This is a genomic window from Sedimentibacter saalensis, assembly GCF_007830175.1.
Lineage (GTDB): Bacteria > Bacillota > Clostridia > Tissierellales > Sedimentibacteraceae > Sedimentibacter > Sedimentibacter saalensis.
In genome coordinates this window covers 91,379-149,049 of the sequence record NZ_VLKH01000006.1, presented here as the reverse complement: position 1 = coordinate 149,049, position 57,671 = coordinate 91,379, and the positions used below count along the sequence as shown (strand labels likewise).

Genomic DNA, 57,671 nt, shown 5'->3' with positions numbered 1-57,671 from the left:
TGAAGACAGTTCCTTCAAGAAATGTTGTATTCAAGGAAAATCAAAATCAGTCACCGGTTCGAAACTACCCTCTTGAAGATTTGATAAAAGTTTATGAGAACAAAATAAAAGAAAGCGTGAAAATTGAACAAAAAGAAGGAACTGTAAGCCTTACGCCGATAATCAACATAACAGGAAAAGATGAAATAGGAATAGAATTCACAATTGGAGATAAAAGACAGTACGTAGTAAAAGATGCCTATGAACTGGCAAGCTGTATAAAACATTCAACACTGATTTCTTACGGGAAAAAGCTGGAGTTCAATCATGAACTCAGCGGCTTTGAAAAAGAGTCTATTCCCCTGGCACTGTTCCTTCGGGATGAAGCAGAAACATACACACAGGTTGTAGCCAAGACTGCAAGTGCATACAGTGCCTATACTACAAGCGGCCGTGCCTTTAAAATATTTCCTTATTCATTTGACAGTTTTTTTGATTTGTTCGAAAACAACACTGTTGAATGTCACGGCTACAAGTATGAGTTCAAGGAAATAACATTTGTAAACAAAGACCCTGAGGCTGTTTTTTACATATCCGAGGATCCCTTGACCGGTCAGTACAATCTTACAACAAACCTGTACATATCTTTTATAACAAATTCCAAGGATTTCACATATGTAATAGTTGAAGACAAACTTTACAGGTGCTCAAGAGAATTTGCAGCTGAAGTTCTCCCGGCAGTAAACAAAATAATGATGCAGCCTTTAAAAACAATAGTTCTTGACAAGGACCACATGGGAAAATTTTGTTCGGCAGTGCTGCCGCAGATTTCAAAACATGCAAATGTTAAAACAGATATAGAATCAACAGAAAAACTGAACATTATGCCCCTTACCGCAAGCATTTATCTGGACTGCAACAGTCAGGGATTCATATACGCAGGCGTTGTCTTCAATTACGGAGATGTTGATGTTAATCCATTCAGAAAATCTCCCAAGGACAACACCATTGTAAGAAATTTGCTTGAAGAAACAAAAATCCTTGTAGCCATAGAAAATGCAGGATTTGACAAAACAACAGCAAAATACACCATGACAGATGAAGATAAAATTTATGAATTCATAACTTCAGGAGTAAATAACCTGACTGCACTATGTGAAGTTAATATAAGCGATGACTTTAAAAAAATCAACATCAGGTATCCGAAAAGCATGTCCATGGGTGTAAAATTAGTGAGCAATCTCATAGAGCTTGACATAGAAAAGCTTGAATTTGATCCTTCAGAGCTAAAAGATATACTTTCTTCTTACAAGAAAAGGAAAAAATATTTTCGTTTCAAGGACGGATCATTCCTTAACCTAGAAAATGAGTATTTCAGCACAGTAGAAAAACTCGTTGAAGATTTGAATATCACAAACCATGAGCTTGAAACAGGGCACATTGAAATTCCAAAGTATCGTTCGCTGTATCTGGACAGTCTCCTAAAAAACAATTCCTGGGTTACAGCTGAAAAAACACAGAACTTCAAGGAAATGATTCACAGCATCAATGAATCTGATGATGCTGACTTCGAACTTCCTGATAATCTGAAGCCCATAATGAGAAAATACCAGCTGACAGGCTTCAAGTGGTTAAAATCATTGTCCAGATATTCTCTTGGAGGAATTCTTGCTGATGATATGGGACTGGGAAAAACACTGCAGGTAATAAGTCTTCTTCTTTCAGAAAAAGAACACGCAAAAAAACCTTCCATTGTTATATGCCCCACATCTTTGGTGTACAACTGGAAAAGCGAGACAGAAAAATTTTCTCCTGAAATAAGCACTCTTATAATTGCAGGAAATGCTGAGCAAAGACTGGAACTCATAAAGAACATCAGCAATTACGATTTAGTATTTACATCTTATGATTTAATAAAAAGAGACATTGAATCATATGCAGATGTTGAATTTAATTACTGCATATTGGATGAAGCACAGTACATTAAAAATTCCACCACTCAAAATGCCAAAGCAGTGAAGTTATTAAAAAGCGACGTTCGTTTTGCTCTCACTGGAACGCCTATTGAAAATTCACTGGCTGATTTATGGTCAATATTTGATTTCATAATGCCCGGATTCTTATTGAGCTACAAGAAATTTAAAGATAAATATGAGGTTTCCATTGTAAAGGACATGGATCAGGATGTACTGAACAGGCTCCACAGGCAAATTCAGCCCTTCATCCTTCGAAGGCTCAAAAAAGATGTGTTAAAAGAGCTTCCGGACAAAATTGAAACATTGGTTTATACCCACATGGAATCAACTCAGCGCAAGCTTTATGAAGCTGAACTCATTAAGCTTAACTTGCAGTTTAAAAATGAAATTGAAGAAAATGGTTTTGAAAGAAGCCAGATTAAAATTCTTTCAATGCTCACAAGGCTGAGACAGCTATGCTGCGACCCATCTCTTTATTATGAAAATTATAGAGGCGGCAGCGCAAAGCTTGACCTATGCATGGAAATTATAAAAAACAGCATGGAAAACGGACACAAAATTTTAATTTTCTCACAATTTACAACAATGCTGTCAATTATAGAGAATCACCTGAGGGTAAATTTCATAGATTACTACATGCTAACGGGAGCCACAAAGAGCATGGATAGGCTTGAAATGGCAAACAAGTTCAACCACGATAAAACTCCGGTATTCCTCATAAGCTTAAAGGCAGGCGGTACAGGGCTGAACCTCACAGGAGCCGATGTTGTGATTCACTTCGACCCATGGTGGAACATCAGCGCTCAAAATCAAGCTACTGACAGAACACACCGCATAGGTCAGAACAACAAGGTCCAGGTTTTCAAGCTCATAGCAAAGGACACCATAGAAGAAAAAATAGAAAAACTGCAGCAGAATAAAAACGACCTGGCTGATTCCGTAATTAAAAAAGGTGAAATATTAATAAATTCACTTTCAAAGGAAGAAATCGACAGCTTGTTCCAGGTGTAACAATATGAATAAAATCACACAAAAATGGACAATTAAAATTGTCCATTTTTATTGATAATATTGAATTTTCAAATCGTAGGGGCGGATCTTGTAGACGTCACTGAAAAAGTCCTTCCTGTCATCCTGAACGATAGTGAAGGATCTCATCTTTGTTGAAAACATGAGATTCTTCGGCTACGCCTCAGAATGACAGTGAATAAATGTATAGTTTTTCAGTGGCCGGATCTTGTATCCGCCCGTTTTGTTAAATCAATAATTTTGTTGTCTTCGGGAGGACACAAGGTCCTCCCCTACACTATGAGGAATATATTATCGCTTTTTATATTACATATATGATGTCCAGCCGCCGTCCACTGCTATGCACTGGCCATTTACAAACGAAGCATCATCGCTTGCCAGGAATACTGCAACCTTGGCAATTTCTTCAGGTTCGCCTGCCCGCGGATTTAAAGCAAGGCCTATTCCTGTACGCTTTGCTCCCTCCATGTTGATTTTCTGCATGAATTCACTTGAAGCAATTTCTGTCTTCACTGCTCCCGGACAAATTGCATTGCATCTGATGTTTTTAAGCTCGTACATGTATGCTGTGTTTTTTGTAAGTCCTACAACAGCATGTTTGCTTGCAGTGTATGTTGCTCCTGCAATACCGCCTTTTATTCCTCCGATTGATGCAATGTTTATTATAACGCCGCCGCCAACTTCCTCAAAATATTTAACTGCTTTTCTCATTGCAAAAAACATTGATTTTACATTTAAATTATATACCTTGTCAAACATTTCCTCACTTGCATCTCCAACACCGCTCATGTCATCCATGATGCCTGCATTGTTTACAAGAATATCTAGTTTTCCGAATACCTTTATTGCTTCATCAACCATTCCTTCTACATTTTCAAGCTTTGCAAGATCTGCTGAAAAAGCAACTACCTTGCCTTCAAACTGTTTTGTTTCTTCCACAAGATCGTTGAGTTTTTCTATTCTCCTTGCAACTGCCAGCACATTTGCACCTTCCTGTGCGAAATAATATGCAATTTGTCTTCCCATTCCTGAGCTAGCTCCTGTTACAACTGCTGTTTTTCCTTTAAGTTTCATAGTACCTCCATTTAATCTGAGTTGTTTTAAATATCTTTTCGTGTTTTAACGTTTTTTGAATACATCATTTTACAATTTCATAAGGCCAGTCAATGATTCCTCCAAAATCAAGCACATTTTCATAGCCCATTTTTATCAGAGTCTTTGCCGCCGTGGCACTTCTGTTTCCGCTTCTGCAGTACACAAGTATTTTTGCCTTTTTATCCTTTAAAACTTCTTCAGCCTTTGATGATATTTCATCTACTGGCAATAAAACTGCACCCTCTATGTGCCCTTGGTCATATTCATCTTTTGTCCTTACATCCAAAACAATTGATTCTTCATTGTCCATAATTTCTTTTGCATCTTTTGGACTGATTTTTACATATTGTATTTTTTCATTCACGCTTTCTTCCTCTGTTGACTTGGAGCAGCCTGTCAATGCTAATGCTAAAATCGCTAAGACTGCAGCTGCAATCATTATTTTTTTCATTTAATTCCGCCTCTCATTTGCAATTCATATATTATAGTTACCCAGCAAGTTTTCTTTTAATCAAATTTTATATAATTTAAAAAATAACAGAGGCCTGCATTTGCAAGCCTCTGTTATTTATCCTCCGGAAACTATTTTCAACAGTTTAATATTTTCAAAGCCCTCCAGCATTTTCTCATGAAGCTTATCATGTTGAAACACATTGTCATCCATAAATACTATTGTCATTGTGTCCAGCATTTCACCCGATTCTTTAATGGCCTCTGCTAAAGTCATGCCCTGGTGAAATTCAATTTCCCTATTGTTAACTGTAATCATCAGAAATCAAACAATACTTCCAGCTCATAATCATCTATATCAAATTGGGAGCCGGTTGCAACGCTTCTTTCATTGTAGAAAAATTCAGGCAGTCTGTCATCTTCCTTAGTCATTCCTGCCATCTTGTTGTATGCCCTTTCAGTGAGAAGGGTTTTTACACCAAGAGAAGCAATCCTTGTAAAATCAGGTTCTCCTCCATAAAGAGATGAAACTAATCCTGCTAACAGAGGCAGATTTGCTGCTGCGTGAGAAAATGCAAACAAACACATCATGCTGTCTGAAAAACAAATGGCAACCTGAAGCTTGTTTGAAGCGTATGCCTGAGCAGCTCTTCCAGCATCATCAAATGCCCTGCCCATTGTAAGTCCTGCTGTATGGTCTGCACCCTGCGGGCATGTTGCATATGTTATTCCTGTTCCCTTTGTGTTTCTGGGGTCATATCCAGGCATTGACTGATGTTTTACAACAGGTATTCTCTTGCAGCCCAGATGAACTCCTACTGCTTCACATCCGTCTCCCATGATTTTTCCAAACTCCGTTCCTTCTTCAGCTTCCTTTAGAAGAGACAATGCAGCTTCTGCATCGCCCCACTTTATTTTTCCGGTTTCCATGCACATGGCAATGGCATTTCCCATTTCAATTGTGTCAACTCCCAGGTTATCACAAATTCTGTCCATTTGGGCAATGGCATCTAAGTCGCTTATGTGGCAGTTAGGCCCCATTATTGCAATTGTTTCATATTCAAAACCAGATGTGAGGTATTTTCCATCCTTGTCGTTGTAGCAGTTTGAGCATTGAACAACACATCCCGGCTGGCATGAAATTTTATTTTTTCCTCCCCTGGAGGCAAGATTTGTCATGAATTTGGCGGCTCCAACTTCACTGTAGTCAGAAAAAAACTTTCCGGAAAAATTGTCAACAGGTAAAATACCGTTGTTTGCTGTTGCTTCAATTGTTGAAATTGTTCCTATATTGTGGAAAGGATCCTTTTGTGCCCCAGAAGCCACAAGCTTATTGAACTCTCTTGTAAGTTCTTCAAATTTTTCTTCATCTGCATATTCAATCTTGTATCTTTCAAGTGGATCGTCGATTACAATAGCCTTAAGCCCTTTGCTTCCCATGAGGGCTCCCAGTCCTCCTCTTGCAGCGGCACGGCTTGGATGTCCGGAGCTGAATTCGGAAATCTGCAATGATGCACTTTTATAAAGTCTTTCACCGGCATTTCCGATGGATATGGTTGCTATTTTGTCGCCGTATTTTTCACGGATTTTATCTACAAAGTCATAATTGTTCAGGTTTCTGTACACAGAAGCATCTTCCAGTGAAGCATTTCCATTTCGGTCAATGTAAAGCATCCACAGTCCATCCTGTTCCGGCAAATCTTTTACAGCAATCATTTTAATTCCCTGTCCTGCCAGTTGATATGCGGCAAAACCTCCGGAATTGCTTTCCTTGATTCCGCCTGTCAGTGGGCTTTTTCCTCCTATTGACAATCGATGAGCAGTTGTAACTTTTGTTCCGGCAAAAATGGATGTGCATACTATGAGTTGGTTATCCCTTCCCAGAGGATTGCAGGTGGGAGGAACATTTTTTATCATGTACTGGGCAATGAGCGACCTTCCCCCAAGCCCTTCAAATTCTTTATCAAAAGGAACTTTACTTACAGACAAATTTTTCATGTCCACTACTAATTTTGACCACATATTACCCTCCTTATTATGCATCGTAAGCTGATTTAAGCATTTCAGCAACTCTTGCAGCAGTTATTCTGTACGGCACCAATGCAAATCCTGTATCTTGAGTCACTAAAGGAGCAACTTTCAAAACATCCTCAAGTGATATTCCAAGTTCTTTGAGATTTGGAATTCCAACAGATTTTATCAATGCGCGCAGCGCTTTTTTTGCCTCTGCACCAATTTCTTCAGGAGATGCATCTTCTTTAACATAAGCACCCAGACATTCGCATATCATTCTGACTTTTTTATATTCAGTCCTTGATGTGTATTCAATAACTTCCGGCAGTGCTATGGCACAGCCTATTCCGTGAGGAATGTGGAATTTTGCTCCAAGTGTGTGGCCAATGGAATGTCCCAGATGGACAAGACCATTTGTGAATGCCATTCCGGCAAATGTAGATGCAAGAATCATCTGTTCTCTTGCCTCAATGTTTGAACCATCATGACAAGCAACCGGAAGATACTTTGCGATAGTTCTTATGGCATCTCTTGCAAGAGCATCAGAAAGAGGATTTGCCTGTGCCCCTGTAATGGATTCAACCGCATGAGCAAGAGCATCAACACCAGTTGTTGCGGTCATCTTTGGAGGAAGGCCCATAGTGAGATCCGGATCTACTATGGCAAGCGTAGCAACACATACAGGACTTACGACGCTGTCTTTGTTTCCCCTTGATGTGCATGAAATTACACACATGTTTGTTACTTCGCTTCCTGTTCCGCTTGTAGTTGGTATGAACACCATTGGAACTCCCGGTTTCAAATTCTTCTGAACGCCGAAATATTGCATTATAGGAGGTTCGTTGTTCATCAATACATTTATTCCCTTTGCCGTATCCATGGAGCTTCCTCCGCCTACAGCCACAATTCCGTCAATCTTTTCACTGCGTGCCATTACAGCTCCTTCTTCAACCATTGTATCAGGGGGATCCGGCAGCACTTTGTCGTAGACAACGATTTCAATACCGGCATTTTTAAGACTTTCAGCTATGGTGTCAGCAATTCCCACATCCTTTAATCCCTTGTCATAAACAAGCAGTACTTTTTTAAGTCCCATTTGCTTAACTTTAAGACCTGTTCGCAAAGCTGCCCCGCTTCCCATTAGGATTGGAACAAAAATTTCATAAGATGTAATCATACTTACTCCTTTCCTTTTACATTATCAGTGTTAATTAATTATAACAATTTTTTATTTACCTTTAAATGTATACACTGTTCAAAAAAATCATAGTTTAGTTGTGCACAATGCACAAAATATAGAGTGCTTTAATCAATTTAATGTGCAATTAATCTCAGTATGGAGTATAATATTAGAAGAATACGTATTCATGAGGTGTGTCATGCGTTACATTGAAATGATAAAGCTTTTACAGGAACAATTCACTATAGAAAATTCTATTAACTTTTATAATGCAAAAATATCAGATGTAAAGCTCATAGACAAAGACACACAGTGGGATGAAAAAATTCTGTATGTGGGAACATTAAAAAGATTAAGAACAAAACCCAAAACACCCATAATGCTCATAAGCTGCGATGAAAATATCGTGCTGCCGGAAGGAAGCAGTATTTCTCACATCAGCAAAAATGATGTTACAGCTGTTTACAACTTTGCAAGAGATTTAATATTTGAAGAGCTCCGCTTTGAAGCAGCACTGTTTGAACTCACTCAGGCAGTCCTTGCCAAAAAAAACCTCACACATTTAATGAACATGGCAGCAGACTTACTGGGAAACGCCATTATACTGACTGATGGAGCAAAGAAAGTTCTTGCTCATGCAACAAAATATGAAATAATGGACCCCTTGTGGGCTGAAAATGTAGAGAGAGGTTTTCTTTCATACGAATTCATGCAAAAAGTAAGGATTAACAAGCAAATGAAGGAATGGGACAAACAAGGAAGAGACTCACAGCTTATTGTTCTGCCCGGAGACAAACAGCCTAAGCTGGTTGCACGCATCATTTCAGAAGGACACATAACCGGTTCATTAATAATGATTGAACATCATACAAAAATAAAGACTCTTCATTACAAAGTTCTTCCACTTGTTGGGGAAATATTGTTTGAATCCTTCAGCTACGACTCTTCAAAGGGAATGTACAATTCTCTTCACAGTTCAATACTTTACAACATGCTTGATGAAAGAGAATTAAACAAATCTGAAATGCTTAACATGTCAAAGGTAAGCTTTCCAAAAACAATGCAGGTTGTTGTTGCCCAGTTTTCATTCAACAACAAAAACCGTTACCTGAAATTTACTTTGCGAACTGACCTTGAGCGGTTGTTTCAGGACGGGTTTTCAGTTTTGTACAAAAGTTACATAGGTGTCCTGGTGCCTAATGTTTCATATGAGCAAAAAGAAAGGTTGAAAAATCTGGCCTCAGAGGAAAATATAAATGTGGGTATTTCATGGAAATTTGATGACATCAACCAGTTCAGCAGACATTTTTACCAGGCTGTCACATGCATAAAGCAGTCCCGTTATTTCAACACCGGCATCCATGTTCACGACTACACTGATTTTTCCTGTTATGACATGCTGCTTAATTGTTCTGGAGAAACAATGCTTGAAAACTATTGTCACCCGGCATTAAAAATAATTTACAATTATGATATCGGACTTCACGAAACACTAAAAAAATACCTGGAGTGCAGCAAAAATGCAACTCTTGCTGCAGAACAGCTTTTCATACACAGAAACACGCTTAATTACAGAATAAAAAAAATAGAGGAACTCACTGGGCTTGACCTAGACAATCACAATGTTGTACAGTGCCTCATGGATTCCTTCAGAATAGAAAGTTTGCTTAATCTCAAAAAAGGAAAGTAATTATTTTTTCCTTACTTCCTTCAATGCCTTTATCCTCTTAATGTCATAAAAAAAGTTGCACATGAGCCCTGCTGTGGTTTTTTGTGCCATAACAAGTATGTTTGACGTTATTTTGAAAAACCTGAGATGTTCGTTTGTAATATCCGTGTACATGTTGTATGTTGCAACAGCATTTTTGCTGTTCAGCTCAACATATGCAGTAATTGAATCGAGATATATGCCGGAATCATACACTTTGAACTTCTTATGAACATTGTACATTTTTATAACCCAGTTTTCATACCTTCTGTGGCTGTTCAAAAGCTCTACATTTGCATGCTGGGGAATGGTCAAATCCTGTATCAGATGACATGCAGCTCCCAGATAAAACATGGATGTTTTTATGTCACCAGAAAAATACTCCATAAGTGCCCTCTTGTAATATGCAATGCACTCTCTTTTAGCATTGCTGCTGCCATACATCCCTTTTTTTGTGTTTGGATTGTAAAAATGATTGCTGCTTTTAAAATCCTGATCTGCCCAAACCGCACCATCATTGATGTCTTCAATGTAGCTGGACATGATGTTGTAGACCTCAGTATACCCGTCATTTTTCAAAATAAAAAGTGACTGGTTGTTAATGAACTTGTGCACTATGCACTCAGTCTTGATTATTTTCTTCTTGAAAGGATTCACTGCCCTGGTTAATTTTTTGTAAATATATGAATATGATCTTTCAATTGCGCTCATTTAGTTACCTTCTATTTTTTATTTATGAATATTTTGTTCATGTTTTTATGTATTATCCATGATTTTTAATATGAAAAACATGTTGTAAAATTTAGTAATTGTTTGACTTAATTTTATTCATAAACTAAAATATGATTAGGCTGCTTTGAAAATTTAATCATGCTGGTGAGGAGGTCTTCAAATGTACATTTTTCATAGCTGTACCCGCCCTTAAATAGTTAATAGTTTATTACATTATTACTTATTTAAAATCATCAATATTTGTTATAACAAATGGATTTTTCTTTATTGCCAGCGCATATAAAAACGGATACTCGTCATGAAGGTAGCTCATATAATTAATCCATTCCACAACAATTGCTTTATATGCACGCAATATATCATTGGAAAGATGGTCAATATCATTTTTGTCTAGGCTGTCAAAGTCTCCTCTTGTCTGAAGCTCATCTGCCACATGAAACACGGCCCACAGCATGTCTGTGAATGAATCGTGCTCCAGCAAATTAGGATTTGCCAACATGTTCAATGTATTATCCTTATACTTCCTGAGTATTGAATATAGTTCACTAAGCTTTGCAGGATCCGCATAAATATCAAATTTGAATTCCTGAACTGATTTTTTTAGTTTGTAGTCATTTTTCATGTTCATTTCGTTAATTTTTATGTGTGTGCAAAATTCATCATTGTTGCGGTTGAACTGTGAAATTGTTGAAATGACAGATATTCCTGCCTCTACAAAAAATGTGCTTATTATTACGTTTATCTTTTTTATTTTCTTGCGGGTTTCCATTACATTTAAAAACCTGTTAATAATCAATGTCACCATCACAACCTGTATGGGCACAAAAGCCAGGTCCTGCAGCAAGTAAAATATAGTGTTTTCTGTTTGATGAAATATGAGATACTGAACATAATAAATTGCCGCAGAAAGTATTGTAAGCAAGACAATCAAGATGATGTTATTTTTATAGCCTATATTAATCTCCTCCTTTTATATTTTTCAGTACCAATATTATTTAAGTTCCGGAACAATGTTTGGAGGAACCTCTCCAACAAGTGCCTTCACCAGGTTTTCTGCTGCTAGCATGGCCATGTCACATCTTGTTTTTTCTGTTGCAGAGCCAATGTGTGGAAGCAATACTACGTTTGATAGCTTAAGAAGAGGATTGTGTTTGTCTAATGGCTCCTGCTCATAGACGTCAAGCCCTGCTGCCAAAATACTTCCTTCTGTCAGTGCTTTTATGAGTGCTTTTTCATTAACAGTTGCTCCTCTTGAAGCATTTATAAAAATTGCATCTTTTTTCATGAGATTGAACTGTGGTTCATCAATCAAATGATATGTTTCATCATTTAATGGAACCATTACAAGTATATAATCGCTGTTTGCCAGCACATGATCAAACTCAGCGTATTTTACTCCAAGATTTTTTTCCGCATCGTATTTCCTGGTTCTATTGTAGTACAAAACTTCCATATCAAATCCGTACATTGCTCTTTTGGCTACATCCTGGCCTATTCTACCCATTCCTATAATGCCAAGTGTTGTGTGGTGGACGTCCTTGCCAAATACTGAGGGGTGATCCATGACATCCCATTTTCCACCCTTCACGTAGCTGTCAAGCAGTGGAACCTTCCTTGCCGCAGACAAAATCAATGCAAAAATCAAATCCGCCACTGTGTCGTTTAATACTCCTGGCGTATGAGTTCCTATGACGTTTCTCTTTTTCATGGCATCTGTGTCAAAATTGTTGTAGCCCACAGAAATATTGCTTACAACCTTGAGATTTGGAGCAGATTTTAGCAACTCATCGTCAATTTTAATGCCTGACTGAAGAAATCCTTCCTTGTCACATAGCTTTTCTAAAAGAAATTTTCCCTGATTTTCTTCAGGATAAAAGTTTTCATAATCACAGTACTTTCCAATATATTCTTCAACATATGAAGGAATTTTTTTTGCTATTAATACTTTAGGCTTGTTCATGTTGCCTCCTGTTAGTTATTTTCATTGTAATTAACCAATTATAACATTTCATGCAACTGTTTACAACAAAAGTGATTTCTTCATTATTTCAAAAAATAACATTGTTCCGCCATAATTTCGACACATTTTAAGTTTATACTTATTTTAAAAGGAGGTAGTTATTATGATGTTTATCTGGATAATTATAGTGTTGTTAGTTTATCACATGTACAAAAATAATGAATCCCTCAGCATAAATACAAGAAAACAGGACAGTTCCATGGAAGTATTGAAACAAAGATATGTTAAGGGTGAAATTAATGATGATGATTATGAAAGAATGAAAAAAATCTTGCAGGAATAGAGGTGCGCTATGTTTTATAGAGGATTAAGAGGATTTGGAAGCTGCTTTGGATTAGGCAGCGGATTTTACGGCGGATGGTTCATGCCATTAATGATGGGAGTTATTTTGATAGCAACATTAGTTGCAGTTATATTCATAATGAAAAAATCAAGACATACATCAATGAAAAATACCTACAATGCTTCCCTTGAAGAATTAAAAATTGAATTTGCAAATGGTAATCTGACAGAAGAGGAATATCTGAGGAAGAAAAGGATATTAAGCGACTAAATGTTGAATTTTGCATATAACCGCATCTACAGTTTTACAAGATGTAGGGGAGGACCTCGTGTCCTCCCGCAGATACAAAATATTGAATCTACAACAACGGGCAGATACAAGATCCGCCCCTACAATCTGGAAGTATTTGCATATAGCAGTGAATTTGAATTCCATTGTGTAGGAAGGACTACTGTTCTCCACCTTTACAGTTTTTTTATTTCTATTTGCGATTTGAACACTGTCATGTTGGTTTTTTCATTTATGCCTTCTATGTAAATGATGTTTTGTCCGGCATCTGACATGTCAGTGTACAATTCAATTGTTTCGCCCGGCAATGCTTCATGGACATAATCAACCTCAATTGATTGGACCTGATAGTCCTTGTGTTCATCCAGGCTGAAGCAATCCATTATGTAATCCACATACTTTGAGTTGTTAAGATGTTCGTTTATGTCAATGTCACTGTATCTTACAGCTTTTTTGTATGATAATTTCAGCTGATTGTTTGACTGGATTTTTCCAAGTTCACAGGTTAATGCTTTTTCTCTTCCCAAATCAGGAAATTTTGCATCAAGCGTGCTGCTTCTTCTCAATCTCCTGTTTTCCACGTCAATGATGACCCATGATGTCAATGCACGTGCTATAATAATTCCTTCCCCATCCCGTACAATAAAATTTCTTTCAAACTCAATTTTTCCTGGCTGTTCTGGCCATGTTTCTATGAATATTTCTTCTTTCATTTTGGGGTATCTTTCCACTTCAACTCTTGAGCGTATGAGCACCCATATAACTCCATGCTTTTGAATACTGCTTCTTCCAACTCCCAAGATTTGTCCATGTTCTGTTGCCATTTCCTGAAAATAAGAAAATAATGCGCTTAATTTTACCCTCTGGCTGAAGTCTGAATCCCTTGACTGCACTGTTATACTCTTTTTATAAACTGATTCCAATTTTCTGCTCCTGTTCTTTAAATAAATTTACAACTGAATTTAAATGTACATCATTGCTTTTCAACTGAATTACCCATTCTTGATTTTTCATTGATGCTGAAAAAAAACATTGCTGCACTGCATATAAGTGCTATGAAAAATGTCAGTGCCCACACATTTTTTATAGGGTTATTAAGAAGATATTTTCCCATAATTGTAGGTCCCATAGCCTGGCCTGTTCCGGAAATTATCCAGTACAATGAGTTGAACCTTGCCCTGTGGGATTTTGGAGAATTGTTGGCAATATATACGCCCACATTTGTAACGTTCAATATTTCTCCTATTGTCCAGAGAACAGTGGACAATACCATCATTCCCAACGATGACACATAATAAAGCATTCCAAGTCCAACTGCCCAGAACACAGCAGACATAGCTACATTTGTTGAAGCCTCGAACATTTTAGTCTTGCCTATAATGAAAATGGTCATCAATACAACAACTACTCCATTTGTGCTCATGAGCATGCCAAAAACCCTGGCTCCGTCATTTGCTCCAAACAACTCATTGGCGTAAAGAGGAAGGGAGAAATGAACCTGTGAATATGAAAATGATAAGAACATTGAAATAATTCCGAAAACCAATATTTGAGGTCTTCTAAAAAGTGCCTGTAATGATGAACCTTCCTCTGCACGCTCTGAGTCTTCTGATTTGACTTCTTCCTCAATATCATACTCCGGTCTTGTTTCCGGAACATTAAGAAATATTACAATGACAGATACTATTGTAGTTACAGCATCCCCTATAAACAAAAGCGGAAGATAACTTTTGTATAAAAATCCTGCAATTAAAGGTCCTACTGCAAAGCCAATGTTTGTTCCAAGATAAAGAAGCGAAAATGCACCCTGTCTGTTGCTTTTCACTGATAAGTCAGCTGCCATTGCACCGCTTGCAGGCTGAGCTGCGCTGGAAAAAAACGAGGCTGCCAGAAGCAGGTAAGGAATTGTCATTGACATTTGAAGAAATCCACAAGCAAGATAGCTTAGAGCCTGAAAAAGAGTTAACAGGCACAATGTGTTTTTCCTGTTAAAACGGTCTGATAAATATCCCCCTAGCATAGACGCAGGCACGAACACTGCAGTTGACATCGTGACAAATACACCGGCCTCAGCAGTTGAAAGGCCTATTTTATCAGTTAAGAGCAATGTTAAGAGCGGACCCACAAACGCTCCCACAGAATTTATGATTCGTGACAAAAATATGAAATAAATTGACCTTGGTAAACCCCTGTAATCATTAAAATAATCCATAAAATGTTGCACAATTTCCATCCCCCTGATTTTTATTATTCCACATACAATTATGGTACTCTTTTGATTTAAAGTCAATATATGTCTTTCATCCATAAAATATATTTCAAAAAAAAAAAATATATGTTTAAAGAAATATATTACGGGTATATATATCCTACCACTAGCAGCCAAATAAAAGAAGATGTTTAAGAATTCCGATTCATAAGAAAAAGATATTAAACTGATTATTTGGTAGCAAGTGTTATTATATAGACATAAGAAAGGAAATTACATGACAAAAGACAAAAATAAACAGCACCCGTTTTCATATAGACAATGAAAATTACGGGTGCTGTTTATTTGAGATCCTTCACTATCGTTCAGGATGACAGCATCGGTTTTATCAATAGTCTAATTATATTATATATTTAATAAAAATATTTTTAAATATATGTTTAAAGAATTAAATCTGAGGTATATATAAAATACAACTAGTTTCTCAGATTAAACTGAAACAGTAAATATTACCTTGAAGAAATTGATTTTCAAATTTTAAACCGGCAACATAAAATTGCAGGATTTAAAATTACAATTGAATATGAAAATCTAAAAAATAAAGCACTTGGATGAGTGCTTAGAAGTTAAATCTCAAAAGTATTATAAAGAGATTTAGAATGGTAATAAAACAAAGTCAATTTATCAAGGAAAAAAATATTTGTTGAATCAGTGAAAATCATGAAGCATAAGTTGGGTTAGTATACCAGGAAAGAGGTGAGTCCACCATAAAAGAAACCGAAAACATAAAATAAATAGCACTCAATTGTAAACATCAGATTGGGTGCTATTTATTATTATCTCACATAGCTGTGTACTGACGGAAGAAGCGTGTTAACTCCTATGTAAGTAAAAATTACGCATATGAATCCCACAATGGCAAACAATGCAGCATTTTTGCCCTTCCATCCCTTCATGAGCCTCACATGAAGATATGCCGAATAAATAATCCATGTTATCAGTGACCATGTTTCTTTTGGATCCCAAGCCCAGTATCTGCTCCATGCCCTTTCAGCCCATATGGCCCCGGTTATTATAACAAGTGTCAAAAATAAGTAACCGAATGTTATAACCCTGTATGTCAAGAAATCAAGCTTCTGAAGACTTGGTATCTGACTATCGTAAAAATCTCCCTTAAAATAACTTTTCAGCATGTACATGCAGGAAAGAGCAAATGAAACGCCAAAGGAACCGTAGCTTATTACTGCAGTAGAAACATGGATTGTAAGCCATGAACTTTGAAGGGCCGGCATCAGCGGTCTGATGTCCTTGCTCTGCATTGCAGCATAGCCCATGATAATGAACACCACAGGCAGAACAAATGCTCCAAGCGCCTTGAAGCTGTACCTTCTTTCTACAACTATGAAACACAGTGAAATTCCCCATGCAAAGCTGACAGCAAATTCGTATTGATTTGTAAGAGGAACTCTTCCAGCCCCCACTCCCCTTGTAATGAGTGAGGCCGTGTGAAAAGCAAAGCCAATGAGGAGAAGCACGCTTGCCCATCGCCCAAGTACATCCTTTTTCGATACAAAAAATATAAAATACAGAATCATTGATATGACATAAGTTATTGTTGTTATAGTAAAAAAAATATTTTCTATTGAAGAATATCTATTCAAGTCCATTTGATTGTTCCCCCCTTTTAAAATCATCATATTTAAGCAAAAGCTTTGTCCTTGTAATTTCGTTGTTCTTTTTGGAACATATGTAATAAATAGTTGTCTCCTTAGTTTTTACTGCATACAGAGTTACGGGAACAAAGTAAAATGTTACCATTATTCCAGCTATTAAAATCAATGCGCCTAAAAATGCAAATGGCGTGAACAGGTCCTTCCTTATGTTGATAAGAGTAAACTCCTGAGGTCTGTCAACTTTGAAACTGAACTCTCGGTATTTTATGCTGCTGTTGCAGGGAACAACATTCATGTCTACCATGTATCCTTCATAAAAAACAGCATAAAGCATGTACGGATTGTTAAAATAAGGTGTGGCTGTTTTTGGCCCTTCTCCTGTCATCTCCATGTCCGGATAAAAGTTCATAAACTGTACTGCAAACTTTTTGCCGTTACTTACATAGACTTCCGACTGGTAGAAAACATCATCATGAATTTTTTCCTCCCCTTCATACACCTTTAGGTTCACAGCATATCCCATGCTGTTTTGATAAAAGCTGTAGTGGTTGTACCGAAGAGGTGAATTTACAGACACGTCTCCTGTCTTTACTGTTTCTTGTTTGTTGTTTAAAATGTCTATGTTTGTAATGTACTGTTCTGCTGTAAAGTCATCTCTGAACTTTGCATCAAATGAATTTATTTTCATGAACAAATCTGTGTTTTCAAGCTGACCCATTGTTCCGGGAACTCCGTATAGATTTGTTTCATATGCAAATCTGTTTCCAAGAGCAAAAAAAACTATAATCATCAGTATTCCAAGATGAAGCATCCAGGATCCCATGTATCCAATGTTATTTTTCCTTGAAGCATATATGTTTTCATGAATATTTTTTAGTTTTTTAAATCCCATGTGGGCAGAAAGATTTTCAATAGCCCCTTCACCCTCAACTTCAAACAAAAGATTTTTTTCCGTAAATGCACCACTTCCATCAGGAATAGATTTCATTTGCCTGACAACGCTTGGAAGTCTTGTTATTATGCACGTTGTAAGATTAATTATGAGTAGCGTTACAATAAATGCATACCACCATGAGTAATACACATTGTCAAGTTCAAGAAGCTGCAAAAGATTATTGAATTTTGAGCCGTAATTTTGCGCGTAAAACTGTACGCTTTCGTTTTGTGGTATCATTGTTCCTGCAACAGATGTAACCCCAAGCATTAAAAGCAAAATTACTCCCAGTTTCATTGACTTGATCATACCTAAAATTTTATTGATTTTTCTCAAGTTAATCTCCTTATATTAAAGGAGCTATAACAATAAGCTCCTCAGACTATTGACAAACTCTGACACTGTCATCCTGAACGATAGTGAAGGATCTCATCTTTTAAAATATGAGATTCTTCGGCTGCGCCTCAGAATGACAACGTCCAACTTTACTTTGCCATAGACCTAAGGAACTTTTCAATAGCTCCTTTTATTTTACTTCAGCAGTTCTAATCCTTCCAGGGCCAGCTGGTTTGCTTCATCAAGAAGCTTGTGTGCCAGCTCCTGATTGTGTAACCCCTCGCCGTTTTCAACAAACACAAAATCCCATTTAAACTGTGCTTCCCTGTGAAGCTTTCTTACAGCATCAAGTTCTTCCTCTGACTTTGTTCCTTCCTTGACAACTTTACTAAGTTCTTCTATAAGCTTTGTGATATTTTCTGCAACAGCCAGAGTTTTATCATAAACAGGCTTTTGAATAGCTTCAACCTTGGCAGTCAGACTTTCCTTTGTATCACCAGCGTGACACTTTATGCATGTGTCTTCCATGCTTGTGAGAAGAGGGCTGGTCCATTGATGAGATTTAACAGTTTCTCCGTTTTCTTCTGTTTCTTCCATGTGACAATCCACGCAAGAAAGGTTTCCGTGTATGCCTGTCTGGTATGTTTCAAATTCCGGATGCTGTGCTTTCAAAAGAGGTGTACCTGTCTGGGGATGAACCCAGTCGGAATACCCGCGTTCATCGTAATATGCAATCATGCTGTCGGCATCAAGTCCGTTGTTCCAAGGCAGCGTAATTGCTATGGTTTCAGGGTCCTGATAATACTCAACATGGCACTGTGCACAGGCAAGCGTTGTATCCTTATATTCTCTGTCAACATTTTCCAGCTTGTCAGTCAAATGTGTGAGAGTAAGATTTATTACACCCGGCTCCTCCATGTGGCAGTCATAGCACGTTATGCTGTTTGTCATATACTTTGATGCTTCTTCAAAATCCATTGAGTTGAATTCTACACCTTGGCTGTTAAGCTGAGCAACAAAATCAGGGGATTTGCACGCAAAGCAGCTTGCTCCCTTTTTAGGTCTGTCAGTTTCGAGAACATCCTCTAATGTGTAGACGTGGCCTCTGGCTCTGTCATATTGTTTTGAAAATCCGTATCCCTCATAAAAGAGACTTAAAAACTGGTATTTTTCCAGATAAGAATAAGGTTCGCTTCCGCCGTATTTTGTTGCTGCCATTTCAGCATTTTTTTCGAAGGATGCGACAATTGACGGATATTTTTCTGCCCAAGCCTGTGGAGGTACTATACCTTCCGGCTCAACAGGGTTATCCTTAGATGTGCATGCAGACAAGGACAACACTGCAACAGCAAATGCAACTACTAAAATTGTCCTACCAAATTTTTTCATATATTACCTCCATAATGCCTTGTTAGATTATGTAAGTAAAGAATTATTTATGCAAGTTAATATTAGCAAATTATGCTAATATTGTCAATTTAAATAAAATTTTGTGACTTTTATTAAAATACCTTTAATACCTGTTAAATAGCTGCATATAAAACAATTGCAAAATTGTGCTTAGATTTTTTTATTTGTGGTATATTAATCATATAAATATAAATTCTTTATATTATTAAATGATTAATTATCATAAAGGAGGAATTATGAATAAAATACTTGTTCCGGTTGATGGGTCCGCAGCTTCAGAAAAAGCTGCAATAAAGGCAGTACAAATTGCTAGAAAGTATGGCGGCGATATTGTGTTTTTAAGCGTGGCAGATGTGAGAGGAAAATTCGCCTACATGGGAGACGGTGTTGTTACCCTTCCTGTAAACCACGCACAGATTTCAGCAATGCTTTTGGAAAACCAGACTAAGATGCTTGATGTATTTGAGGGAATTGTTAATACAGAAGGTGTCAAAGTTGAAAAAAAGGTTCTTGCAGGCGTTCCATATGAAGAAATAATAAAATATGCCGATGAAAATAAAACAGATTTGATCATAATGAGCAGAAGAGGTTATTCAAAAGTAAGAAGATTCTTTGTTGGCTCCATAACTCAAAGAGTCATAGCAGATGCCCCATGTCCTGTATTGGTAATTAACGAGGATGATCAGTAGCTATGTCTTAATGTTTGCAAACGCAGCATTATTAAAATAAAAAAGGACTGTTGCAAAAGCATTTCATGTCATCCCGAGCTGGCGAAGAATGACACGAAAGCACAAATGTAACAGTCACTTTTTATAATAATCGTTTATTTTTCTCTCATATAATCTTCCGTCATATAGCTTGATTTCAAAAGGAAGTCTGCAGATGAAACATTCATTGCAACCGGTATGTCATACAATACAGCAATTCTTAAGAGTGCTTTTACATCTGGATCATGAGGCTGAGAAGAAAGAGGATCCCAAAAGAAAATCATAAAATCTATCTTGCCGTCAACTATGGCAGCACCTATCTGTTGATCTCCTCCATAAGGGCCGCTCTCAAATGCTCTTACAGGCAGAGATGTTTCTTCTATTATCATTCGTGCAGTTGTTCCGGTTCCGCATAGAAAATGAGTTGAAAGACAATCCTTGTTTTCCTTTATCCAGTTAATAAGCTGTACCTTCTTATTGTCATGAGCAATAAGTGCTATGTGCTTTTGTTTTTTTATATCATTTAATTTTCTCATATCTGCTCCCTCATTGTTTTCATCACTGTCATTCTATATAATTATTACGTCTTAGTCAAGGATAAACATAAAAAGCATCCATTATGCGGATGCTTTTATGTGGGAGAATTACAATGTGTTAAACAAACATAGGTACTACGAGCAGTCCTAAGACTGTTGCTATGCACCAGAACAGCCATATGAATGCCATGTAGCCCCAAACGTCCTTAAGTTTCATTCCAACAACTGACAATGCCGGAATTACATATAAAGGCTGAAGCAGGTTTGTTGCTTCATCGCCATACACGAAGGCATTGACAACATGAGGAACATTTGCATTAAGTCTCAAGGCTGCATCCATGATTATTGGTCCCTGAACAATCCATTGTCCACCCTGTGATGGTATGAACAGATTTACTACCGATGCAGACAAATAAGAAAATACAGGCAAAGTATAAGCTGTTGCCAGCTGGCATAGACCGCCAACTATAATCTGTCCAAGACCTGAATCAGCCATCATTCCTGAAATTCCTCCATAGAATGGGAACTGAATCATAACGTCTGTTGCAAGACTTAAGTTATCTCTGTATGCATTTATGAATTTTGATGGTGTGTTGTAAAGTAAAAAGTTTGCAGTAAGGAATATGAATATTACAAAGTTAAGACTTAATGAACCAAGGAATCCGTTTTTCATGAATGTAAAAACTATATTGACAAGTCCAGCTATTCCAATCAGTGTCATTATTACTCTGCTGCCGTTCATTTTGTCAGCAAATGTATTTTTTGGTTCTTCAATTTCAACTTCATCGTCATCATCTGCTGCTTGATATTCCACAACTTCACTTTTTGGCGGCATTGTTTTTAAAGTAAGAATTATTGTTCCTACTGCAAGTATTATCCAAACTATTACGTTCATTGGATTGTATGTAGTCACGCTTTGAGTGAGAACTCCTATTTTATCTACAAGGAAGTGATCCTTTCCTGCAAGCAAAGCGTAAACTGATGCACTTGGTCCAAGGCACTGGCCAAGGCACATTGTTGAGTATCCTGCTGCTATAAGCATTGGGAAATGCAGTCCTTTAACATGTTTTGTAAGCTGCATTGCCAATATTGGGGTAACTATTGTACAAAAAGCCCAGTTCAGAAAACTTGATGCGTATCCGAATGCCATCAGCAATATAACTGCTGCTGTTGGAGTGCTGACTAATTTTGCAAATTTTTTAAGTCCACTTTTTACTTGTTTTGATCTTGCTGTAACTGCACATGTTACAACCATAAATGACATCTGGAATGCAAATGCTATCTGTGACCAAATTCCGTTATACCATGAAGTGAGCATTCCCATAACGCCGTAATCAGTAAATATAACTCCTGCTGCAAATACCAGTATTGTTAATATAAGACAAAAAACCAACGGGTCAGGTATGATATTTTCTGCTGCAAAATTAAATTTCTTGCTGAATCTCCACAAAAACGATCCTCTATCTAATGTTTGAGAACTTTCTTTTGACATGTTTTTCTCCTTATCAAATATAATTTTTTGATGTTTTTAATTGAATTATCAATTTCTTATTAAAATCATTCTTTATGTCGCTGATTTTTTCAGCAGGATATTCGAAAAATCCTTCGCCGGATTTAAGGCCCAGCTTCCCTTCTGAAACCTTCTGCCTCAATATAGGATTTGCTTCTTTTCTGTTGTCCATAACAGACAAAAGATTATCTCCCACCGTGCACCAGATATCAAGTCCGCCCATATCTGCAACTTCCAGCTGTCCTGTAGTAGCATACCTGAAAGCCGGTCCGAACTTCAGCGCCTTGTCAATGTCTTCAGGCAGAGCAACACCCATCTCAATAAGTGAGAACACTTCACGGGCAACGCCCTGCTGTATTCTGTTTGCCACGAGACCCGGAACATCTTTTAAAACTTTTACCGTTTGTTTGCCCACATTGTTGTACAGTTTTTCAACTTCTTTGAACGTTTCTTCTTTCATGTTTCCAAAGAATGAAAGCTCTGCAATCGGCATGAGATGAGCTGGATTGTACCAGTGGCAAACAATCATTTTTTCTTTTCTATCTTCTGATACTGTCTTCATCATTTCATTTAAAGCAAGACTTGATGTATTGCTTGCAAAAATTGTTTCTTTTTTGCAATATCCGTCAATTTCCTTGAAAAGACTCTGTTTAAGCTCTATGATTTCCGGTGTTGCTTCTATGACATAATCAACATCTTCTACAGCTGACTTCAAATCATCATACAAAGTAATATTGTCGAGAATTCCATTAACTTCAGATTTTTCAATGAGTCCGTTTTCAGCTGCAAAATCCAGTTCAGCTCTTATTATGTCTTTTACCGAATTTCTCATTTTTTCACTTGTTTCATATAAATTGACAGGGTATCCGAACATGGCGAATGTTTCAGCAATGCCATGACCCATGGTTCCTGCACCAAGTACAGCTATTTTTTTTATCATTATATGCCTCTCTTTTTGCTCAATTATTCCTACCCTTTATTTCCCTAAACTTATTATTACTTCTTAAGTCCCAGTATTTCTCTTGCTTCGTCCGGTGTTGCAACTTCATTGCCTGATTCTCTTATGATGTTTGCTGCTCTTGTTACAAACTGAGCATTGGAATCTGCAAGCACTTTTGGAGCAAAAAGCACGTTGTCTTCCATTCCTACACGAACATGTCCGCCCATTGCTATGGCAGCAAGCATTATGGGCACATGTCCCTTTCCTATGCCAAGAGCTGACCATGTTGAGCCTTCAGGAATTAAACTCTTAAGGTACACAAGATTTTCAACTGTTGCAGCTGTTCCTCCTGCCGCCCCAAGCACAAATTGATAATGAAGCGGTGCTTTTAATACTCCTTGCTTAAGGTAGTAAAGTGAATTGTAGATCATACCTGCATCAAAAATTTCTATTTCAGGTTTTACTCCGTTTTCCTGCATTGTCATTCCCAGCTCCTCCAGGAACTTAGGATGGTTTATGAACAGGCTGTTGTTCATCCAGTTCATTGAACCGCAGTCATAAGAAGCAAGTTCAGGCTTTATTGCCTTTAAATGAGCCTGTCTTGTTTCATCAGTTGCGTTTAAGTCCCCTGATGTTGTGAGATTTAATACAATGTCACATTTTTCTCTTATGAGTTTCACTGTTTCCTGGAATTTTTCCTTGCTCATTGTTCCTTTGCCTGCATCATCTCGCATGTGAAGATGTGCAACAGCAGCCCCTGCCTTGTAGCATTCATAAACATCTTCGGCAATTTCTTTTGGTGTCATTGGCAAGTTTGGGTTGTTTTCCTTTGTTGGCCAGGCTCCTGTTGGAGCAACCGTTATTATAGTCTTCATTAATTCCTCCTTGATTGGTTTGACTATATATAAAGCAAGAGTCATGCCAACATTTTAACATTCTTATTAATCATTGAATTTACAACAATTAACAACATTACTTCACACAGTATTTTATGTGGCAAACTTATAACTAAAGTTATAATAAAATTAAAATTATTTTCATAAAATATAAATATCTAAAATTCACGCTGCTTTGCAACGTTTTCCATTAAAATAAAGCTATAACAAAAGTTATATCATCAATAACTTTTGTTATAGCTTCCTCTGACAAACTTATTCTTTTAATAATTTCATTAATTATTTAATTAACATTTATGTTCAATACCCTGCACTTTTTCCACAGTGCCGGCTGACTTAGGCCAAGAAATGCTGCAGCCTTGTTTACAGATCCGCATTCCTTGATCACATCTTCTATTATTTCTCGTTCCAGACTGCGGACTGCTTCCTTAAGACTTGTTTTTCCGTCTTTATTTTTGGCTATGTATTGTTTTATATCACTTTTTTCGATATCCAGCAACGATGCCAGACTGTCAGACCTGATTAAACCGTCCTTGTTTATAACAACCAGTCTTTCAATTAAATTTTCCAATTCTCTTATGTTTCCAGGCCATTTGTACATTTCCAGAAGCTCCATGGCATCTTCTTCAAGTTCTGTGGATTTGTTGTACTTTTTGTTGTACTTGCTTAAAAATTCATTGGAAAGGCTTTGTATTTCCTCTTTTCTTTCTCTAAGAGGCTTAAGTTTTATGGGAACTACATTAAGTCTGTAGAACAAATCTTCCCTGAACTTTCCTGCTTTTATTTCTTCATGTAAATCCCTGTTTGTTGAAGCAATCACCCTTATATCAAGCTTGATTGGGCTGTTGCCACCGATTCTTACAATTTCTCTGCCCTGAAGAACTCTCAAAAGCTTTGACTGTAGCTTCATGCTCATTTCGCCTATTTCATCAAGAAGTATGGTTCCTTCGTTTGCAAGTTCAAACATTCCCATTTTACCTGTTTTTCTGGCACCGGTAAATGCTCCTCCCTCATATCCAAAAAGCTCTGACTCCAGAAGTTCTCCGGGTATGGCTGCACAATTTACCTTTATTAGCGGCTTGTTTTTTCTCAGGCTCCTTGAATAAATTTCATCCACTATTACTTCCTTGCCGGTGCCTGATTCTCCGGTTATGAGTACAGTAACATCTGTAGGGGCTATCATATTCACCATATCCATGACAGCCTTCATGCTTTCGCCTTCATGAACTATTTTTATTTTAGAAGTTTGCTGCTTTCTTAAGAATTCTATTTCCTGGTTTGCTCTTTGTTTGTCATTTTGAAGCTCTGCGTTTTTGAGCTCCAGTTCCTTGAGGTCGCTTATGTCTCTGTTGTTTATAACAACAAGCTTGACTTCCCCATGTTCATCAAATATTGGAGAGCCTGTAACAAGAAGATCCTTGCCGTTAACAAGGCTTTTACCAAGAGAGTTGACCATTTCTTTTCTCTTTATTACTTCCATTGTTACAGCACCCTTGTACAATTTGCCTTCACGGGAAATGTCAAGAACATTTCTCCCTATAACTTCATCCTTAGTTATTCCGGTAAATCTGGAATAGGCATCATTTACAAAAATTGTCCTTCCTGTTCCGTCTGATATGTAAATTCCATCATATAAATGGTCGCTTATTTCTATGAAGTCTAAATAGTTGTCCATGAAATCATCATATGTTTCTTCAACTTTATTAAATTTCTGCCGCAATGCATCCATTGTTTCGCTTTTTATATTCAATTTTTCGATTATTTCATAAATTTCATCAATTTCCTGCTTTATTAATTTCACTTTAATTTCTTTTCCCATATGTCCCCTTCAGCCTACGGAAAATCCGAAAGCATTTGTAAATTTAACTCAATAATCTGCAGATGGTTCCAACCACATAAGTTTAAATTAAATTTCAAAATATGTCAACATTTCAAACGAAAAGCCCTTTATTGTTAAACAAAAAACAACCCTTATTAAGTTTCGTTCATTTTGATGACATATTAGTAGGGGAGGGCCTCGTGCCCTCCCCTGCTGCGAACACTACATGATATATTGTTAGTCAACAGTCTGAACAATTCTTTCATTTAAGGATTGCTAATATTAATAATATTAATTTATATAGTATCATAAGCTGCTTCATCAGCAGCATGCCCATCAGGCGTTTCCTTTTTTGATTCCCACTTGTTTCCCCTGTAGCGGGCCAAGAAGAACGCACTTCTTACAACCCAGTCGAGAATCATGGCAACCCATACCCCAAACATTCCCATGTTCATAAACTTAGCCAAAAATATTCCAAATCCTATTCTTGTAGTCCACATGGAGCCAACTCCCACAGCCATGGTGTAACGGGCATCACTTGCTGCTCTTAGAGTGTTAGGCAGCGTAAATGACAAAGCCCAAATGAGGCACGCATTCACACTGTGAAAAACAATTACCTGTTTTGCCATGGCTGATGTTTCTGCTGACAAGTTGAACAGTTTCAATATGGCCGGTGTTGCCAATATAATGCTTAAATTAACTACAATCAATGAAACATAAGCATAGGTCAAAAGTTTTTTAGTGTAATACCTTACCTGCTCATAATCTCCGGCTCCCACACACTGGCTTACAACTGTTATTAGTCCAAGACCTATTGCTGCTCCGGGAAGTATTCCAAAACTTGACACGGAGTTCCCTACAGCATTTGCAGTAATGGAAGCTGTTCCAAAGCCTGCAACAACACTTAAAAGCAAAATTTTACCAAGCTGGAACATGCTGTTTTCAACCCCGTTTGGAATACCTATATGGAGTATGTCATGAACCATTTTCTTATCATATTTGTATTTGAACTTTCTGGTAATATGAATAACCAGCTCTTCGTTTCTAAGAAGCGCAACAATTAATATTGCAGCCACAGCTCTGGATAAAAGTGTTGGTATGGCAACGCCTTCAACTCCTCTGTGAAACCCGTAAATCAACACTGCATTTCCTATGACGTTAATTGCATTCATAATAATAGATGTTACCATTGTGATTTTAGAATTTCCCATTGCCCTGAACAGTGCAGCTCCGCTGTTGTAGAGAGCTATAAATGGTATGCTTGCAAAGACAATGAGCATGTATGTGTTGGCATATGAGGCAACATCAGGAGCAATGGAACCGAAAACAACATTAAGAATGAAGTTTCTTCCTGCATACATGACTGTCATTATAATGAGTGATATGAATGTTACAAATACGAGCAGCTGTTCACCTGCCTCGCAGGATTTATCGCTGTTTTTCTGTCCAAGATATTGTCCGGCAACTACAGCACCTCCTGTGGCTAAAGCTGCAAAGATATTGATAAGAAGAATGTTTACCGAATCTACCAGTGACACGGCAGACACTGCGCTTTCACCTACGCTTGCAACCATTATTGAGTCGGCCATGCCCACGGCAACAGCCAAAAACTGTTCAATTACAAGCGGAAACAATAGCTGCATTAAATTTCTGTTTGTAAAAATATATTCTTTTTTTAATAAGTCCTTCATAATTATCCTTTCAATATAACATTATTATATGCATACCGTTAGTCTGTAATTATCATACGCTGGAAGCAATTTAATGTCTATGTATTTAAAGGCATAAAAAAATCCACCCAAAACTTCACGTTCAGAACGGATTACGGCAATGCAACCTTACGCTGAATCCATAAGAGATACTCTAACAAAATCAATTATATTAGAATATTCTTCATAAGTCAATTGCAGGGCAATGTTTTCATGAAAATAAATTTTATAAATACTAACACATAAAAATTTATAAGGGCGGTATTCCCGCCCGCAAAAGTCCACAGCACTCAATGAATCAGCAATATTGCCTCAATCAATGATGATGGTAACCACATTATGTTTTCATAAGCCAGATACCTGGGCTCCCAGAGCGGAGAAAACTTGGCCTTGTAGCTTCTGAGTCCGGCAAAGCTATATATATGGTTGCCGTAGAGTGTCATCAGGTAAGCAAGTTTTTCAGGCATATGAGCCCTTTGTTTGTTTCCGACATTGTTTAACGGAACCATTCCCAGATTGAATATTTCATAATTTTTGTCCTTGTAGCTCATTAAAAGATTCAGTATAAGAAACGTCATAGTATTTTTCGGGGCATCATTTTTAAATCGCATAAGATCCAGCGAAACAGACTTATTGCCATCATAAGACGGCATCACTGTTGCAAAGGCCACAATCTGATTCGTGCCGGCAATTTTCACAACGGCCACCGGTGAATGTTTCAGGTAATTTTTGTCAAAGTTTCCAAGCGAAAAACCCATTTCCTTACGTTTACCAAGCCACTGATCCGAAACTTGTTTAAGTTCATCATACAGTTCATCAGGGAGATAATCCAGAAGCTTGAATTCTATTCCATCCTTGTTAAAACGGCTCAAGACATTTCTGAAACTGCGGCTTTCAGGGCCTTGAAGATCAAATTCCGCAAGATTCACAAGCGCAGTCTCTCCAAGCTTGAAAAAAACATATCCTAAATCGTGGTACATGGGCAGATAAATGTCACTCACCTGATAAAATGCAGCTTTGTAGCCGTATTCGTCTATGAAATTCAAAAATTCGGTTATGCCTTCACTGAATAGTCTGTCGTTTCCAATAGGATCTCCTAACACTACAATCATGTTGTGGCTTTTCTCAAACACAATGGCAACATTTCCTCCCTGAGCCCAAAATATGTGCTTATCTCTGAGGAAAATAAGATGTGTCAGGAAGTTTCCCTTGTTGCTTTCAAGAAATGTTTTGAGTTTTTCATCATCGATGCTTTCATATCGCTCATCTTTTTCTATACTGGGCTTTGTGAGCTGCCATACTATGATGAAAGCAACCAGAGACACATATGACACAGCACCTGTGAATACTGAGTTAAACCTTAGCATCCCGGGAACCCTTGCTGTCCTGTATACAGCCAGGAAGTCAACAAGAATCATGTGCCTGAGTTCTACATAAATCAGTATGCCAACTAATGACAGCAAAACTGTGAACATTGTCTTGAGCCAGTTGAATGGCAAACTTTTTCTGTAAAAGCTTTCTTTTGAAAAAAAGAGCAGCATGAACACAAATGCAAGTACGATTGTTTCCTCATAATCAAATCCTTTCAAAAATGTAGCTGCCGCACCACAGAACAAAAGGAAAAGAGTAGCATAATATGAACGCTTAACCTTCATTCCGATTTCCTTTGAAATGAATATGAGCAAAATACCAACGCATATGGATATCTGGTTTGACCAATGCATTATTGGCAAGGATAGAATCCTATATGCTATTTTAAGCCTTTCAACCAATCCGGGAACAAGGGCTGACGTCATTAAAACAATTCCACTTATTAAAACAAGAAAACTCAAAAAAAAGTTCGTAAAGTTTGATGTCCTGTTAATTAAATTTTTTAGCTGCTCATTTTTTGCCTTTGTTTTCCTACCTGCCAGGAGCTGTTTTGAAAAAGTAATTATTATTCCAATAAGAAGCGGCAAGAAATAGTAAAATATTCTGTACATTACCAGTGCAGCAAGTGCAGATTCAACATTCATTCCATAATATTTGAATCCCAACAGCAATATGAAGTCGAAGGAACCGGCTCCTCCAGGAAGCATGCTCGCTACACCTGCAATGGAAGCCAGTGTGAAAGAAACAAGCACCGGCACGAAAGAAAAGCCCTTGTCATATTGATACACAATGAAGTACAACAGTATGCATGCACTCACCCATTCAAGCAGTGAAACTGCCAAAAGTTTAAGTTTAATTATCACACTATCCTTATTCAATCCCATGTATGGCTGTTTTTTATACCAAAAGTAAATAGCATCAATAAAAAAGTAAATGAAAAAATAAGCTATGAATCCAAGAAGTACCGCCATGAGCCACTTATTTTCAAGTATTATGGGCTTTATGTAACTGTAGTTCAACAATACAACACCGGACAAAACCGAAAGACCTACACCGGTTGCAGGAACGACCAGCAGCTCATATTTTACAATATCATCAGTACTGCTGGCACTTTTTTTGAAAAATACAGCACGTATTGATGCCCCCGTAAGACCTCCAAGTCCTGAAACGTTGTTAATGCTGTTGGCTATGAACGATACATTGAATATACTCGACTTTTCAATGTCTAGTTTAAGGTAACTTGCTATAAAAAAATCATACAATGTCATCAGGGCATTGGCAAACAAGCCTAAAAATGTAAACATCAATATGGTAGATGTTGAAAAGCTTCTGAGCATCTGTACAGTTTTGGAAAGGTCAATTGATCGTAATTCCTTTTGCCCCTCGTACAAAATGTATGCAGATATCAACACCAAAAATACAATCTTAGCAAAATCAAGCAGATTTTTCCTGCTTATATTTTTCAGCCTCAAAATTAAACCTCCTGTCCTCTCCAGCCGCAGACAAAGTTACTGTTAATTTAAACCAGCGACGGATTCTAGAACCTTATTATCTCACAGTTTACTGTATTCTTCAATTTAAAAATAAAAAAAACCGGAAGTGCAATAAGCTACACAACCGGGTTTGTCGTCATCTTGTCAAATTATGCGTTCTTTTTTTCTTTTTTTGCTACAAATTCTCTTTCAATAATTTCAGTAATCTGATCTTTTGTCTGTATGCTTGGTGTTGCAGCAACAACTTCGCCATTTTTGTAATATACAGTGAATGGAAGTCCTCTGAAATTCTTACATTCCGGAAGGCTTCTGATTATTTTTGATTCCGGGTTGTCAAATTCCATGTCATAAAAAGCCACATCAGGATATTCTCCTTCAATTCTTTCCATAGCCCCATAAACAGGAATGCACATTGGTCCCATTCTTCCGCAGCACACCATCACATTTTCATTTTCTTTTATAGTTTTCTCCAGTTCACTGGCAGTTTGCAAATGTTTCAAATTTGTATTAAGCATAATATTCTCCTTATTATGGCTGATTATTCAGCCGTATTCTTATGTTTCTAATTATATCAGCTTACATTAAAAGAACAGTAACAAAGTCACTAATTTGTTTTTAAATAAAAAAGAAATGCACTGATTTCTCAGCGCATCATGTTATTGACTAAGTATCTTTCGACGTTGTCATTCTGAGGGTGTAGCCCGAAGAATCTCATGTTTTAATAAAGATGAGATCCTTCACTATCGTTCAGGATGACAGCGTCAGGGTTTATCAATAGAATAATGCACTGATTTCTCAGCGCATTTCAATTAATCAATATTTATTTTGTTTGACATATTTTGTTTTGGCTCTTTTGGTACTGTAATGGTCAAGACACCTTCATTGAGGGCTGCTTTTACACCTTCTGTCTTTGTGTCCGACAAATATACGCTTCTGCTCATGGAGCTTGAACGTCTTTCTCTGTGGATGTAATTTTTCTTTTCCTCTTCTACCTTTTCTTCTTTCTTAACGGTAATTGTAAGCCTTCCCTGGTTTAATTCCAGATTTATTTCCTCTTTCTTAACACCGGGAAGTTCTGCTTCAACAAGATACTCATTTTCCTTTTCCTGAACATCAAGTTTGAATGTATCTTTTTCTAGATTTCTTCCAAATGGAAATCCTTCACTGAAAAAGTCATCCACCATGTTGCTGAAATCTCCAAAGTTTGTATTCAGCAAATCTCTTCTTTTGTTGAACGGTACTAATCCTGACATATTTAACATCTCCTTTTAAAAAAATTTAGCCAAGATTTACGAGCAAAAAAACTGAACAAATATTCAGCTTTTCTATTATAATATATACCCCAAAATACAAGTTTTAATCATAAAACACTAAATTTATAACAATAAGAAACCCCGGCCACGTAGCTTAAGCTCCGCAACCGGGGGTATCAAGTGATATTATTTTGCCAAAGCTGCGCTTTCGCCTGCGATTCTTCCGAATACAGCTATGTCAGCCAATGCATTTCCGCCAAGTCTGTTAGTTCCGTGGATTCCTCCGGTAACTTCACCTGCAGCGTAAAGTCCTTTTATAATGTTGCCGTCTTTATCTAAAACCTGTGCAGATGGTGTGATTTCAACTCCACCCATTGTGTGGTGAACTGTTGGAACACGAGCGCCTGCATAGAATGGAGCTGTATCAATTTTATCAGCAAACAATGTTCTTCCGAACTCATCAGATACTGTTCCGTCTACTGCTTTGTTGAATGTATCAACTGAGTTTACCAGGTTTGCTGGGTCAACACCGATTTGTGCTGCAAGTTCTTCAAGAGTGTTTCCCTTGAATGCTCTTCCAGCTGCAACTAAATCGTCAATTGTTTCGTTGAAGTTGTTCTTAGTGTCTCCAGTTGGGTATGAATGCTGGTCAACTATAACCCACATATAAGCATCAGTTTGTTTCATAAGAGCCTGAGTCATAACGTCTCTTCTTGCTCCTTCGTCAACAAATCTGTTTCCATCTTTGTTAACAAATATACGATTTTGAACTCCCTGCTCAATGTTTCCGCTAAGACTTCCTGTTACAGGATCTCCCATTGGAAGAAGCTGAATATATTCCATTCCGATCAATGATGCTCCGATTTCTTCTGCCATTACAGTACCGTCTCCAGTAGCTCCTGACTGGTTAGTAGTCTTAACATTTTTCAGTGAAGGCCACAATGTATTGTATTCTTCACGCATATCTACGTTAGCACCGAAACCGCCTGCTGCAAGTATTACACCTTTGTTTGCATGAAGTGTAACTTTTGCTCCGCCGAATTCAGCATTAACGCCTGTAACAGCGCCGTTATCAACGATGAAGCTTTTAGCAGTTGTATCAACCATTATTTCTATGTCGTTTTTGTTAGCTTCAATATAATTCATATATGTTTCGATATATCCTGTTCCAAGTGGTTTTACAGGTTTATGTGATCTGTTCCAAAGTGCTCCAAGAACTGTAAATACAGAGTCCTTGAATTCCATTCCCAGGCTTTCAAGCCACTGAATAGCAGGAAGTGTATTGTCAGTAAATGTGCTTATAAGTTCAGGCTTGCCCTGCTTATCTCCGCCGTTGTATGTCTGAAGTTTGTGGAGTGTTGGTGAGTCAAACAATGTTGTTTTTCCTGAAGCAAGATATGCTTCATATTCTGTCTTCAATGTTGCCTGCCACTCTTTTACTATCGGATCAGTTTGTTCTGCAGCAATGATTCCTTCAACAGTCTTCTTTTCAAGATCAGTCATTTCCAAAGTTGCCTGTCTGTCTGGGTCAGCTGAATTGAATGCTGAACCGGAAATAATTGTATTTCCTCCAACCTGAGGCATTTTTTCAATAACTATTACAGAAGCACCATTCTGGTGAGCTGTTACTGCTGCTGCAAGACCTGCTCCGCCGGCACCAACTATTATAACGTCAGCTGTTTTTTCAACATCTTCTGCAGCTTTTGCGCCTTCAACTTCTTTATTTTTCAAAGCTTCAATATCAGCACCTGCTTTTTCTAAAGCAGCTGTGATCGCTGCCAGGATACCTGTGCTTGAATATGTTGCACCTGATACCATTGGCACGTTAAGTGAGTCAGTTTCTTTTACTCCAAGAACAATTTTTTCAACTGCCTTGTCCCCAAGACCTGCAGTTTCAGTATGTTCTACAGTAATATCAGTTATCTCTGTTTCAGTAACAGTAACTTTAGCTATAATCTTTCCATGGAAGCCATCAGCTTCTCCTTCATAAGTTCCAGGTTTGAATATTGCTTCAACCTTTGGCTCTTCTGGTGTTTGTGTCTTCGCACATCCAACGATGCTAAATACCATAGCAACAACCAGGATGATGCTTAATACTCTCTTCATTTTTTTCATGAATACTCCTCCAATTGTTTTCAGTGAACACGTTCTGTGAACGAATTCATTATAAAACATAGTTTGATAATTATCAAGCATTATTTTTATAAAATGCATTTTTTCTTCGTATAGTATTTACAACTATAAAAAAAATATGCGGACAAATTGTTCTGCGCATATTTTTTCTACTATTAGTCTATATATTCATAAAATACATATTTTACTTGACTATTGTTTTGTTTTTACGTCCTTTTCGTACCATTTTAGTATTTCCATTGCTGTTCTGTCACTGTCTGTGCTTGTTTTAAATTTGGCAGCATAGTTAATCTTGTCAGACTTAAAATTGTACATTGGGTCGTAGTATTTTTCCATGAGTTCCCTTGCAACAAAATCGAAATTTCCCATAGAAATTTCATTCTTCAATAATTCCAGTCTGTCTTTGGAAATATATTTATTGAGCATGTCCATGGCTCTTATTGATTCTGAAATCCAGTCATCACTTATGGTGTAATCTTTCTTCAGGTTTACTATCCTGTCTTGAATATCAGCTTCAATGAAAATCTGAACTCCATTTCTCATTTTATCAGAAATGAATTTCGGTATTGATACGCTTCCTATTTTTTGGCTCTCAGCTTCAACAAACACGAAATTATCATCTGCTTTAATCAATTGATCATAAATCTTTGTTTCAAATTTTTTCTGAGAATTGCATTTGCCTATACCAATGCTTCCAAGCATGGAACCCCTGTGATTTGCAGCACCCTCCAGGTCCAAGACTGAACATCCGAGATTTCTTAGACTTTGCAGAATATTTGTTTTACCGACACCAGTATTTCCATTAAGCATAATATAATTGATTTTGTCGTTGAGTTTTGGAAGTGCATCAATAACTTCGCTGCGATAACTTTTATATCCGCCTTCTAACTGGAAAACGGGTATGCCAATTGAACTGAACACAGATGCAAAGTAAGTGCTTCTGTAGCCTCCTCTTGCACAAAATGCTGCAAGCTGCCCGTGCTTATATTTTAAATCTATTACCTGTTCAAACATTTCAGGCATTTTTGGAGAAATGAGATTTACTCCAAGCCTTTTGGCCTCTGTCTTACCAACCTGGACATAAGTGGTACCTATAAGCTTTCGTTCCTCGTCAGTCATCAGGGGTATATTTATGGCACCTGTTATTGTATCATCCTCATATTCCGAAGGACTCCTTACATCTATGAAAAAAAATTTCTCTTTTGCTTCAGTGTATTTCAATGTATTCAAGTATGTATTCCTTTCATTTCTACTTTTAGAAAAAAAATTCTCTCTATAGTTTAATTTGCGTTTTTAATTATAACATATTTTTATTTATTATCAACCATAAATAAAATAAGACAGAGGAATCGTCCCCTGCCAAACTGATGCTATTAAATTAATTTAACATATTACATAACATGGTTCTTGTTCACCGCCAAATGTCCAATTCATCAAAGCGTAGGGGCGGGTCTTGTGCCCGCCCGTTGTTGTTAGTTCAATAATATTCAATAGTCTAATCATTATTTTTTTGATCTTCTATAAACTTCAGTATTCCTGAACCAACAGGCGGACATCCCTTGCAAAATGGCAATCCGTTTCCTGATTGACCTGCGCAGTTACCAACAAGCACCAGACACTCCTTGAGAAGATCTTCAGCCTCCAGGTCTTTCCCTGTAGCTAAAACAAGTCTGTTGTTGTCATCAAATTTGCTGCCGTGATTTTTAATAAAGGCCATTATTGTTGCGCTGCAGGCACTGCATGTCCCCTTCTCAATGACATCAATATATGGATAGAGATTTGAAAGTCTTGTCATATCAGCGGTTTGAAATTTCTTTGCATACTTAAGGTAATCATCAGGCTCAGCAACTATTTCCTCATAGGATGACGTGCCGCATCTTTCCTGAACAATATTCACATGAGAAACTGAAGCAGGTTCCATTCCCATCAGAGACATTCCTACGTAATCTGCAGCTGTAGGGTCCTTGCTTGCGACAACCAGATCCAGATTTATTGTGTTTCCTACTGCCGGTCCAAAGCCCTCCATACATGTAGTGCCGTCCAATACCACGTAATTCGGAAGAAGCACTGTTGACATATCTCCAATTCCTATATCAAGACACTTTCCCTTCTCCGGCTGTGGATTAGGCTTATCAATCCTGTGCAGAATTGTTTTTTCCATACGATAAAGGCAGCCTTTCATATTTTTGATTCCCAAGGTCGCACCGGTATACATATGAGTTTTGATTACGGGTATTGATACAACAAAATCCATTTGAAATGGTAATGAGCTGAAGCGCAGTTTGTCAACCATTATCCCGTTCTCAATTTCCTTGGTAACAGGAGGATAATCATCCAGGTTTACAAAGTCAACATTCTCCTCAATACAAACATTGGTGATTCCAGCCATTTCCATAGCCTCATGAACATCTACACCCCAGAGCGCACCGTCTCCAACAAGTATTTCACCTGCATCCTGATCCTTAAAGAAGCGTATAACTCCCCTGATAACTTCAGGAGATGTGCACAGTGCTGTATTGGCCTTCCCCTTTCTGCCAGCATTAGGCTTGAGAAGAACTTTTTTACCCTTAGCATCGTCAACAAATACTCTCTTAATGGCATCATATGCCATCTTTGCCGGTTCATAGCCGTGTTTTATAGAAACCAGCTGTTTCATGTCATCACACCCTTGCTGAATAAAATTTATTTTAAAACGCCTGCCTCTTTGTAATATCTTGCAGCCCCATCGTGTAATGGAATGTCTGCCAGGTTTTTAACTGCATCCTCAATTTTAATATTCTTGATTGCATTATGAGTGCCTTTTAAAGATTCTATATTTTCCCACAGTACCTTTGTCATTTCATATACTTTGTCCTCAGGTACACTCTCATCCACAAATATTGTAATAACTATGCTTGTAGTCACAACATCCTCAGTCTGTCCCTCATATGTTCCTGCTGGTATAATATCTCTGTTGTACCAAGGATATTCGTTTGTGAGTTTTTCAATAACATCTTCATCTAATGATATGAGTTTACCTCCTGCAGTCGCACAAATTTCAGTAACTGCAGATGTAGGGATTCCGGATTGAATCCAAGCGCCGTCAAGCTGCTTGTTTCTTATGAGGTCAATGGCTTCAGTAAAGCTTACAAACTGTGCATTAAAATCATCAGGATAATTAACTCCTGCTGCTGAGAGATGGAGTTTAGTCTCAACTTCCGGTGTGCTTCCCGGTGCACCCGGTGCAAATACCTTTCCTTTAATATCCTTTAATGTCTCAATGCCTGAATCTCCCGATACAACAACCTGATTGTAGTTTGAATAAAGGGCTGTAAGAATTCTCATTCCGTCATATTGTTTGCCTTCAAATACACCTTTTCCGTTTTTCTGATCACTTAGTATGCTTGTTACAGCAACACCCAGCTGGGCTTCTCCGGTTGCAACAAGTCCAAGGTTCTGTACACCGCCGTTTGATGCCTCCGCTGAAACAGTTAAACCTTCTATTTTTTCACTCCACAGATTAGCAATTGCTGCACCTATGGGATAAATTGCTCCTGATGTAGACGCCGTAGGGAATTTAAGGTAGACATTTTCTTCTTTACCTGTTGAGCTGCTGCAGCCCACAAGAAGGCTAAGAACCATAGCCAGTATTAAAATTAATGCAACTGATTTTTTCATTTCTCTTCTCCTTGAAATATAATTTTTTTGTCATTTTTATTCATATATAGCTGATAAAGAGTAATCAGACCAGCCATGGCAACACCAACAATATCTGTACCGCTGCTTGGATGTATCATCAAAAGCCCTACTGCTATAAAAATAATCCTTTCAAAATATCCACTTTTTCTAAGGTACCAGCCCTGGGTTCCTGCTGAAAGGAATATTATCCCTGCTGCTGCTCCTACTATAGCAATTGCAATCTGGAGTATCTCGGTACCTTCAGGTGCTACTCCCAATAGAAGAATGGGGTTTAGCAGGAAAAAGAAAGGCAGAAGGAATCCGGACAATCCCACCATACAGGCTAAAATACCTGTCTTGGTAAAGTCAGATTTTGCAATACCTGAAGCAACATAAACAGACATGGCCACAGGAGGTGTTATATTTGACAAAGATGCATACATAAGGCAGAACAAATGTGCCGGAATAGGAAGTGAACCAACCTGAATCATGACAGGTACAGCAACTGCTGTTACTATAACATAAGCAGCAATTCCAGGAACACCCATTCCAAGTATGATGCTCATAATTGCAACCATAATTCCAGCTTTAAGAAGTTCCCCCGGTCCTACAACTCTGAGCATTATATAACCAAATTTAAGTCCAAGTCCCGTTAGTGATACCGTTCCTACAATGAGACCTATGATAACACAGCTTACTCCTACGCTTATGACTCCCCTGACGCCATCCTCACATGCCTTGATTATAGTCTTGAGACCCATTCGGGTATGCTTTCTTAAGTAGCTTGCCCCTATTGTAACAAATATGGATACAACACAAGCGAATAAAGGTGTATATCCCATACCCATAAACCCTAGAAGTGATATGAGCGGCGCAATGAGGTGCCCGTCATTTTTCAGAACCTTTAGTGCATCAGGGATATTTTCCTTGTCGATGCCCTTAAGCCCAAGTTTCTTTGCTTCAAAATGAACTGCCATAAGCATTCCGAAGTAGTAAAGCACAGCAGGTACAGCTGCTGCCATGGCAACAACTGAGTAAGATTCTCCTGTGAACTCTGCCATAAGAAAAGCAACTGCTCCCATTACCGGCGGAAGAAACTGTCCTCCGGTTGAGGCTGCAGCCTCAACTGCTCCGGCAAACTCAGCCTTATAGCCTGTATCCTTCATCATAGGTATTGTTATTATTCCCGTGGTTGCCACATTGGCAACAGCGGATCCGTTTATCATTCCCATGAGGCCGGAAACTACCACAGACACCTTTGCAGGTCCTCCTGCCGATCTTCCCACCATTGCCAGGGAAATATTGTTAGCCAGACGGCTGAAACCGCTTAAGTTCAAGAATGCTCCAAATACAATAAATACAAATATGTATGTTGCTGAAACTCCTATTCCGCTACCGAATATACCCTGACTGCCCCAAAACATGTGTCCTATTATTCTTGGCAGTGAAAATCCTCCGTGCCCTAAAGTTCCAGGTACCATTCTTCCAATAAAATTATATGCAAGAAATATTGCTGAAAGCCAAACTAGTCCGCCGGTTGCTCTTTTTGCTGCAAAAAAAGCCAAAATGATTGCAATTAAACCAATAATATTTTCAAAATCAGATACAAAGCCACCGGTCAGAGCTATTCTGTTGTAATTCAGAACAAAATATGTAAACACAAAAAGTGTAAGACATATCAATATAAAATCAAATATGGATGGTTTGCTTCTCTTTCTGTTTTCCTTCGTGGCTGCTGGATAAAGCAAAAAGCAAAACACCAGCAATATGGCTGCATGGATTGCCCTGAAGGTAATGGCCTCAATGGTGCCAATGGTTGTGTAATATAGTTGGAATACAACCCACAGTACTGAAAGTATAGTGATAATATTTTTCCATGGCCCATGATAGTCCCTTACTCTGCTTTCGGTATCTACCTTCTCCACTAACTGCTTTGCTTCCATATCCAGCTGTTCTTTTTCCTCATGAACTAATTCATCAAGAGAATCTATGCAGTTGTCTTCCGTTTTTTTGTTTTCATCCTTTTTCAAGTAATCACCTCCGTGTTTTATTCATGGATTTGCATTTTAATAATTATAACCGCAAATTGGCATTTATGACATTATAACACAAAAGTCAGTGAAATCAAGCACTTATGTAATTGGTATAATTTACCTCTTGCTGTTTTGTATTTGAAAAATGCATAAATTATACCTTGTGTTGTTTCATTGAAGACAGGGAACGTTTCATATGTCTCTCCTGATGAAGTAATAAAACGTCAAATTAACTATACAATTAATTATATGAAATTTAGGATGTGATGAGATGAATAGAAAAGGCGTATCAACTTTAAAAGTGGCAGCAACTTATATAGGAACTGTTGTTGGAGCAGGCTTTGCTACCGGGCAGGAACTGCTTCAATTTTTTTCAAAATTCGGTGCAATGGGATTGGCAGGACTTTTAATTTCAACGGTAATGTTTATACTGTTCGGTTACATTATTATGGACTTGGGTAAAAAGCTCAATGCCCGTTCACATGTTGAGATAATTTTATATTCAAGCGGGAACCAAATTGGAAAAGTTATTGATTACATAATAACCATATTCCTATTCGGATCATTTTCTGCAATGATAGCAGGAACCGGTGCACTTTTTACCCAGCAATTGAATTTTCCCGGACTCATGGGCAACATATTAATGGCAGTTCTTACAGCATTAACAGTGCTGACCGGAATTAACGGTGTTATAAATTCTATCAGCTTTGTTGTTCCTTTTTTATTGGCAGCAGTTATTGGAACCAGTGTTTTTTCAATAGTAAACACACCGCCTGACATTGCTCGTGCAGCAATAATCACAGGAGGGAACGGATTAATGAATAATTGGTTTTTATCAGCCGTGCTGTACGTTTCCTATAATACTGTTCTCTCAATTGCAGTGTTAGGCCCACTGGGAGCTTCAGCACAAAATAAAAAAGCCATTAGAAACGGCTCAATATTAGGCGGATTAGGGCTTGGTATTGGATCTGTAATGATATATCTTGCATTGTCAGGCAACGCTTCTGAAATTGCAGGGCTCGAAGTTCCCATGATTTATGTGGCAGGCAAAATTTCATATTTTGCTCAAATACTATATGCATTGGTTCTTACAGCTGAAGTTTACACAACCTCAGTCGGTGCCCTATATGGATTTGCAGCCCGAATCACCGATATTCAAAAAAATCCCGTCAAGGGAAGAATTGTTGTTGCAACATCAACTGTAGCTGCACTGATGGCAAGTCAGTTTGGTTTTTCTAACCTTGTAAAGTATTGGTACCCTGTTGAAGGCTACTGCGGCATAATACTTTTGGTATGTCTAGCATATACCACATTTAGCAAGTGACAAAGGTGCGGGTACCGTCCCCTTGTCACCCTAACAATATACTTGCGGGAGGACACGAGGTCCTCCCCTACATTATTGATGTCAATGGGCATCCCCTCTGTCCTATATTCTTTCCTACCAGGCTCCATAGTAGCCTATGGTATCGCTGCTGCTTTGTGCACCTTTTTCCATACACTCTGCAATTGATTTTCCCTGGAGGAGGCCTAAAACGAATCCGGCTATGTAGCTGTCGCCTGCTCCCATGCTGTCTACTACTTCACACTTTATTATTCCAAACTCCGTGAACTCATTGCCGTCATATGCAATGCTTCCTTTTTCCCCTCTTTTAACAACTACAATGCTTGGGCCTTTGGATTTAACCCACTTCATAAATTCATACAGCTCATAGTTACTCTTGCTGTCGCAGGAAAAAAATGCGTAATCAACAAATGGCAGAGCCTTGTGTGTAATTTCATGGTCAATTTTATCTGCAAAGTCAAAGGCTACAGGTACTCCTCTTTCTTTGATTAAATGAAGATTCGACTCTATCATTCCCCATATTCCTGTTACAACAAGATCATGGCTGCACAGAAAATCTATATCTTCATCTCTAAGCCTGAAGTCTGCCATGACACCTTCTTCATAATCCCCTAATATTCTGTCGCCGTCTTTTAGTTCAACATGTGTTACTGCAGTATTGCCCTCTAATATTCTGATGTGCGATGTGTCTACACCTTTTGCTTTTATTGCTTCAATCATGATTTTTCCGTTATCATCAGTTCCTACAACACCTGTGTATGATGAGTTTCCACCCATCCTTTTCACATACACAGCAACGTTCACAGGATTTCCTCCAGGAAAAGCCTCACCTGTGCTGTCATAAACATCTATGCAGTTGTCCCCAACTGCAGCTATTTTTATTTCTTTATCCATAATTTCCTCAACGTTCTGTAATATTCTTCAGTCTTTCTATTGCTCTTCTTGCATAAAGAGACGGTTCATTGTAAAAAACAGACTGCTTCAATATAAGAAACAGCCTGCATCTTTACATTAGCAGAATCAGCCATTAATAATCAAGCTGTCTGTAGTACCTTCTTATTTCCATAGGATGACAGTTTAGTTTTTCCAGGTGAACATCTATTCTTGTAGTTATTGCTCTCATTAAAAGATGAGAAAGATGTCCTCTGAATTTTTCACTTATCCCCTTCAGTTCATAATCCTTTGTGTCAATTATATTATAGTTTGCACACACTCTGGGTAAAAATTTAGCAACCCTTTCACTGAGCGCTCTTTGAGAATCCTCTCCAATGAACACTGTGACTGCAGTGTCTCTGTCAACAATTTCAAACATTCCGTGGAAAAATTCTGCACTGTGTATGGATTTTGTCCTTATCCAGTGCTGTTCTTCCCAGAAGCACATTGCATAGGAGTATGTTGCTCCATATTGATTTCCTGCTCCAACAAAATAATGTATGCTGTCATTCATATGCTTTCTAGCAATACTCTCACCAAGTTCATCAGCTGCTTTTTCAACCTCTACAAGACCGCGGGCAAGATGTCCGTCAAGCTCAGCATAAAACTCATGGTATTCGTCAAATTCTCCTGCATTATACATAAATCTGTCCGCTACCATAAAAAATTTGAGCTGTTCATTTTTAGGGTATGAAATTAGATAATCTACCATTTTGGCAAGCTTCGTGTCAGGATAATCCACAAAGCCAATTACTTTAGCACCGGCATCCTGAGCCTTTTTTACCCCGTCAACCATTTCTGCTGTGCTTCCCGTAACAGAAGATATAACTACTATTGTGCCTTTTCCTACTTTTTTGTTTCCAGTCTTTTTGTATTCTGCTGCGTTTTCAACAAAGAAATTTATTGCTGATCGTTCCTTCATATGTACTTCAGCCTGCAGACAGGATGCATATGTACCACCTATACCAAGCCAACAGATGTTTGTATATCCTTTTTGACATATTCCATCCACAATAGATTCTATTTCACTTCTAATAGCCAATGCACCATTTACGCTGTCCAGCTGTTTTTGTTCGTCAAATTTTAACATTACTTTGTTCTCCTAAGCTTTTAATTTATTCCCCAACTTTTAATTTTTGATAATAATCATTGTATATTGTAATTGCTTCTCCAACATCTTCCTGGAAAAATACATTTTGCTTGTAATCAAAATCTCTTGCAGGGTCATTTTTGTACGTGTCTGAAGCTGCTTCAACTGCTGCATCATTTGGGCATGAATATGGATATTCTACAAGGTTTGCAGCCATAACCTGAGGATCTGTGATGTAGTTAAGGAATTTTTCTGCAAGGTCCACATGCTTAGCTCCTTTTGGCACTACATAAAGGTCAAAACCAAGCTGTACCGGATCTTTTTCAAAATCAGCTATTACAAGATTATTTTTATCTCCAAGCTCTGACATAGCCCACGATGCATTTCCGTCATATGTGAATGCAACGGATGCAGTTCCATTTGTAAGGTTTTGTTCAGCATTTCCGTATGCTACAACATTTTCATTATATTTTACAAGCCACTCATATGCTTCTGCAATTTCTTTTTCATCTGTTGAGTTAGGATCATATCCAAGGGCAACCAAAGCTATTGGGAACAGATTTCTGGCTCCGTCTATTGTAGCTATTTGTCCCTTCAATGCCGGGTTTATAAGGTCATTGTAGCTTTTGATTTCAACAGGGCTTGTATCCTTGTTGTAAACTACGTAAATATAGTTCATAAGATAAGGTACGCAGTATTCTTTTGCAGTCCAGTATGCTTCATTGATGTTTGAAGCATTTGGTATGTTTTCAAAGTTAATCTTCTCAACGTATCCACCTTCTACAAGTGATTCCATATAAGCATCACATGTCATGATTAGGTCATACTCTTGTCCGCCGCCAGCTGTTAGCTTTGTAATGGCATCTGCATTGTCGCTCATGTATGACAGGTTTACTTTTACGTTGTTTTCTTTTTCAAATTTTGCTATTAAATCGTCTGAAATGTATTGCTGCCACATATAGATATTAAGCTCTGTGCTTGGAGCTGCTTTGCCGCTTTCTACAGTACCGGTATTAGTTCCACAGCCTGTAAAAAGCCCCATGATTAAAACCATGGTTAATAAAATTGAAATAATTTTTTTCATATTGTTGCCTCCGCCTTGTTGCGTTTTTTCAACGCATATTTAATTAAATTATTCAAAATCATTGCTAATACAATGACTAGAATCATGATTGTGGTGAGTGCATTAACATCAGGAGTAACCCCTGACTTGTTCATTGAGAGGATTAAAACCGGCAATGTTGAATTTTTTGCTCCTGCAAGCATATTACTCATTACAACATCATCTATTGAAAGAGTAAATGACAGAAAAGCTGCACTCATTACTCCCGGCATAATGCTGGGAAGAGTAACATTTAAAAATGTCTGAATTCTGTTTGCCCCAAGATCCATGGATGCCTCTTCCAGGCTGTATCCATCGCCACTTATACGTCCTTTGATAGTGACCACAGCATAAGGAATGCAGAATGTGCAGTGACCAATCAATATGGTTCCCATTCCTAGAGCAAGTCCTATTTTCATAAATATAATAAGAAGTGCAACAGCCATAACAATTTCAGGAACTATTATAGGTATGTACAGCATATTGTTTATGAATTTCTTTCCTCTGAACTCATATTTTTTTAATCCCAATGCTCCGATTGTTCCTATGGCAACAGAAATCACGGTTGCCAATACTGCAATTACTATTGAATACCAAAGACTTCCGATTACAGCAGAGTTAGTGAATAATTTTGAATACCACTGAGTTGTAAATCCATTCCAGTAATAGTTGTATCTCTGATTGTTAAATGAAAATATCATCATCACAAATACCGGAATATAAAGAATGGTGTATATTGCAATTGAATAAATTGCACCTATTGTATCTTCAAACTTTTTTCTTTTTTGTTTTTTTGAAATACTCATTATACCACCTCCATGTCTTCAATATTTGCAAATCTGGTATAGATAAAAATGAGCAGTCCTGTTATAACAATCAAGAGTACTGAAAGAGCAGCTCCAAGAGGCCAGTTTCTAATTGCTCCAAACTGATTTTTTATAATATTTCCTATATATAATACTTTTCCTCCTCCAAGCATGTCTGTTACGGTATATATTCCCAGAGAAGGTATGAATACCAGTATTATAGACGAGAATATTCCTGGAAATGTAAGAGGCAGAGTTATATTAAAAAATGTGGTACGCCTTGAAGCACCAAGATCCGCCGATGCTTCCAAAAGAGAATTGCTCAGCTTTTCAATTGAGCTGTACATGGGAAGCACAGCAAATGGAAGCATGGTTGTTATCATACCAACCAATACAAGACCATCCGTATATACAAAGCTCATGGGTGCATCTATGAAACCTGCACTAAGAAGAAACTTATTTACAGGTCCGCTTGTCTGAAACAATAAAAGCCAGCTGTTAAGCCTCATGAGAGAGTTTGTCCAAAACGGAATCATTATGAGCATTATGAGCCTTGAAGCCACTTCCTTTGGTTTTTTTGCAATATAATATGCAAATGGATATCCTATGAGAAGGCAAAGAACAGTGGTAATTAATGCCGCCCTTATGGATTTTACTATAACCTTAAAATATGTTGCATCCAGCAATGTCTCATAACTTTTCAATGAAAATTCATAAACAACATCCCCAAACACTCCCCTTGCCATAAAACTTATGTAGATAATGTACAGCATGGGCAGTGTTACAAATAAAATCATCCATAGTGAAACCGGTCCTGCCATAGCTAAGGCAGGCAGAGTTGTTTTTCGCTTTAAAATATTTTTGTTATTCATATGCCCTCCGCTACTTCGATGCCTTAATGGCAACAGCTCTTTCCGGATTCCAGTAAATATTTATAGAATCTCCTTCTTGGAAATCTTCATCCTTCTCAAAACGGGAATACTTTATTTCAGTGTTATCTTTCATATCAACAGATGTTTTTACAACAGTTCCCATGTATGTGAAATCCTTTATAGTACCCATTAGATTAAATCCATCCACTGTATCTGTGCTTACCTTTACATACTCTGGTCTAATGGACACATGGAGGCTTTCACCCACATGAAATCCTTCTCCTTTAACTTTCAAAGTACCGGCTGAAGTTTTAACACTTAAAATTCCATCCTCTAATCCTGTTACCTCTCCATCAAAAATATTGGATTCCCCAATGAAACCTGCCACAAATTTAGTGAGCGGCCTGTTGTAAATTTCTCTTGGTGTAGCAAGCTGTTCTATTACACCTTCATTCATAACAGCTATTCTGTCACTCATTGTGAGGGCTTCCTCCTGGTCGTGAGTTACATAAACAAATGTTATTCCAAGTTTCTTTTGCAGTCTTTTAAGTTCCACCTGCATTTGCTTTCTAAGCTTCAGGTCAAGAGCTCCAAGGGGTTCATCAAGAAGCAGTACCTTCGGATTATTAATAAGTGCTCTTGCAATAGCAACTCTTTGTTTCTGACCACCGGAAAGAGCATCAGGCTTTCTGTTTTCATATCCCTTAAGCTGGACGAGCTCCAGCATTTCATTCACTCTTTTTGTGATTTCTTCTTTTGGTCTTTTTCTGATTTTAAGACCATAAGCAATGTTATCAAATACCGTCATGTGCGGAAAAAGAGCATAGTTCTGAAAGACTGTATTTACATCTCTTTCAAAAGGTTCCTTATCTTCAACGCTCACTCCCTGAACCTTGATAGTTCCGCATGATGCTTCTTCAAAACCAGCAATCATTCGAAGGGTTGTGGTTTTCCCGCATCCTGAAGGTCCAAGAAGAGTGAGAAATTCTCCTTCTTTTATTTCAATATTCATATTTTTTACAACTTTGTTTTTTCCGAAACTTTTTTCAACATCTATTAAAGACACAATAGAATCAGAATCAGGCATTACTGAAGTTACAACAGAATCAGACATCTTTCACCTCTTAATTAAACGTTAATTATTTATGAATTGTAATGAAACTTGTATATTTTTAATCTTTATAACATGATTTTTGCGGCGTACTTGCTATAAAGGAGACTGAAAAAGTCTATTTTTGTCATCCTGAACGTTAGTGAAGGAATAACACCCGCATTTAAACTGTAACATTAGGCCACAGTTCTGTGTAAAACGTGGTCCTGTCTCCAATATTTAACGACCTCGTGGCTTCTACCACTCTATCATTCATGTCGTAAGAAATCGATTCTAACAGGAACGCAGGCGTATGCTCTGTTACAGCCAACATTCTTGCTTCGCTTTTATATAAAGTAGTAATCTTTATCCACTGTTTTGAATACTTCAATTTATGTTTGTACACATCTTCAATAACTTTGTACAAGGAATTGTTCTCAAAATCATATTGAAGAAGGTCATCATATAGACTCACAGGTAAATAAGAATATTCCAAAGCAAGGGGTATGTTGTCCCCATATCTGACACGGACAATCTCATAAACTTTGGTGCCTATTGTGGTTTCAAGCAGAGAAGCAATTTTCTTATCAGCTTCAATTATGCCGGATTTAACTATCTTATTGCTTGGCTTGATGCCCTTTGATCTAAGCATTTGTGAAAAGCCGCTGAGCTTAACAAAATCTCTTTCAAAATTCGGAAGCCTCACAAAAGTACCTTTTCCTTTTACTCTGTAGGCGTATCCCAAATCCACAAGCTGAGTCAAAGCATTCCTTGCAGTCATTCTGCTTATGTTGTATGTATCACTTATATCCCTTTCAGATGGCAGCTGACTGCCGCTCTTAAGCTCTCCGGAATTTATTTTTTCAATGAGAATATCCCTGATTTGAATATAAACCGGAGGAATATATGAATTGTTTTTCATATTGTTCTATCCTTTCGTCGTGTGGTATACTTGTATATACCACTATATAAATAGTAGCACAACAGTATAACCTTCGCAACACTTTTTTGCTAAATTTGACTCATTATTAAATAAATAGTCTAACACATATCTGTCCAGTGGGGACTGTTTATGTCCATCGTTTCTATAACTGCCGCTGGGGACGGTTCTCTCTGACCATCATTTCCTAGTTGGTCAGTAAGAACCGTCCCCCATGTCACAGTCCAACATGGAGTTTCAATTCACTGATATTTTCATTACTAATTTATCGTAGGGGCGGATCTTGTGTCCGCCAGTGTTATTAATTCAATATACTTGCGGGAGGACAGTAGTCCTCCCCTACATTATTGAGTCAATGGGTGTCCCGATGCAAATGGGGACGGTTCTCTAAAAAGAACCGTCCCCTTTGACTATTTGTTTTTTATTTCATTTATTCCAAAGCCTTCAATTTCGCATGCACCATCATCAGTTCCATTGTAATGAGCAGCCGGATGCTGCGGGTACATATATTCAATCATTGCAAAATTTGCTATATCTGCAAGGAATTCTGTATTGCCTGTTTCCTTGTACTTATCAAGTCTTTTTTCCAAACTTTTTATTGCATCAATAGTTTTGTAGATTTTATAGTTGTCTTTTACAGCACCATATTTGTAATACGAAACAACCATCATATTTTTTCGTATTTCATCGAATTTTTCTGAATATTCAGTTGATAGTATTTCGTTTAATTCCATAATATACCCCTGGCTTTATTGTAATTAACCAACGTATTCATTATGCGTAAAAATCAATTTAAGTTTCTTACTTAAATTTAACCGCAGTACCATAAACTATTACTTCAGCTGCGCCTTGCATAACCGCTGAAGAAGCATATCTGATATTGATGACGGCATCTGCCTGTAGCTCTTCTGCTTCAGCAACCATTCGCTTTGTTGCAATAGCTCTTGCATCATTCATCATTTCATTATATGCAACTAGTTCCCCACCAATCAGAGTCTTTAAACCTTGGGTTATATCACGGCCGATGTTTTTTGACTGTATTGTACTTCCTTTAACAAGGCCAAGCATTTCAAACTCTTTTCCGGTAATGTAATCAGTATTTACTAATATCATCTTCCTCACCACTCCTTATTTCTTTGATTCGCTCAACAAGAACGTAAACACAAGCACCCGCTAACAACAGCGGGATAGCAACACCCAATATTTTAATAAGAAAGGGTATGCTGTCATCAAATGCAAATAAAAATACAAATCCAATAAAGTACAATACAACAACTGCGGTTATCACAATTGGTGCAATCATCTTTTTTTTGTGCATTTTTTTCACCTCATCTTATTATACCCCATTTTTGAAAAGAAACAATACACGTTCCATAGAATTTATGGTCAGTGGGGACGGTTCTCTCTGACCAGCTTTTCTTAGTAGGACAGAGATAACCGTTCCTTTGTCTACAGCTCTATTCCTTCAACACAGAATTTTCCTGACTGATGTTTGGACAGCGGTAAGTAATCATCCAGCCTAAATACCAGTGTAAAGTCAGATGAATCCAAAGCATAGCCAAATGGTATGTCTACATAAATTGTTTTAGATTGGCTAGTATATTCGGTTGGTGCATAAAATTCTCTAGAAGCACCTTGATTTCCGTTTCTGTCTCCAAAAATCAAATCCAGTTTTGTATCAGATGAAAGTATTGTATATTCAATCTTAGTTCTTACCCTCACATTGTCTCCATCGTAGTAAACAATAGGAAACAACGGAGTGACAGTTCCTTCAATTTTTATTTTATTCTTTTTCACATAATCAATATAGTCTTGTAACTGTATTTTTACATCCTGACCCCACAACGCATAATTTACTGTATGATAAAAATGATCAATTGAAATTGTTTCATAGTCAATATTTAATATTTCATCATAAGCCTGGCTAATCATTGCATCCATAGCATAATATTCATCAAAATATGACTGATAAGCCTTAATAGGGCCAAACGCTCGATCAGATGTTGATACGTAATTTGGAATTTCATAAACCTCATTATCTATACCCGAAAGAATATATGGATATATTGCGGAGTTTTTTGGTAAATCTGAAGACTTAACCTTATCAAGAAATACTTTAGAATCAGGTTCGTTGCCATTTGGCATGAACACTCCATAGACATTTAAATTGTTTACATCAATTAAGTCCTTTGTTTCACCCGGATATGTACTAGTGTATCTAAAATTATATTTTTCATAAGTAGGATTATTGCCAAGATAAATATGTGCATCCTTGCTGAATGTTATTCGGTCAGCATGGCTCACAATGCGTATTAAAATAGTTGCAACCTCTGCACGTGTAATATTGGATTCTCTGTTAAATGTTCCGTACTCATCATTTCCAGTCAAAACACCTGCATTGTACAAAAAATAAATATACCTGTCATAGGGACCAACAACATCAATGTCAGGAATATAATCAACATTGTTAAGCTTTGTATATTCAGATTCAGGAAGAATGTTGGCAAATATGTAAGCAAGCTGTTCTCTGGTGGCTGGTAAATTGAAGTTACTGAATTCTCCCTGTTTTATAATTCCATTGTTTTCAGCATAAATCACAAAACCGTCATACCACTGTGTGCCTGCATTGTCTATGACTCCGTCCCCTCCGTTATAAATCTCGTGAGCCCTGGATGCCATGGCTAAAGCTTCAGCCAATGTCACATTGCCGCCAGCATCAAAATACCCTGCTTTTTTTCCGCTCATAAGTCCAAGTTCGTAACATTTCTTTACATTTTTTGCATACCAATCACTGTCTTTGATGTCTGTGAATACGTTTTGTGAATATTCATATTTAGCGGTAAATTTTCCGCCCACTTCTCCAAATGCTATAGTCTGGAGCATTGAAATCAATAAAACAAATGTTGTTAAAAATAAAATTCCCTTCTTCATATTAACCATCCCTTTCTAAACATATTTGTCCTGCTTTATTTAATTTTGTCATCCTGAGGCGCAGCCGAAGGATCTCATCTTATACTTTTAAAGATCTATCCTCATAATTACAAGAATTAAACTACAAACAATATTGTAACCCCTATAACAGATATGACAGCACCTAATATCTCTTTAGGGGATACTTTTTCTTTTAATACAAATATAGACAGAGGAATAATAAGAACCGGTATTATTGAAGTAATGGTGGAAGAAACTCCGGTTGTCGTATATTGAATAGCCAGAAGACTGAAGGATACTCCTAAGAAAGGACCAAATAACGAACCAAAGAACAAATACTTTGTTGCCTCCATATTCTTAACATCTTCTTTTAACTTGTCCCACTTCTTCATAAATAAAATTACAAAAGTGAATCCCACTATCCCAGCTATAATTCTGATTTGTGTTGCAGCAAAAGGGTCATAATCTCCCATGCCTATTTTGCTGAATATTAATCCCAACGCCTGACCGAACGCGCCGATTAAAGCGTAGACTATTCCCTTAACAGAACGAGAAAATTTAAAATTATTGCCTTCCGGATTTTTAACCAATACAACAACCGCAATACCGAAAATTGTTACAAACATACCGATAAAATCGGACAGAGATATCAATTCTCTCATTGTTACAAATCCCAGCAATGCCGTGATTGGAGGTGCAAGTGCCATTATAAGCATAGATGTCCTTGCTCCAATTTCTAAATAAGCCTGAAACAAAAATAAGTCTCCTATAACAAACCCAATGAGTCCTGAAATACTAAGATACAGCCATGATTTTAATGTTGCATCAACCGGCAGCATCATTCCTCTTGAAAATGTTGTGAACAAACTTATTAATATAAACCCCATAATTAATCTTATGTAATTTACAGACAAAGAGCCAATTTTCTTGCCAGCTATTTCAAAGCATATAGCAGTTATAGTCCAAAATATTGCTGTAAAAAGTGAATAAATTTCTCCTAAATGAGATTGAATCATCATGTCCTCCGTTAGCCATTATGGTTTATTTTCTAATGCTAAATTATATCACCATAAGTGAACGTATACAACATTTATAATAGTAAAATTAATCACATTGTCCATTCATTTGAATGTTTAAGCCATAAAAAAACATGCAAATAAATTCAATGTGCATGTTTTCGATTGTATTATGTTCAACAATTATATAAACTTAAATATTATGACTTTTTTTACATTGCGGTAGACTTTGGTCAGTGAGAACCGTCCCCTATGTCACCTAGTTTGTCATCCTGAACGTTAGTGAAGGATCTCATCTTTATTTGTCATGAAAACATGAGATTCTTCGAGCAAGCTCTCAGAATGACAGCTAACAAACGTGTAGCTTGTCAGCGGCTCAGCACCGTCCCCTATGTCTTAGTAATAGTAGTAATACTTATTCTTCTTATTCTGGGGGACTTTGTTTAATACTGTTCCAATTATATTTGCATTTACTTGTTTCAAGACATCAATAGTCTTTTTTATTGTTTCTTTGTCAGTTTCTGCATAAGCTATAGCCAATATGACAGCATCTGCATAAATAGCTATATTAACCGGATCACTAACCAACATTATTGGAGGTGTATCCAATAGTATATAATCATAGTTTTCGGATAAATCTTTAAGCAATTCTTTTATGGCTTTTGAAATTATAATTTCGGTTGTATTTGATGGCACCCTGCCGGAAGTCATTACATCCAAACCCGGTTGTATATTATGAATGTAATTTTTATAATTGTTTTTGTTTAGCAACAAATCAGTTAATCCTGAATTGTTGGATAAATTAAAATATTTATGGACAGATGGCTTTCTCAAATCAAGATCCATGAGGATTACTCTTTTATTAAGTTCCGTCATAACACAAGCAAGATTACTTATAGTTGTAGACTTACCTTCATTGGCCATCGAGCTTGTTATCATAATGGTTTTAATATTTCCGTCAATATTTGCATATTCAATATTGACAGCCAATTTTCTGTACGATTCAGTTACATAAGAATTTTGTTTTAACCTCAATGAATGCTCATCCATATTTTTACCCCATAATTTTTTCTAATGAAAACCTTATCATTATGTTACAGCAAAAAAGTAAATAAACATGTCGAAATATGTAACTTGGTAAATAACTGTCCCTAATCTATTTTTTGTACAAACTCAAGTAATATGCTTTTTTAACTTCCTTTTCCTGCTGATAAGCATCCTTTAGAATTTGAATTATTTCCGTATCGCCATCAAGACTTACGAGCTCTGATTCTAAAGCAGAAAGCACATTTGCAACTTCATTATCGCATTTCTTTTCAAGTCCCGCAATATTATTAATGTTCTTCATTACAATGGAATACTTTGAAGCTTCGTCTTGTTTTTCTTTTGGCAGATTTGAATATTCTTTGATTGCTTCTCTTTCCAACTCTCCAAGTTTATTGACATACTTGACCTTAAGGGCGTACATTTTGCTGACTCCATCACTGATTGCAGCATCTATTGACTTTTCATTGTCTTTGCTGACGGAAGTTTCAGGAATTGTGTTTGACGATTCAGGTTTTGTATCTGAAGAATTATCCTGAGTGTCTCTACTGTCATCCTTCATGTAATCCAAAGGAAGGTGGTATTTGTCTGCCACATCTTTTATTGAAATTTCACCATTTAACAGCTTTTCTTCATCCTCTGCTGAAATGTCATTGATTGGAGAGGATGTGTATTTTTTAACTTCTTCCTTCAGCTTTTCCCTGTTGTCATCCATCTGAGCCGCCAGATCTTCAGAAGAAGTATTCATTCCGCTCATGAGAGCAGAAATGTTGTCATACTGCACATACAAAACAACACCTGCAACTAAAACAATTATAGTCACTATTATCAGCAAAACCTTAGAAATTTTTTTCATATCTTTTCCTTTATTAAAACAATTTATATTCTATCCAGTCTGTAGGGGCATTCACCCTTTTGTAGGGGAGGGTCTTGTGCCCACCCGCATTTCGTAATAACAATTCAGTTATGCTCTGTCATCTTGAGGTGCAGCCGAAAGATCTCATATTTTAAACCATATAAAAAACGAGATCCTTCACTATCGTTCAGGATGACAGGAAAGACTCTTTCAGTGACGTCGTTGTGCCCACCCGCATTTTATTAATAACAATTTATCTATGCCCAGTCATCCTGAGACACATACGAAGGATCTCATCATTTTAAATCTTTTGAAAACCGAGATCCTTCACTATCGTTCAGGATGACACTACACTACTATAGTTTCAAAGTAATCTTTCATTTGAACTTAACTGAAAGGTCCGTCCCTAGAATTTATATGTCAGCATCCGGGAAGAAAAAGTCCTTTAATGACCTTAAATCTCTGAGATCATTCTGATCACTTATTTCAAGCTGTAATTCAATTTTTTCAGCTTCAGACAATTGATTGTATTTTTTATATACTTCTTTGGCTGCACTTTCATAGTCGTGCGTTTTATCTGCTTCATAAGCTTTTATATTTTCAATAATATCATTTACAATTTCAATTTGATCTTCTGATGATAAGTTAGGAATAACACCTACTTCAAGTCTTCTTGTAACTTTACTTAATGTTTCATCAACCGCTTCTTCAGTGCTACCTCCATTTCCTGAATTAGGTGTTGAATCAGGTTGATCTTCATTTTCATCTAATAAAAACTTCGCCAATGCATCGCAAGCTTCAGCTCTAGTTGCCTTTTCAGTAGCTCTGAAATTACCATTTTCATCAACCAACATAAGTCTATTTGATATAACTTTATTAACGTACTCTACTGCCCAAGGAGATATCTCGTCAGAAGGTAATTTATCAACAGGCAATAATACCAAATTATTTATAACATCAATTATTTTACATAATTCTTCTCTTGTTACTAATTCGTTCGGTTTAAAAGTTCCGTCTGGATATCCGTTTATATATCCTGCAGCTTGTGCGATTAGTACTTCTTCATAATACCAGTCTTCCAATTTTATATCAGCAAAACTTGTAGTATCTTGTTTTTGTGTAAAAGAATAAACTTTGTTTACAATCTTTACTAATTCTGCTCTTGTTATGTTTCCTTCCGGCTTAAATGACCCATCAGGATATCCTACTATAATATCTGAGCTTACAAGTTTTTCTATTCCTTCAAATGCCCAATAATTTTCATCTAAATCTGTAAAACTTACATCATTTATATTTTCTGTCGCAAATACATTTTGAGTTAGTAATAATGTTAATAAAATGAATGAAATTATAAGATTAAATCTTTTCAAAATATCCTCCGAATTTAAAACAAGCGGGCTTTAAGCCCGCCCATTTACTATTTAACTATAGAATTTTTATCTATTATTATTTTACCGATGTTCTCGCCATATTGTACAGTTAATTCAACTGTTCCGAATTGCTGCAAAAATGCATCAACACTTATGTCAGAATATAGAATATTATCAATTATAAATGTAGCTATATCTGAAGTGTTTGTAATAGGTGTACTTGATGCATTTGATTTTAATGAATATTTAACATCAACACCTTTATATTGCATAATTTTCTGATCAATGTCATTTGCAGTAAGGTTCTCTAAAATAGCATTAGCATCACTTGTATTGGAATCATTAAATACTCCAATTAATGCTATTATATCCTCAGGACTGATAGTTCCATCTAACAAAGCACTCTTAAGTCCCTGAATATCTTCTTTAATGTTTGTGTTGTCAAGGTACACAATAGCCTTATTCCAGCCTTCTTCGCTATAAACCTTTGTATCACCAGCATACATTTCATCTAATCGTGAATTAACTTTACCTAAGTAATCATTTATAAACTCATTATTACTGCTGTCGCTTAAAATATCATCTATCATAAATAATAAGAACTCAGAAATGTCATTATCCGTGTCTTTATAAGTATAACTAAATCTGTATGTGTTAGTATTTTCAATGAATGATACTCTTAATGCAGGAACAGTTACTGGGTCAACGGATCCGCCGCCTCCACCGCCACCGCCTGAAGTCTCTACTACAACAACAGCTGGTTTTTCAGTTACGCCTTCACCAGTTACTGTCTTTGTAATTTTTACTTCAGCTTCATACTTGATGCCATTTGCATTTGCTTCCAATGTAGCTATAGTACCTGTTCCTTCAATTGTAATCTTTTGTTCTACTACCAATTTTGTTATTACAGCGTCATCTAGTGTTATGTTTGAACTTCCTGTAACAGTTACTTCACCGAAGTTTCCTGTCAATGTTACTTCACCGTTTCCGGATACTGTAACTTTAGCAATTGTTCCATCAGTGTTTTCCAATACAGTTTCAGTTCCTGTTGTCAAGTTTTCAATTACTGAACCATCAGCGAAAACAAGTCTAACTTTGTCTTTTAAAACTTCAATATTTGATACTTTAACATTGTTGAAGTATACGGAATTTAATCCGCCGCCTAATACTTTTATTTCACCTTTTACTTCAACATTTGTAAGATGTACATTTCCTTCTCCAACTGTCTTGGCAATTATTAAATCACCTGCAACAACTTTGTCTTTCAGTTCTGCTCCATCTTTGTAAACAACAACATTCTTAGCATTAACCAATACATTGTCAAGCATAGTCAAAGCTTCAGCTCTTGTTAATTTGTTTGAAGGTCTGAAGGTTCCATCATTGTATCCAGTTACGAATCCTGCATCTAATGCTGCTCCAACTGATTCAGCTGCCCATGATGATACTTTTGATTTGTCGCTGAACTTGTTTGCTGCAGCAACATTGCCATTAAGATACTGAATTCTTGCAAGTATAGAAGCTGCCTGTTCTCTTGTTATGTAATCATTTGGTCCAAATGAATCCTTTGAATAACCAGAAATATACCCTATTTCCTGGGCAATTCCTACATAGTCGTAAAACCAGTCAGCAGTTGTAACATCTTTGTATGCTACATTTGCTTTTTTGCTAAAATCAATTGTACCGTTAACTAATTTTACAAATTCAGCTCTTGTAATGTTGTTATCAGGTTTGTAACTTCCGTCACTATATCCTGATATTTTGCCTGCATCCATCCATTTCTGAATAGTGCCTTCTGCCCAATGCCCTGTATAGTCTGTTGCAGGTGCAGATGTTACAGCAACTTCTTCTGCAAAAGCAAGACCACTAGTTGCTAAGACTAAACATAAAATTATTGCAATAGTCTTTTTAATTTTGTTCATTTGTTTTCCCCTTTCGAATAATACTTATGATAATTTTTTATTAAATAACTTTGACATAAAACCCTTTTTAATTTCTAATTTAGGGCTATCAAAGTATTTATTCATTATAACTTTTTCTTGATTTTCCTTGAATATTTTTTCAGCATAGCTGTGACTGCAAATTTTATTAACCACACTGTATGCTTTATCTAAATAAAAAGCTCTTGAATCTCTATTGTGAACATCAGAAGCAACAAAACTGATAAGTTCATTTTTCAGCAAATAATTTACAAACTTAGAGCTTTCTTTTTCTTCTTTATTTACAATAGTAGAAGCATTTATTTGAAAATGAGCACCCTCATTTAATATATCTCTAATCAATTGAGTATTGTCATATAAGGTATCGTATCTTTCCACATGAGCTATAATAGGTATGAAACCCTTGAGATTTGCCTCGTAGCATATTTCGGGAATGTTTTTTGGTATATCCGTCATACTGAACTCTATTAACACATAGTCTGAACCTGCCAGAGTAATTATTGGTTCCTTCCATAGGGTGTCATAGTAGTTATGATCCAAGTAAACCTCAGACCCTAAAAATAACTCTACATTTAAATTTTCCTCACATACTATTTCTTTTAAAACTTTAAAGTTTTCATTTATTTTTTCTACGCTTGTTTCTCCATATTTTTTCTTAAAATGGGGAGTTAAAATAATTTTACTGACACCTTTATTTACTTCTTCCTTTATTAAACCCAGGGAATCATCAATTGTCTTGGCTCCGTCATCAACACCAAATAAAACATGGGTATGCATATCAATCATAGTAACCACCAAAATTCATTAATAATAGCTGTAATAGTACTTATTGTGTTTTGATACAGGCATTTTGTTTAAAATAGTCCCGATTATATTAGCGTTAACTTGTTTTAAACTATCAATAGACCTTCTTATAACTTCTTTTTCTGTTTCTGAATGGGCAATAGTTAATATAACCGCATCTGAATAT

At 37.1% G+C, this 57,671-nt stretch carries 51 protein-coding genes (2 of these 51 running past the window's edge); 6 read left to right on the top strand and 45 right to left on the bottom strand.

Annotated elements, in window-relative coordinates; all coding sequences use genetic code 11:
- Positions 1 to 2,966 carry the 3' portion of an SNF2 helicase associated domain-containing protein gene (locus LY60_RS11680; RefSeq protein ID WP_145083848.1) on the top strand. 328 nt of this gene lie to the left of the window's left edge, so only the last 2,966 of its 3,294 coding nucleotides appear in the window; the start codon falls outside the window, past its left edge; the stop codon is at positions 2,964 to 2,966.
- Positions 2,967 to 3,290: 324 nt separating this feature from the next.
- Here LY60_RS11680 and LY60_RS11675 read toward each other — a convergent pair whose 3' ends face one another.
- The 5 genes from LY60_RS11675 to LY60_RS11655 all read right to left on the bottom strand — a co-directional run bounded on the left by LY60_RS11675 (position 3,291) and on the right by LY60_RS11655 (position 7,719).
- Positions 3,291 to 4,058 carry a glucose 1-dehydrogenase gene (locus tag LY60_RS11675; RefSeq protein WP_145083846.1) on the bottom strand — a complete coding sequence of 256 codons (768 nt, stop codon included), beginning with the start codon at positions 4,056 to 4,058 and terminating at the stop codon, positions 3,291 to 3,293.
- Between the two features lie 64 nt (positions 4,059 to 4,122).
- Positions 4,123 to 4,530, bottom strand: coding sequence for a rhodanese-like domain-containing protein (locus LY60_RS11670; RefSeq protein WP_145083843.1), 408 nt, complete (start codon positions 4,528 to 4,530; stop codon positions 4,123 to 4,125).
- 117 nt (positions 4,531 to 4,647) lie between these two features.
- Positions 4,648 to 4,848 (bottom strand): hypothetical protein, encoded by a 201-nt coding sequence (locus LY60_RS11665; protein WP_145083841.1) that lies wholly within the window; start codon positions 4,846 to 4,848, stop codon positions 4,648 to 4,650.
- Positions 4,848 to 6,551: an aldehyde ferredoxin oxidoreductase C-terminal domain-containing protein gene (locus LY60_RS11660; RefSeq protein WP_170226199.1), complete on the bottom strand. Its 1,704-nt coding sequence runs from the start codon at positions 6,549 to 6,551 to the stop codon at positions 4,848 to 4,850. Before LY60_RS11660 ends, LY60_RS11665 begins: the two co-directional genes overlap by 1 nt.
- A gap of 13 nt (positions 6,552 to 6,564) precedes the next feature.
- Positions 6,565 to 7,719, bottom strand: a complete 1,155-nt coding sequence (locus tag LY60_RS11655; RefSeq protein WP_145083835.1) for an iron-containing alcohol dehydrogenase — start codon at positions 7,717 to 7,719, stop codon at positions 6,565 to 6,567.
- 202 nt (positions 7,720 to 7,921) lie between these two features.
- On the opposite strand from LY60_RS11655, the gene LY60_RS11650 reads away from it, so the two are divergent.
- A complete protein-coding gene (locus tag LY60_RS11650) occupies positions 7,922 to 9,412 on the top strand; it encodes a PucR family transcriptional regulator (RefSeq protein WP_170226198.1) in 1,491 nt (496 codons plus the stop codon).
- Here LY60_RS11650 and LY60_RS11645 read toward each other — a convergent pair whose 3' ends face one another.
- The 3 genes from LY60_RS11645 to LY60_RS11635 all read right to left on the bottom strand — a co-directional run bounded on the left by LY60_RS11645 (position 9,413) and on the right by LY60_RS11635 (position 12,122).
- Positions 9,413 to 10,141 (bottom strand): zinc dependent phospholipase C family protein, encoded by a 729-nt coding sequence (locus LY60_RS11645; RefSeq protein ID WP_145083828.1) that lies wholly within the window; start codon positions 10,139 to 10,141, stop codon positions 9,413 to 9,415.
- Between the two features lie 241 nt (positions 10,142 to 10,382).
- Positions 10,383 to 11,093, bottom strand: coding sequence for a hypothetical protein (locus tag LY60_RS11640; RefSeq protein ID WP_170226197.1), 711 nt, complete (start codon positions 11,091 to 11,093; stop codon positions 10,383 to 10,385).
- A 60-nt stretch (positions 11,094 to 11,153) separates the two neighbouring features.
- Positions 11,154 to 12,122, bottom strand: a complete 969-nt coding sequence (locus LY60_RS11635; protein ID WP_145083822.1) for a 2-hydroxyacid dehydrogenase — start codon at positions 12,120 to 12,122, stop codon at positions 11,154 to 11,156.
- A gap of 163 nt (positions 12,123 to 12,285) precedes the next feature.
- Here LY60_RS11635 and LY60_RS11630 point away from each other — a divergent pair, with 163 nt between their 5' ends.
- Positions 12,286 to 12,465, top strand: a complete 180-nt coding sequence (locus LY60_RS11630) for an SHOCT domain-containing protein (protein ID WP_145083819.1) — start codon at positions 12,286 to 12,288, stop codon at positions 12,463 to 12,465.
- A 9-nt stretch (positions 12,466 to 12,474) separates the two neighbouring features.
- Positions 12,475 to 12,735, top strand: coding sequence for an SHOCT domain-containing protein (locus LY60_RS11625; RefSeq protein ID WP_145083816.1), 261 nt, complete (start codon positions 12,475 to 12,477; stop codon positions 12,733 to 12,735).
- Between the two features lie 194 nt (positions 12,736 to 12,929).
- On the opposite strand, the gene LY60_RS11620 is transcribed toward LY60_RS11625, so the two are convergent.
- From LY60_RS11620 to LY60_RS11600, 5 genes are all read right to left on the bottom strand, one after another.
- A complete protein-coding gene (locus LY60_RS11620; RefSeq protein WP_170226196.1) occupies positions 12,930 to 13,676 on the bottom strand; it encodes an acyl-[acyl-carrier-protein] thioesterase in 747 nt (248 codons plus the stop codon).
- Between the two features lie 50 nt (positions 13,677 to 13,726).
- Entirely contained in the window at positions 13,727 to 14,965 is a 1,239-nt protein-coding gene (locus LY60_RS11615; protein WP_170226195.1) for an MFS transporter, read from the bottom strand.
- An 833-nt stretch (positions 14,966 to 15,798) separates the two neighbouring features.
- Positions 15,799 to 16,629 (bottom strand): c-type cytochrome biogenesis protein CcsB, encoded by an 831-nt coding sequence (gene ccsB / locus LY60_RS11610; RefSeq protein WP_145083808.1) that lies wholly within the window; start codon positions 16,627 to 16,629, stop codon positions 15,799 to 15,801.
- Complete coding sequence (locus LY60_RS11605; protein WP_145083805.1) at positions 16,616 to 17,905, bottom strand: cytochrome c biogenesis ResB family protein; 1,290 nt, start codon at positions 17,903 to 17,905, stop codon at positions 16,616 to 16,618. The genes ccsB and LY60_RS11605 overlap by 14 nt, the downstream gene beginning before the upstream one ends.
- A 195-nt stretch (positions 17,906 to 18,100) precedes the next feature.
- A complete protein-coding gene (locus LY60_RS11600) occupies positions 18,101 to 19,294 on the bottom strand; it encodes an ammonia-forming cytochrome c nitrite reductase subunit c552 (RefSeq protein WP_145083802.1) in 1,194 nt (397 codons plus the stop codon).
- Between the two features lie 257 nt (positions 19,295 to 19,551).
- Between LY60_RS11600 and LY60_RS11595 the strand changes: the two genes are divergently transcribed.
- Entirely contained in the window at positions 19,552 to 20,004 is a 453-nt protein-coding gene (locus LY60_RS11595) for a universal stress protein (protein ID WP_170226194.1), read from the top strand.
- A 134-nt stretch (positions 20,005 to 20,138) separates the two neighbouring features.
- On the opposite strand, the gene LY60_RS11590 is transcribed toward LY60_RS11595, so the two are convergent.
- The 14 genes from LY60_RS11590 to LY60_RS11525 all read right to left on the bottom strand — a co-directional run bounded on the left by LY60_RS11590 (position 20,139) and on the right by LY60_RS11525 (position 39,369).
- Positions 20,139 to 20,558 (bottom strand): methylglyoxal synthase, encoded by a 420-nt coding sequence (locus LY60_RS11590; protein WP_145083795.1) that lies wholly within the window; start codon positions 20,556 to 20,558, stop codon positions 20,139 to 20,141.
- Positions 20,559 to 20,676: 118 nt separating this feature from the next.
- Positions 20,677 to 22,050 (bottom strand): short-chain fatty acid transporter, encoded by a 1,374-nt coding sequence (locus LY60_RS11585; RefSeq protein ID WP_145083793.1) that lies wholly within the window; start codon positions 22,048 to 22,050, stop codon positions 20,677 to 20,679.
- Between the two features lie 13 nt (positions 22,051 to 22,063).
- Positions 22,064 to 23,008 carry a 3-hydroxyacyl-CoA dehydrogenase family protein gene (locus LY60_RS11580; protein ID WP_145083790.1) on the bottom strand — a complete coding sequence of 315 codons (945 nt, stop codon included), beginning with the start codon at positions 23,006 to 23,008 and terminating at the stop codon, positions 22,064 to 22,066.
- 56 nt (positions 23,009 to 23,064) lie between these two features.
- Positions 23,065 to 23,883: a beta-keto acid cleavage family enzyme gene (locus LY60_RS11575; protein ID WP_145083787.1), complete on the bottom strand. Its 819-nt coding sequence runs from the start codon at positions 23,881 to 23,883 to the stop codon at positions 23,065 to 23,067.
- Positions 23,884 to 24,187: 304 nt separating this feature from the next.
- Positions 24,188 to 25,723, bottom strand: a complete 1,536-nt coding sequence (locus LY60_RS11570; protein ID WP_145083785.1) for a sigma-54 interaction domain-containing protein — start codon at positions 25,721 to 25,723, stop codon at positions 24,188 to 24,190.
- A gap of 296 nt (positions 25,724 to 26,019) precedes the next feature.
- Complete coding sequence (locus LY60_RS11565; RefSeq protein WP_145083782.1) at positions 26,020 to 27,414, bottom strand: MATE family efflux transporter; 1,395 nt, start codon at positions 27,412 to 27,414, stop codon at positions 26,020 to 26,022.
- Between the two features lie 308 nt (positions 27,415 to 27,722).
- Positions 27,723 to 30,275: a bifunctional lysylphosphatidylglycerol flippase/synthetase MprF gene (gene mprF, locus LY60_RS11560; protein WP_170226193.1), complete on the bottom strand. Its 2,553-nt coding sequence runs from the start codon at positions 30,273 to 30,275 to the stop codon at positions 27,723 to 27,725.
- A 170-nt stretch (positions 30,276 to 30,445) separates the two neighbouring features.
- A complete protein-coding gene (locus LY60_RS11555; protein ID WP_212633480.1) occupies positions 30,446 to 30,811 on the bottom strand; it encodes a thioredoxin family protein in 366 nt (121 codons plus the stop codon).
- A 294-nt stretch (positions 30,812 to 31,105) separates the two neighbouring features.
- On the bottom strand, positions 31,106 to 31,549 hold the full coding sequence (locus tag LY60_RS11550; RefSeq protein ID WP_145083774.1) for an Hsp20 family protein: 444 nt from the start codon (positions 31,547 to 31,549) through the stop codon (positions 31,106 to 31,108).
- Between the two features lie 186 nt (positions 31,550 to 31,735).
- Positions 31,736 to 33,664 (bottom strand): flavocytochrome c, encoded by a 1,929-nt coding sequence (locus tag LY60_RS11545; protein WP_410176540.1) that lies wholly within the window; start codon positions 33,662 to 33,664, stop codon positions 31,736 to 31,738.
- A 210-nt stretch (positions 33,665 to 33,874) separates the two neighbouring features.
- Positions 33,875 to 34,912 (bottom strand): tRNA 2-selenouridine(34) synthase MnmH, encoded by a 1,038-nt coding sequence (gene mnmH, locus LY60_RS11540; RefSeq protein ID WP_145083771.1) that lies wholly within the window; start codon positions 34,910 to 34,912, stop codon positions 33,875 to 33,877.
- A 265-nt stretch (positions 34,913 to 35,177) separates the two neighbouring features.
- Positions 35,178 to 36,338 (bottom strand): DUF362 domain-containing protein, encoded by a 1,161-nt coding sequence (locus LY60_RS11535; protein WP_145083768.1) that lies wholly within the window; start codon positions 36,336 to 36,338, stop codon positions 35,178 to 35,180.
- A 26-nt stretch (positions 36,339 to 36,364) separates the two neighbouring features.
- Positions 36,365 to 37,339, bottom strand: coding sequence for a TAXI family TRAP transporter solute-binding subunit (locus tag LY60_RS11530; protein ID WP_145083765.1), 975 nt, complete (start codon positions 37,337 to 37,339; stop codon positions 36,365 to 36,367).
- On the bottom strand, positions 37,336 to 39,369 hold the full coding sequence (locus tag LY60_RS11525) for a TRAP transporter permease (protein WP_246145424.1): 2,034 nt from the start codon (positions 39,367 to 39,369) through the stop codon (positions 37,336 to 37,338). Before LY60_RS11525 ends, LY60_RS11530 begins: the two co-directional genes overlap by 4 nt.
- A 274-nt stretch (positions 39,370 to 39,643) precedes the next feature.
- Between LY60_RS11525 and LY60_RS11520 the strand changes: the two genes are divergently transcribed.
- A complete protein-coding gene (locus tag LY60_RS11520; RefSeq protein WP_145083762.1) occupies positions 39,644 to 40,696 on the top strand; it encodes a YkvI family membrane protein in 1,053 nt (350 codons plus the stop codon).
- Positions 40,697 to 40,810: 114 nt separating this feature from the next.
- On the opposite strand, the gene frlD is transcribed toward LY60_RS11520, so the two are convergent.
- The 18 genes from frlD to LY60_RS11430 form a co-directional block, all read right to left on the bottom strand.
- Positions 40,811 to 41,608, bottom strand: coding sequence for a fructoselysine 6-kinase (frlD, locus tag LY60_RS11515; protein ID WP_145083757.1), 798 nt, complete (start codon positions 41,606 to 41,608; stop codon positions 40,811 to 40,813).
- Positions 41,609 to 41,741: 133 nt separating this feature from the next.
- A complete protein-coding gene (locus LY60_RS11510; protein ID WP_145083755.1) occupies positions 41,742 to 42,737 on the bottom strand; it encodes an SIS domain-containing protein in 996 nt (331 codons plus the stop codon).
- 25 nt (positions 42,738 to 42,762) lie between these two features.
- Positions 42,763 to 43,821, bottom strand: coding sequence for a polyamine ABC transporter substrate-binding protein (locus LY60_RS11505; protein ID WP_145083752.1), 1,059 nt, complete (start codon positions 43,819 to 43,821; stop codon positions 42,763 to 42,765).
- Entirely contained in the window at positions 43,818 to 44,645 is an 828-nt protein-coding gene (locus tag LY60_RS11500; RefSeq protein ID WP_145083748.1) for an ABC transporter permease, read from the bottom strand. The genes LY60_RS11505 and LY60_RS11500 overlap by 4 nt, the downstream gene beginning before the upstream one ends.
- Positions 44,645 to 45,517, bottom strand: coding sequence for an ABC transporter permease (locus LY60_RS11495; RefSeq protein ID WP_145083745.1), 873 nt, complete (start codon positions 45,515 to 45,517; stop codon positions 44,645 to 44,647). Before LY60_RS11495 ends, LY60_RS11500 begins: the two co-directional genes overlap by 1 nt.
- 10 nt (positions 45,518 to 45,527) lie before the next feature.
- Positions 45,528 to 46,631 carry an ABC transporter ATP-binding protein gene (locus LY60_RS11490; protein ID WP_246145423.1) on the bottom strand — a complete coding sequence of 368 codons (1,104 nt, stop codon included), beginning with the start codon at positions 46,629 to 46,631 and terminating at the stop codon, positions 45,528 to 45,530.
- Positions 46,632 to 46,791: 160 nt separating this feature from the next.
- Positions 46,792 to 47,529 carry a GntR family transcriptional regulator gene (locus LY60_RS11485; RefSeq protein WP_145083742.1) on the bottom strand — a complete coding sequence of 246 codons (738 nt, stop codon included), beginning with the start codon at positions 47,527 to 47,529 and terminating at the stop codon, positions 46,792 to 46,794.
- A gap of 428 nt (positions 47,530 to 47,957) precedes the next feature.
- A complete protein-coding gene (locus LY60_RS11480) occupies positions 47,958 to 48,281 on the bottom strand; it encodes a hypothetical protein (RefSeq protein ID WP_145083739.1) in 324 nt (107 codons plus the stop codon).
- A 67-nt stretch (positions 48,282 to 48,348) separates the two neighbouring features.
- Positions 48,349 to 48,660: a YbjQ family protein gene (locus LY60_RS11475; RefSeq protein ID WP_145083736.1), complete on the bottom strand. Its 312-nt coding sequence runs from the start codon at positions 48,658 to 48,660 to the stop codon at positions 48,349 to 48,351.
- A complete protein-coding gene (locus LY60_RS11470) occupies positions 48,641 to 48,865 on the bottom strand; it encodes a DUF502 domain-containing protein (RefSeq protein WP_212633479.1) in 225 nt (74 codons plus the stop codon). Before LY60_RS11470 ends, LY60_RS11475 begins: the two co-directional genes overlap by 20 nt.
- 131 nt (positions 48,866 to 48,996) lie before the next feature.
- On the bottom strand, positions 48,997 to 50,478 hold the full coding sequence (locus tag LY60_RS11465; protein WP_170226192.1) for an S-layer homology domain-containing protein: 1,482 nt from the start codon (positions 50,476 to 50,478) through the stop codon (positions 48,997 to 48,999).
- 116 nt (positions 50,479 to 50,594) lie between these two features.
- Complete coding sequence (locus tag LY60_RS11460; protein ID WP_145084008.1) at positions 50,595 to 51,494, bottom strand: DMT family transporter; 900 nt, start codon at positions 51,492 to 51,494, stop codon at positions 50,595 to 50,597.
- Between the two features lie 396 nt (positions 51,495 to 51,890).
- Positions 51,891 to 52,544: a CpsD/CapB family tyrosine-protein kinase gene (locus LY60_RS11455; RefSeq protein ID WP_145083728.1), complete on the bottom strand. Its 654-nt coding sequence runs from the start codon at positions 52,542 to 52,544 to the stop codon at positions 51,891 to 51,893.
- A gap of 106 nt (positions 52,545 to 52,650) precedes the next feature.
- Positions 52,651 to 53,394 (bottom strand): hypothetical protein, encoded by a 744-nt coding sequence (locus LY60_RS11450; protein WP_145083725.1) that lies wholly within the window; start codon positions 53,392 to 53,394, stop codon positions 52,651 to 52,653.
- Between the two features lie 413 nt (positions 53,395 to 53,807).
- Positions 53,808 to 54,764, bottom strand: coding sequence for an S-layer homology domain-containing protein (locus tag LY60_RS11445; RefSeq protein WP_145083722.1), 957 nt, complete (start codon positions 54,762 to 54,764; stop codon positions 53,808 to 53,810).
- A gap of 47 nt (positions 54,765 to 54,811) precedes the next feature.
- Positions 54,812 to 56,683 (bottom strand): S-layer homology domain-containing protein, encoded by a 1,872-nt coding sequence (locus LY60_RS11440; RefSeq protein WP_145083719.1) that lies wholly within the window; start codon positions 56,681 to 56,683, stop codon positions 54,812 to 54,814.
- 24 nt (positions 56,684 to 56,707) lie between these two features.
- Positions 56,708 to 57,487, bottom strand: a complete 780-nt coding sequence (locus LY60_RS11435; RefSeq protein ID WP_145083716.1) for a tyrosine-protein phosphatase — start codon at positions 57,485 to 57,487, stop codon at positions 56,708 to 56,710.
- An 18-nt stretch (positions 57,488 to 57,505) separates the two neighbouring features.
- Positions 57,506 to 57,671, bottom strand: the final stretch of a protein-coding gene (locus LY60_RS11430) for a CpsD/CapB family tyrosine-protein kinase (RefSeq protein ID WP_145083713.1). Its footprint extends 491 nt past the window's final position; only the last 166 of its 657 coding nucleotides appear in the window; the start codon falls outside the window, past its right edge; its stop codon occupies positions 57,506 to 57,508.

Coding starts and splice junctions, on each gene's coding strand:
- LY60_RS11675 (WP_145083846.1), bottom strand. CDS start 4,058: ATGAAACTTAAAGGAAAAACAGCAGTTGTAACAGGAGCTAGCTCAGGA.
- LY60_RS11670 (WP_145083843.1), bottom strand. CDS start 4,530: ATGAAAAAAATAATGATTGCAGCTGCAGTCTTAGCGATTTTAGCATTA.
- LY60_RS11665 (WP_145083841.1), bottom strand. CDS start 4,848: ATGATTACAGTTAACAATAGGGAAATTGAATTTCACCAGGGCATGACT.
- LY60_RS11660 (WP_170226199.1), bottom strand. CDS start 6,551: ATGTGGTCAAAATTAGTAGTGGACATGAAAAATTTGTCTGTAAGTAAA.
- LY60_RS11655 (WP_145083835.1), bottom strand. CDS start 7,719: ATGATTACATCTTATGAAATTTTTGTTCCAATCCTAATGGGAAGCGGG.
- LY60_RS11650 (WP_170226198.1), top strand. CDS start 7,922: ATGCGTTACATTGAAATGATAAAGCTTTTACAGGAACAATTCACTATA.
- LY60_RS11645 (WP_145083828.1), bottom strand. CDS start 10,141: ATGAGCGCAATTGAAAGATCATATTCATATATTTACAAAAAATTAACC.
- LY60_RS11635 (WP_145083822.1), bottom strand. CDS start 12,122: ATGAACAAGCCTAAAGTATTAATAGCAAAAAAAATTCCTTCATATGTT.
- LY60_RS11630 (WP_145083819.1), top strand. CDS start 12,286: ATGATGTTTATCTGGATAATTATAGTGTTGTTAGTTTATCACATGTAC.
- LY60_RS11625 (WP_145083816.1), top strand. CDS start 12,475: ATGTTTTATAGAGGATTAAGAGGATTTGGAAGCTGCTTTGGATTAGGC.
- LY60_RS11615 (WP_170226195.1), bottom strand. CDS start 14,965: ATGGATTATTTTAATGATTACAGGGGTTTACCAAGGTCAATTTATTTC.
- ccsB (WP_145083808.1), bottom strand. CDS start 16,629: ATGGACTTGAATAGATATTCTTCAATAGAAAATATTTTTTTTACTATA.
- LY60_RS11600 (WP_145083802.1), bottom strand. CDS start 19,294: ATGAAAAAATTTGGTAGGACAATTTTAGTAGTTGCATTTGCTGTTGCA.
- LY60_RS11595 (WP_170226194.1), top strand. CDS start 19,552: ATGAATAAAATACTTGTTCCGGTTGATGGGTCCGCAGCTTCAGAAAAA.
- LY60_RS11590 (WP_145083795.1), bottom strand. CDS start 20,558: ATGAGAAAATTAAATGATATAAAAAAACAAAAGCACATAGCACTTATT.
- LY60_RS11585 (WP_145083793.1), bottom strand. CDS start 22,050: ATGTCAAAAGAAAGTTCTCAAACATTAGATAGAGGATCGTTTTTGTGG.
- LY60_RS11580 (WP_145083790.1), bottom strand. CDS start 23,008: ATGATAAAAAAAATAGCTGTACTTGGTGCAGGAACCATGGGTCATGGC.
- LY60_RS11575 (WP_145083787.1), bottom strand. CDS start 23,883: ATGAAGACTATAATAACGGTTGCTCCAACAGGAGCCTGGCCAACAAAG.
- LY60_RS11570 (WP_145083785.1), bottom strand. CDS start 25,723: ATGGGAAAAGAAATTAAAGTGAAATTAATAAAGCAGGAAATTGATGAA.
- LY60_RS11565 (WP_145083782.1), bottom strand. CDS start 27,414: ATGAAGGACTTATTAAAAAAAGAATATATTTTTACAAACAGAAATTTA.
- LY60_RS11555 (WP_212633480.1), bottom strand. CDS start 30,811: ATGCTTAATACAAATTTGAAACATTTGCAAACTGCCAGTGAACTGGAG.
- LY60_RS11550 (WP_145083774.1), bottom strand. CDS start 31,549: ATGTCAGGATTAGTACCGTTCAACAAAAGAAGAGATTTGCTGAATACA.
- LY60_RS11545 (WP_410176540.1), bottom strand. CDS start 33,664: ATGAAAAAAATGAAGAGAGTATTAAGCATCATCCTGGTTGTTGCTATG.
- LY60_RS11535 (WP_145083768.1), bottom strand. CDS start 36,338: ATGAAACAGCTGGTTTCTATAAAACACGGCTATGAACCGGCAAAGATG.
- LY60_RS11530 (WP_145083765.1), bottom strand. CDS start 37,339: ATGAAAAAATCAGTTGCATTAATTTTAATACTGGCTATGGTTCTTAGC.
- LY60_RS11520 (WP_145083762.1), top strand. CDS start 39,644: ATGAATAGAAAAGGCGTATCAACTTTAAAAGTGGCAGCAACTTATATA.
- frlD (WP_145083757.1), bottom strand. CDS start 41,608: ATGGATAAAGAAATAAAAATAGCTGCAGTTGGGGACAACTGCATAGAT.
- LY60_RS11510 (WP_145083755.1), bottom strand. CDS start 42,737: ATGTTAAAATTTGACGAACAAAAACAGCTGGACAGCGTAAATGGTGCA.
- LY60_RS11505 (WP_145083752.1), bottom strand. CDS start 43,821: ATGAAAAAAATTATTTCAATTTTATTAACCATGGTTTTAATCATGGGG.
- LY60_RS11500 (WP_145083748.1), bottom strand. CDS start 44,645: ATGAGTATTTCAAAAAAACAAAAAAGAAAAAAGTTTGAAGATACAATA.
- LY60_RS11495 (WP_145083745.1), bottom strand. CDS start 45,517: ATGAATAACAAAAATATTTTAAAGCGAAAAACAACTCTGCCTGCCTTA.
- LY60_RS11490 (WP_246145423.1), bottom strand. CDS start 46,631: ATGTCTGATTCTGTTGTAACTTCAGTAATGCCTGATTCTGATTCTATT.
- LY60_RS11485 (WP_145083742.1), bottom strand. CDS start 47,529: ATGAAAAACAATTCATATATTCCTCCGGTTTATATTCAAATCAGGGAT.
- LY60_RS11480 (WP_145083739.1), bottom strand. CDS start 48,281: ATGGAATTAAACGAAATACTATCAACTGAATATTCAGAAAAATTCGAT.
- LY60_RS11475 (WP_145083736.1), bottom strand. CDS start 48,660: ATGATATTAGTAAATACTGATTACATTACCGGAAAAGAGTTTGAAATG.
- LY60_RS11470 (WP_212633479.1), bottom strand. CDS start 48,865: ATGCACAAAAAAAAGATGATTGCACCAATTGTGATAACCGCAGTTGTT.
- LY60_RS11465 (WP_170226192.1), bottom strand. CDS start 50,478: ATGAAGAAGGGAATTTTATTTTTAACAACATTTGTTTTATTGATTTCA.
- LY60_RS11460 (WP_145084008.1), bottom strand. CDS start 51,494: ATGATTCAATCTCATTTAGGAGAAATTTATTCACTTTTTACAGCAATA.
- LY60_RS11455 (WP_145083728.1), bottom strand. CDS start 52,544: ATGGATGAGCATTCATTGAGGTTAAAACAAAATTCTTATGTAACTGAA.
- LY60_RS11450 (WP_145083725.1), bottom strand. CDS start 53,394: ATGAAAAAAATTTCTAAGGTTTTGCTGATAATAGTGACTATAATTGTT.
- LY60_RS11440 (WP_145083719.1), bottom strand. CDS start 56,683: ATGAACAAAATTAAAAAGACTATTGCAATAATTTTATGTTTAGTCTTA.
- LY60_RS11435 (WP_145083716.1), bottom strand. CDS start 57,487: ATGATTGATATGCATACCCATGTTTTATTTGGTGTTGATGACGGAGCC.